Below are 54988 nucleotides of genomic sequence, written 5' to 3' on the forward strand. Positions count from 1 at the left end.
GTACTCGGGCTGCCCGAGACCGCGCGCTGCTTCCTGCTCGACGCATCGGGGCGCCAGATCGGCGACAACGTGCTCGCACGCGGCAGCGTATCGCAGCGTGCCAAGCGTTTCCGGCCGCTGCTGCATTCCGAAGGCGCGAGCTGGGAACGGCGCCCGTACTTCATCGACGCGATGCGCGCGCCGGGCCGCGTGCATCTGACGCCGCCCTACCTGTCGATCAACGAGGCGCACCTGTGCGTGACCGCGTCGATCGCCGCGCCGGTCGCGACCGGCATGCAGGTGCTCTGCGTCGACATCAACTGGGAAGCGGCACTCAACCGCGAATGAGCGAGGCGCCACCGCACCGCGTTCACGCGGTGGCGGCCCTGCGTACGATCAACCGGTGCACACGCTTGCCGGACGATGCGCTGACGACCTCGTGCTCGTCGATCACCTGCGTGCCCGCGCCGAGCGCCGCCCGCATCCGCGCCGAATCGAGCGGCGTGTAGAGGCGGCCGCGCTCGTCGCGCAACACGCCGTTTCCGGCCACCCGCCAGCTCATGTACAACGTACCGCCCGGCATCAGGAGCTCGGCCAGCCGCGTGGCGGCGGCCGCCGCGTCCGCCTGTTCGAGATGCATGACGACCGTTTCGCACAGCACGTTGCGAAACGCACCGGACGGCACGCCGGCCAGCGCCGGCAGTGTGGCCAGCTCGAAGGTGAGATCCGGATGGCGGCGCCGCGCCTCGTCGAGCAGCGCGGCGCTCGCGTCGTAGCCGCGCACGTCGAAGCCGCGCGACGCGAGCCAGGCCGTATCGCGCCCGGCTCCGCAGCCGACGTCCGCGGTCGGCCCCGGCGAGAAATGCTGCTCCAGCAGCGCGTACATGTCGTCGGGCGCAGCCTGGTCGAGCCAGTCCTGCGCGTATTGCGCGGCATGAGCGTCGTAGGCATCGAGAGTCGGGCGATCCACCATGGTGACGGCTCCGCATAGGCGTCGTATGACGCACCCCGCATCTTAGCCGTTGCACACCCGGTGCGGCAGCACGCGCACGCTCCGTGTGACGGGTTGCGCGGCCCCCTAAGCGGCCCGCACGTCGCCCGCGCGCGGCGCCTGCGCGATCAACTCGGCCCACAGCGCATCGCCGCGCCAGGCCGGGCGCGCCGTCGCGCGCTCCGCGTCATGCACGAGCGCGCAGAGTCGAGCATTGACGGGCGCCTGCGCGCCAAAGCGCGCGGCCAGCCGCACGACCTCGCCGTTGATCCACTCGACTTCCGTCGCCCGCCCCGCCGCGAGATCGTCGGACATCGACGAACGCGCGAGCGGGTCGATCGCAAGCATCCGGCCGCCGAGCACGCGGAACGCGGCATCGGGCAAGTCGAGCACGGCCGGGATCCACGCGGCCGGCAACGGTGTCAGCCGCGCGGGCCGGATCGCGGCCCGCGTCAGCCAGTGCAGCGCTTCGCGCTGCGCAAGCGCGACGCAGCGCCGGTACGCACGTTGCGCGAGTTCGTCGCGCAGCGGCAGGTTCGCGAGCGCATTGACCGCGTTGTTCAGGTTGAGCAGCAGCTTGGCCCACTGCACGGCCCGCATGTCGCGATGCAGCGCAAGCGGCAGCCCGGCGCGCGCGAATGCACCGGTGAACGGCTGCAGCGCGGCAGATGCGTCGGCCGCCAGCGCACCGGCCGAGCCCTGGTGAAACACACCGGGCTCGCGCTCGATCACGTTGAACGGCACCATGCCGGCCAGCACGGTGGCTTGCGGCAGCGCTTCGCGCAGCACGTCGTCGTTGTGCAGGCCGTTCTGGAAGCTGATCACGACCGTGCCGGGCCGCAGCACGCCGGCAAGCTGCGCCGCGGCCTCACGCGTCGCGGCCGATTTCACCGCGACGAGCACGAGCCGTGCGGCTGCCGCAGCCGCCGGATCGGTCGCGAACACGACATCGGCCGGGGCAAGCGCCGCACGATAGCCGCGCTGGTCGGTCAGCGTCAGCCCGTGCCGATGAATTGCGTCGCCGATCCGCGCTCGGCCGACGAGCGTCACATTCGCGCCGGCCACCGCGAGCCGTCCGCCGAGATAGCAGCCGACGGCGCCCGCGCCGAACACGCAGACCGGTGCGTCAGACATGCGAATGCGCGCCGCCGTGCACGGGACCGGCCCGCCGCTCGACTTCGCGGCGCACGTCGCCGCGCAGCCCCGCGAAGAATGCGACTTCGGCGACGACGAACAGCGGACCGACCATCAAGCCGACCAGATCATCGACGAATGCGGGCTTGCGCCCTTCGAACCAGTGCCCGACGAACTGCACGATCCAGCCGACGACGAACGCGCCGATGCCGATCGCGAGCCATTGCGCGGTCGGCAGCAACGCAAGCGCCTGCGCGGCCCACAGGCCGAGCGCGAACAGTGCGGTCATCACGATCCCGAACCGCAGGTCGAGACGCAGGTAGAACACCGCGAACGCGACGGCGAGCAGCAGCGCCGGCGACAGCGCGACGCCGGCCAGCATCCCGAGCGCCGGCCGCGACAGCAGCACCTCGGCCGCGAATACGATCATCGGGATCCCGACCAGGTGCGTCGCGATGTTGCGCGCGTCGCGATGGTAGGCCGCATACTGGGAAAGATGGTCTTCGAGCGTCTTCATCGCGTCTCCTGGTCGGTCGTTGAGCGCTATGATGCGCGTCACGCCCAAGAACCTCTGTCAGCTACCCGACATCGCGTGCCCATGCCCTCTTCGCTCGCCCCGTACCTGCCGCAGATCGAAGCGAACCCGTGGTTCGCCACGCTGCCGCCCGCGTTGCGCGCGGACCTGCTCGCCCGCGCGGCGCTGCGCCGGCTGCCGGCCGGCCACGCGCTGTTCCGGCGCGGCGACCCGCCGTGCGGGCTGTACGCCGTACTGGCCGGTTCACTCACGATAGGTGCGGTCGACCCGCAGGGCAAGGAAGCGCTGCTGACGGTGGCCGAGCCCGTCACCTGGTTCGGCGAAATCGCGCTGTTTGACAGCCAGCCGCGCACGCACGACGCAATCGCACTCGACGACGCGCTGCTGCTGCACGTCCCGCAGGCCGCGTTGCTCGCGATCCTCGACGCGACGCCGCAATACTGGCGGCAATTCGCGCTGCTGATGGCGCAGAAGCTGCGCCTGAGCTTCCTGACCGTCGAATCGATGAGCGTGATGCCGGCCGCGCAGCGGCTCGCCGCCCGCCTGCTGATGATCGCCGACGGCTATGGCGGGATCAGTGCCGGCCGCACCCGCATCCGGCTGTCGCAGGAAAAACTCGCGGCGATGCTGTCGCTGACGCGGCAGACCACCAACCAGTTGCTGAAGGCGCTGCAGGCCGACGGCGTCGTGCGGCTGCACGTCGGCGAAATCGAGCTCGTCGACGTGGACGCGCTGAGGCGCACGAGCGGGTTGCCCGACAGCCCGCGCTGAATCCCTGCGCCACCGTTGCGCGGCCTCCCCGCCTTTACCGCGTTGCGCTATCGTGGCGGCTCGTCCGTTCATCCACCCGCGCCGCCTTGAGCACGTCGACCGCCTCCGCTCCCTCCCGCCATCCCTGGCCGGTGTTCGTCGCATTTCTGCGGCTCGGCCTCACATCGTTTGGCGGCCCGGTCGCACATCTTGGCTACTTCCGCACCGAGTTCGTCACGCAGCGCGGCTGGCTCACCGAGCGCACGTACGCGGATCTCGTCGGGCTGTGCCAGTTCTTGCCGGGGCCCGCGAGCAGCCAGGTCGGGATGGCCATCGGCCTCGCGCGCGCCGGCTACGCGGGCATGTTCGCCGCGTGGCTCGGCTTCACGCTGCCGTCGGCGCTGCTGATGATGCTGTTCGCGCTCGGCGTGCATGCAACCGGCGCGCCGATCGAGGCCGGCGCGCTGCACGGGCTGCGCATCGTGTCGGTCGCCGTGATCGCGCAAGCCGTGTGGGGCATGGCGCGTACGCTGTGCCCGGATGCGCGCTGCGTCACGCTGATGGCCGCGGCCGCCTGCGTCGCGCTGCTCGCGCCGGCCGCGTGGACGCAGGTTGCGGTGATTGTCGCGGCCGGGCTGGCCGGCCTCGTGCTGCTGCCGCAACCGGCACGCGGCGCCCACGATCCGTTGCCGCTGCACGTGTCGCCCCGTGCGGGCGTGCTGTGGCTAGCGCTGTTCGCGGCACTGCTCGTCGTGCTGCCGTTCGCAGCCCGCGGGCTGCGCTCCGATGCGCTCGCCGTGGTCGACGCGTTCTTCCGTACAGGTGCGCTCGTGTTCGGCGGCGGGCACGTGGTGCTGCCGCTGCTGCAGGCGGCCGTCGTCGCGCCCGGCTGGGTCGGCGATGCGGCGTTCCTGGCCGGATATGGCGTCGCGCAGGCCGTGCCGGGGCCGCTGTTCACGTTCTCGGCGTTCCTCGGCGCGTCGCTGCGCAACGCGCCGAACGGCTGGCTCGGCGGCACGATCGCGCTGGTGTCGATTTTCGCGCCGTCGTTCCTGCTGGTGGCCGGCACCGCGCCGTTCTGGGAACGGCTGCGCCGCAGCACGCGGATGCAGGCCGCGCTCGCGGGCGTGAACGCGGCCGTCGTCGGCCTGCTGCTCGCCGCGCTCTATCACCCCGTCTGGACCGACACGATCGTGGCGCCGCGCGATCTGGCCGCCGCGCTCGTCGCATTCGTCGCGCTGGTGTTCTGGCGCGTGCCGCCATGGGCCGTCGTGATCGCGAGCGCGGCGCTCGGCTGGGGGCTCGGCATCCTGGCCTGACCCGGCAAACGCGGCAGGTTCCAACGCGACAGAAAACAAAAAAGCCCTCGAAACGAGGGCTTTTTTTGATGGGTGCCGCGCGCCGTAGCAGCGCGCAGGCGCCGGACTTTACGCGAAGTTCTTTGCTGCGAAGTCCCAGTTCACGATGTTCCAGAACGCTTCGACGAACTTCGGACGTGCGTTGCGGTAGTCGATGTAGTACGCGTGTTCCCACACGTCGATCGTCAGCAGTGCCTTGTCGGCGGTCGTCAGCGGCGTTGCTGCGTTGCTCGTCGACACGATGTCGAGCGAACCGTCAGCCTTCTTCACGAGCCATGCCCAGCCCGAACCGAACGTGCCGACTGCGGCCTTCGTGAACGCTTCCTTGAAGGCGTCGTACGAACCCCACTTCGCGTTGATCGCGTCGCCCAGCGCGCCCGTCGGTGCGCCGCCGCCGTTCGGCGACAGGCTGTTCCAGAAGAACGTGTGGTTCCAGATTTGCGCGGCGTTGTTGAAGATGCCGCCCGATGACTTCTTCACGATCTCTTCCAGCGACAGGTTTTCGAATTCCGTGCCCGGGATCAGATTGTTCAGGTTCGTCACATAAGCCTGATGATGCTTGCCGTAGTGGTACTGGATCGTCTCGAGCGAGATGGTCGGCGCGAGTGCGTCTTCAGCGTACGGGAGCGGCGGGAGCGTATGAGCCATGGCGATTCCTTCGTTGAGTATGTAGGGAGGCTGTGTTGGATGCTGCCGAGCGTCCGATTGTAGGCGAGGACGAATAACCCCGCAAACTCACGGGCCATTTATCCGCGGTATGCGGAAAAGCGATGTTGGCGCATCGTCCGGCGGGACGAGCCGGCGATGCGCAGCATCCGTTCCAGCGCGGTTTACCCGTCGCGCGACCTTCGCTGCGCGCGCACCGGTTACGTCAGATCGTATCGGTCAGCCGCGGCTGCACATCGGCCAGCGACACGTCGGCCGAGCCTTCCGCGAGGTGCACGGTCAGGCGGCGCTGCGGCTTCAGCGCGTTCGGCGTGCGCACCGCGCGGCCCGTCTGTGCATCGATCAGCGCCGCATAGCCGCGCTCGAGCGTGCGCTGCGGGCTCAGCACCTCGAGCCTTGCCGCACAGGCTGACACGCGAGCCGTGTCGCGTTCGTGACGGCGCTGCAAGGCCAGCGCAAGACGCTGCGACAGCCCCGCGAGCACCTGGCGCGCCTGCGACGGATCGGGCCGTGCGCGCTGCCAGCGCAGTTGCGCGAGCGCGAAACGCGCGCGCGCGTCGCGCACCGGCCGCGACGCCGCCGACGCAAGCCGCACCGCGAGCTGCTCGACGTGCGTGCGCTGCCGCTGCAGCCGCTCGGCCGGGCTCACCAGCCGGCGCGCGAGCCAGTCGAGCTGCTGCGCGCGCTGTTCGAGCCGGCGTTCCATGCCGCGCGCGAGCGCTCGCTGGCGCTCGCCGACCTCGCGCAGCAGCAGCGCGCGCTGCGGGCTCGCGAGCTCGGCCGCGCCGGTCGGCGTCGGCGCACGCACGTCGGCCGCGAAGTCCGCGATCGTGAAATCGGTTTCGTGCCCGACGCCGCTGACGACCGGCAGCTCGCTCGCCGCGATCGCGCGCGCCAGCGCCTCGTCGTTGAACGACCACAGATCCTCGATCGAACCGCCGCCGCGACAGACCAGCAGCACGTCGACCTCGCGGCGCGCATTCGCGGCCTCGACGGCCGCGACAAGCTTTTCGGCGGAACCGGCACCCTGCACGGGCGCCGGATAGACGATCACCGGAATGTGCGGCGCGCGGCGGGCGAGCGTGGTCAGCACGTCGCGCAGCGCGGCCGCCTGCAGCGACGTGACGATGCCGATCGCGCGCGGGTGGGCCGGCAGCGGCCGCTTGCGCTCGGGCGCGAACAGTCCCTCGCTCTCGAGCTGCGCCTTCAGCCGCAGGAACGCCTCGTACAGGCGCCCCTGGCCCGTGCGCCGCACGGCCTCGACGTTGAGCTGCACTTCGCCGCGCGGCTCATACATCGTGACGACCGCGCGCACTTCGATCCGGTCGCCTTCGCGCGGCGTGAACTCCGCATATTGCGCGCGGCCGCGGAACATCACGCAGCGCATCTGCGCCTGCTGGTCCTTGATCGAGAAATACCAGTGGCCGCTCGCGGCGCGCGTGAAATTCGACACTTCGCCCGAAATCCACAGCAGCGGAAACGAGCGCTCGAGCATCGTCGAAATCGCGCGATTGAGCGCTGAAACGGGAATCACTTCGTCGCCGCCGCGGGTCGCGCCCGGTGCGGCAAATGGGGTGTCGGAAGGCATGGACGCTCGGATGAATGCTGGCGGCGACACGATAGTCCGACACGCGCGCGACGTCCAGCGGCGGACGCATGCGCGGTGACATTCGGAAGGTGTCCACACTTTGGCAATCATCGGTCTAAAACGCAGGAAAACCGCTGAAAAATACAGACAATTCCCCGTAACACATTGATTTTTATATATTTTTAAACCTTTCTGAATGATTCTCATCCGATTCGAGGCCCACCCGGCGGGCGTTTGACACCATCGAGCGGGGAGTTTTTCACAGAGTTATCCACAAGCCGCCGCGATCCGGCCCCGTAGGCTGCGGCGGCCGGTCGCGCTTGCCGCGCCCGCCTGCGGCGCGCTAGAGTGCCGCCTTCCGCAGACCCCGCGGCATGCGCCGCCCAACGGAGAATCCGCCTTGACGAATCCGTCCCACGCCGCGGCGCACGACCTGCCGCGCCCGGCCCGATGAGCGCGCCCGACGGCCCGCTCGCCCGGCTCGAAGCGCGCCTGACGCGCGAATGGCAGCGCCGCGGCGCGCTCGCGTGGGCGCTCACGCCGTTCGCGTGCGTGTTCGGCCTGTGCGCGGCGCTGCGGCGCACCGCCTACGCACAGGGCTGGAAGAAACCAGTCGACGTCGGCGTGCCCGTCGTCGTGGTCGGCAACGTGACCGTCGGCGGCACCGGCAAGACGCCGACCGTGATCGCCCTCGTCGACGCGCTGCGGGCGGCCGGCTTCACGCCCGGCATCGTGTCGCGCGGCTACGGCGCGAACGTGAAGGCGCCGACCGCCGTCACGGCCGCGTCGCGCGCCAGCGCGGGCGGCGACGAACCGCTCCTGATCGCACGCCGCACCGGCGCGCCCGTCTGGGTCTGTCCCGATCGCGTCGCGGCCGCGCAGGCGCTGCGCGCCGCGCATCCGGACGTCGACGTGATCGTCAGCGACGACGGCCTGCAGCACTACCGCCTCGCGCGCACGGTCGAGCTCGTCGTGTTCGACCACCGGCTCGGCGGCAACGGCTTCCTGCTGCCGGCCGGGCCGTTGCGCGAGCCGCTGTCGCGGCACCGCGACGCCACGCTCGTCAACGATCCGTACAGCGGCGCGCTGCCGCCGTGGCCCGACACCTATTCACTGGCGCTCACGCCGGGCGCCGCGTGGCACCTCGACCAGCCCGGGCTGCGCCGCCCGCTGTCGCAATTCGCGAACGAGCGCGTGCTCGCCGCGGCCGGTATCGGCGCGCCGGAACGCTTCTTCGCGACGCTGCGCGCGGCCGGTCTCGCACCCGCGACGCGCGCGCTGCCCGACCACTACGCGTTCGCCGACAATCCGTTCGTCGACGACGCCGTCGATGCGATCCTGATCACCGAGAAGGATGCAGTAAAATTGGGCGCTTCCTGGCGCGACGCTCGACTGTGGGTTGTCCCCGTCGAAGCCGCGCTCGACCCTCGCCTCATTGCCCTCGTTGTGGAGAAACTCCGTGGACGCTCGCCTGCTTGAAATCCTTGTGTGCCCTATCTGCAAAGGCCCGCTCCACTATGACCGTGCCGCGCAGGAGCTGATCTGCAACGCGGACAAGCTCGCCTACCCGATCCGCGACGGCATCCCCGTGATGCTGGTCGACGAAGCGCGCCAGACCGTCGAAGGCACGCCGGTCGACCCGGCCGGCCGCTAAGCCGCCCGACCCGGCCCGAGCCGCGGCACGTCCGCGGCCAGGCGCCGAACCCCGCCGGGCGACCCGCGCCAGACGCGCCGCCCGCTCCGCTCTTCTCACCGCCCTCCCCGATGACTCACCCGCAACCCTTCATCGCCGTCATTCCCGCCCGGCTCGCGTCGACGCGGCTCCCGAACAAGCCGCTCGCCGATCTCGGCGGCAAGCCGATGGTCGTGCGCGTCGCCGAGCGTGCGCGTGAAGCGGGCGCGCAGCAGGTGCTCGTCGCGTCCGACGCGCAGAGCGTGCTCGATGCGGCGCGCGATCACGGCTTCGAAGCGGTGCTGACGCGCGCCGACCATCCGTCCGGCACCGACCGGCTCGCGGAAGTCGCGGCGACGTTCGGGTGGAGCGACGACACCGTCGTCGTCAACGTGCAGGGCGACGAGCCGCTGATCGACCCCGTGCTGGTGCGCGACGTAGCGTCGCACCTCGCCGCTCATCCGGCCTGCGCGATTGCAACGGCCGCCCACCCGATCCACGACGCGGCCGACGTGTTCAACCCGAACGTCGTGAAGGTCGCGCTCGACGCGCAGAGCGTCGCGCTGTACTTCTCGCGCGCGCCGATTCCGTGGAGCCGGGACGCGTACCAGCCGCACTGGCCCGACGTCGCGGCCATGCCTGCGCCCGCTTTCCCGGTCTACCGGCACATCGGCCTCTATGCGTATCGCGCACGTTTCCTGCGCACGTATCCGACGCTCGCGCAGGCGCCGATCGAGCAGGCCGAGCAGCTCGAACAGCTGCGCGCGCTGTGGCACGGCGAGCGTATCGCAGTGCTGATCACCGAGTCCGCGCCCGAAGCCGGGATCGACACGCCGGCCGATCTCGCACGCGTGCAGGCCCTTTTTCAGCCGGGTTCAAAATAACCCGTGGCATAATCAGGCGATTGTGCGAGCCGTCCGCGACCAGCGCGTCCTCGCTTGACCCCGCCCGCGGCCCTGCCGGCAGCCGCGCGTCGCTCAACCCGACGCGCCGCATCAGACCGGTCCGCCGCGCGCCAGGCAAGCCCCGCGCACGCCGTCGCCGGCGCTTTTTGCGTCTCGCCACACGAATCTACATACTGGAGATATCACCATGCGTTTGATCCTGTTGGGCGCGCCCGGCGCGGGAAAGGGCACCCAGGCAAACTTCATCAAGGAAAAATTCGGCATCCCGCAAATCTCGACGGGCGACATGCTGCGCGCGGCCGTGAAGGCCGGCACGCCGCTCGGCGTCGAGGCAAAGGGCTACATGGACTCCGGCAAGCTGGTGCCGGACGCACTGATCATCGGCCTCGTCAAGGAGCGCCTGAAGGAATCCGACTGCGCGAACGGTTATCTGTTCGACGGTTTCCCGCGCACGATCGCGCAGGCTGACGCAATGAAGGAAGCCGGCGTCGCGATCGACTACGTGCTCGAGATCGATGTTCCGTTCTCGGAAATCATCGAGCGCATGAGCGGGCGCCGCACGCACCCGGCATCGGGCCGCACGTACCACGTCAAGTTCAACCCGCCGAAGGTCGAAGGCCACGACGACGTGACGGGCGAGCCGCTGGTCCAGCGCGACGACGACAAGGAAGAAACCGTCAAGAAGCGTCTCGAAGTGTACGAAGCGCAAACCAAGCCGCTGATCACGTACTACGGCGACTGGGCGCAGCGCGGCGAGGAAAACGGCCTGAAGGCCCCGCAGTATCGGAAGATCTCGGGCCTCGGCAGCGTCGATGAAATCCGCGAGCGCGCGTTTGGCGCACTGAAGTAAGCAGCGCGTCGCGCACCCGCAAGCCGCCCTTTCCGGGCGGCTTTTTTTTGCCCGGGCGGAATTCGCACGACCGTTCCGGTCTCGCCGCCGCGCGAGGACGCCCCGTACAATCGGTCGGGTGCGGGCGCCCCTGTTACCGGGGCGCGGGCATTTCAACCGATCGCCCGGCATCGAACCAGGCGCCGGCACGCCAAGGGCAGTCGACCGCCTTGGCATGGGACCGCCCTAAGCGCTGAAGCGCCAAGGGCAGTCGACCGCCTTGGCATGGGACCGCCCTAAGCGCTGAAGCGCCAAGGGCGGTCGACAAAGGAGACAGTCATGGACATTCGCGGCAACGTGTTTCTGATCACGGGCGGCGCATCGGGCCTCGGCGCCGGCACGGCGCGGATGCTCGCGCAGGCAGGCGGCACCGTCGTGCTCGCCGACCTGAACGACGCGGCGGGCACGGCGCTCGCGACCGAGCTGGGCGGCATCTTCGTGCACTGCGACGTGTCGAGCGAGGCCGACGCGCAGGCAGCCGTCAGCGCGGCGACGCGCGCCGGCACGCTGCGCGGCCTCGTGAACTGCGCGGGCATCGCGCCCGCCGCCAAGACCGTCGGCAAGGACGGCGCGCATCCGCTCGACGTGTTCGCGAAGACGATCAACGTGAACCTCGTCGGCACGTTCAACATGATCCGGCTCGCGGCCGCCGCGATGGCCGCCACCGAGCCGACCGCGGACGGCGAGCGCGGCGTGATCGTCAGCACCGCGTCGGTTGCCGCATTCGACGGACAGATCGGCCAGGCCGCGTACGCGGCGTCGAAAGCCGGCGTCGCGGGCATGACGCTGCCGATCGCACGCGACCTGTCGCGCAACGGCATCCGCGTGATGACGATCGCACCCGGCCTGTTCGAGACGCCGATGCTGCTCGGCATGCCACAGGACGTGCAGGACGCGCTCGGCGCGATGGTGCCGTTCCCGCCGCGGCTCGGCAAACCGGCCGAGTACGCGCTGCTGGTGCGCCAGATCGTCGAGAATCCGATGCTCAACGGCGAGGTGATCCGCCTCGACGGCGCGATCCGGATGCAGCCGAAATAAGCACGAAAAAAACGCCCGCAATGCGGGCGTTTTTTCATTCAGGGTTCCGTCAGCGCGCGGCGGCTCAGTCCTCGCCGTCGCGCTGCATCCGCTGCCGCAATTCGGTCACCTGCGACTCGACGACGGTGGCGTCGTCCGCGTCCGGCCGCTCGCCGAGATACTGCTCGAGATCCTCGAGCGCGGGGCGCAGGTAATCGAGCCGCGCGTACGCGAAACCGCGGTCGCGGACTTCGTCGAGGTGCTCGGGCAGCAGGATCACGAGCCGCTGCTGTACCGCGAGCAGCCGCTGCCAGCGTTCCGTCTGAAGATAGATCGTCTTCAGGTTGCGCAGCATCCGCGCGATGATCTCGCGGCTCGTCGCCGGCTGCAGCAGCGCGCGCAACGCGCTGTCGACCGCGCCGGCCGCACGCGCGACGTACGGCTCGAGCATCTCGACCATCTCGGCTTCGGACAGCGAATGGCCGTTGGCCGGATCGATGATCAGGTCGCCGTCCGGCAGCGTGACGCGCAGCAGGAAATGGCCGGGGAACGACACGCCGCGCGCCGGCACGCCGACCTGCTCGGCGAGTTCCAGGTACAGCACCGACAGCGAGATCGGGATCCCGCGCCGCCGCTTCAGCACGGCGTTCAGGTGGCTGTTATCGGGGTCGTAGTAATCGTTGTGATTGCACGCGAAGCCGAGCTCGCGAAAGAAGAAGTCGTTCAGTGCGGCGACGCGGCCCTTCAGGTCCGCATCGTCCGTGAGCCGCCGGCGCAGCCGCGCGGCCAGCATGTCGAGTTCGGCCAGCGTGCCCTGCAGGTCGAGGTCGGGATACGCGTCCTGCGCCAGCGACAGCGCCGCTTCCGTGACGGGCAGGCTGTCGTCGTCTGCCACGAGCGTGCTGAAGTAGTCGAGGACGCGGGTCATTGCGGTCGTCACTTGGCGCGCCTTCTGAAATAAGCGTATTTGAAGCCCATCACCCACAACATACCGAAATATAGTGCAGCGAACACCACGAGGCACGCAGCCATCAGCGCAATGCGATCGAGCGGCTGCGCACGCATCCCGGTCCAGTCGAAGCTGATCGACAGCCAGTGCATCAGGCCCGCGAGCACGAGCGTCGCGCCGATCAGCTGCACGAAGAAGCGCAGCCAGCCCGGCGACGGCTGGTAGATGCCGCGCTTGCGCAACCCGATGAACAGCAGCAGCGAGTTCAGGCACGCGCCGACGCCGATGCTCAGCGTCAGGCCCGCATGGCCGATCAGCGGCACGAACACGTAGTTCGAGATCTGCGTGACGATCAGCACGCCGATCGCGATCTTCACGGGCGTCTTGATGTCCTGCTTCGCATAGAAGCCCGGCGCGAGAATCTTGATCAGGATGATGCCGACCAGGCCGATCCCGTAGGTCGCGAGCGCGCGCGCGACCATCGTGACGGTATGCGCGTCGAACTTGCCGTAATTGAAGAGAGTCGCGGTGAGCGGCGTCGCGAAGAAGAACAGCGCGAGCGCGCTCGGTGCCGCAAGCAGGAACGTGACGCGCAGCCCCCAGTCGAGCAGCGCCGAATACTCATGTGAATCGGCATCGACGTGCGCCTTCGACAGGCTCGGCAGCAGGATCGTGCCGAGCGCGACGCCGAGCAGCGCCGTCGGAAATTCCATCAGGCGGTCGGCGTAGTTGATCCACGACACGGCACCCTGCCCGAGCCGCGACGCGATGTTGGTGTTGATGATCAGCGACAGTTGCGCGACCGACACCGCGAACGTCGCGGGCACCATCTTCGCGAGCACGCGCTTCACGCCGGGGTGGCGCAGCGCGCGCAGCGGGTTGAGGCCGATCAGCGGCACCATGTCGATCTTCTTCAGGCCCGGCAGCTGCACGAGGAACTGCAGCACGCCGCCGACGATGACCGCCCACGCGAGCGCGAACACCGGCACCTTCAGGTGCGGCGCGACGAACACGGCAGCGGCGATGAACGCGACGTTGAGCAGCACCGGCGCGAACGCGGGCAGCGAGAAGCTCTTGTACGTGTTCAGCACGCCGGACGCGAGCGTCGTCAGCGAGATGAACACGATGTACGGGAACATGATCCGCGTCATCGTGACCGCGAGCGGGAACGCCTGCCCGTCGGTGTGCAGGCCGGACGCGACCGCGAACACGACCCACGACGCGCCGACGATCCCGAAGACCGACAGCACGGCAAGCGCCCACGCGAGCACGGTGGACATCGCGTCGACGAGCGCCTTCGTCGCGTCGTGCCCCTGCTGGTTCTTGAACTCGGCGAGGATCGGCACGAACGCCTGCGAGAACGCGCCTTCGGCAGACAGGCGGCGCAGCAGGTTCGGGATGCGGAAGGCGACGTAGAACGCGTCAGTGTATTGACTGGCGCCGAACGCACGGGCGATCAGCGTCTCGCGGGCCAGTCCGGTCACGCGCGACAGCAGCGTGAAGCCGCTGACCGTCAGCAGGGCTCGGAATAGATTCATGGGGCGCTTATTATACGGACGTTGCGTGGCCGAGCCAGCGGCCAATGCCGAAAAGCGCACACGCCTTCGGCGCCCAGTTCGGCGGATGTCACGTTGAACTTGCCACTCGCTTGATTTTGTTGCTATAATCGCCGGTTTCTGGGCTCGTACATGCACGGCAACTGCCGTTTTCATGTCCCGGCCTCGGTTAAAATCACCGTTTTTTTATGCGCCCCTGGGCAATCGTTCTCAGGGGACGGATCGAAAAGCAGCGCTTGGCCGTCAGGCTCCAAGCTCTGGAAACAGGACAGGATAAGGAACCGTCATGGCTAACTCCGCACAAGCACGCAAGCGCGCCCGCCAGGCCGCGAAGGCAAACTCGCACAACTCGGCGCTGCGCTCGAAATTCCGTACCGCGATCAAGGCTGTTCGCAAGGCTGTCGACGCCGGCGACCAGGCAAAGGCTGCAGAGCTGTTCAAGTCTGCCGTCAAGACGATCGACACGATCGCCGACAAGAAGATCGTTCACAAGAACAAGGCCGCTCGCAGCAAGAGCCGCCTGGCCGCAGCCGTCAAGGGTCTGCAGGCAGCAGCGTAAATCCGGTGCGCCCGCTCGCGCGGGCGTTCCTGTTTCCTGCGATCGCAAAAAAGCCCGCCTAGGCGGGCTTTTTTGTTGCCTGTCGCCGGCGCATCAAGCGGGCCGACGACATTTGCCAGGGCGGGCGCGGTAAGCGCCCTCGCCCGTGCCGGCATCACTTCTTCGCGTCGTAGTCCGGCAGTTCGCACGCCTCGGTGACGACGAGGTTGTTGTCCTTCGCGAAATTCAGCACGAAATCGAACGCCATCGGCTCGACGTCGCGCAGCCGGGAATCGAGGATCACGCATTTCAGGTCGCCGAGCATCGTCGGACGCACGTAGAGCGAATACTGGAGACGCGCGTTCCGCCCGCTCGCCCCCGGCCCGAAGCAGGCCATCACACCGGCCAGACGTTCCGACCAGTCGCTCGGGCGAAACTTTTTCCCGTCTTTCGTGATGCCCTGGATGAAGAATTCGGTCGGAGGGGTTTCAGCCATGTGGTTACCCAAGTGACGGCCCGGCGATGTCCAGGCAACGGCGCCTGGATACGCGAACACAAAGCTGAAACGGACGGCGGCACAAGCATTCCGGTATCCCGAAAACGGGACGTCGACGCGCGCCGCCGGTAGACTGCACCGGATTTGTGCAGCGCACGGCTTGTGTCCGGCAGAGCGCGAGGAGGCTTGCCTGCCGGGCTGGAGAAAACTTTCGAATTATACCGCAGCGCGCCATCGCGCGCCGTCCCGACAGCCCTCCTCCTGCACCGCCTGCCGCATTCGGCGATCGTGCCCCGCTTCTCTCCGCGGCTCGTCAAAGCACAGAAAATCCTTTATGCTGCTTTGAGTTATCCACACCCGACGGTGGCGCCGTCCGGCCTTGCTGCCGGGTGAAACCCGCCGTATCTCGCTTCATGACCGCCAAAACCATTCGTCACTACCTGCAGTTCAAGGATTTCTCGCTGGAAGACTACGAGTACGTGCTCGAACGCACGGGTATCCTGAAGCGCAAGTTCAAGAACTACGAGACCTATCACCCGCTGCACGACCGCACGCTCGCGATGATCTTCGAGAAGAGCTCGACGCGCACGCGCCTGTCGTTCGAGGCCGGGATCTTCCAGCTCGGCGGCCACGCCGTCTTCATGAGCACGCGCGACACGCAGCTCGGCCGCGGCGAACCGGTAGAGGATTCCGCGCAAGTCATCTCGCGGATGGTCGACATCATCATGATCCGCACGTTCGAGCAGGAGGTCATCAAGCGCTTCGCGGACAATTCCCGCGTGCCGGTGATCAACGGCCTGACGAACGAGTACCACCCGTGCCAGGTGCTCGCCGACATCTTCACGTACTACGAGCACCGCGGCCCGATCGCCGGCAAGACCGTCGCGTGGGTCGGCGATGCGAACAACATGCTCTACACGTGGATCGAAGCCGCGCAAATCCTCGGCTTCAAGCTGCGCCTGTCCACGCCGCCCGGCTACGCACTCGACATGAAGCTCGTGTCGCCCGACAGCGCGCCGTTCTACGAGGTGTTCGACGATCCGAACGAAGCTTGCAAGGGCGCCGATCTCGTCACTACCGACGTGTGGACGAGCATGGGCTTCGAGGCCGAGAACGAAGCCCGCATGCAGGCGTTCGCCGACTGGTGCGTCGACGAGGAAATGATGGGCCACGCGAACCCGGACGCCCTCTTCATGCACTGCCTGCCCGCGCACCGCGGTGAGGAAGTGACGGCCGGCGTGATCGACGGCCCGCAGAGCGTCGTGTGGGACGAAGCGGAAAACCGCCTGCACGTGCAGAAGGCACTGATGGAGTTCCTGCTGCTCGGCCGCCTCAAGCACTGACGCGCCGGCATCCGGCAACCCGTGAAAAAAAGCGCCGATCGATGATCGGCGCTTTTTGTTTGGTCGCGAGAAACGCGGCGCGGCGCCCGCGTTACAGGCAGACCGGTTCGGGCTCGAGCTCGACGCCGAATTGCGTGTGCACGTCGGCCTGGATCGCCCGCGCCAGCGCGAGCACGTCGGCGCCCGTCGCGCCGCCGCGATTGACGAGCACGAGCGCTTGGCGGTCGTGCACGGCCGCCGCGCCCAGCGCGCGCCCCTTCCAGCCGCAGCGGTCGATCAGCCAGCCGGCCGCGAGCTTGACCTGCCCGTCCGGCTGCGGATACGACACGACCTCGGGCGCGCGGGCGCGCACCACCTCGAACTGCGCGGCATCGATCACCGGATTCTTGAAGAAACTGCCCGCGTTGCCGAGAACCAGCGGATCGGGCAGCTTCGCGCGGCGGATCGCGACGACCGCGTCGAACACGTCGCGCGCGGTCGCCGCATCGGGTGCGATACCACGGGCGTCGAGTTCGCGCGTGACGTCCGCGTAGCCGAGCCGCGGCGCCCATTGCTTCGGCAGCCGGAACGTCACCGACACGATCGCGAACCGGCCGCGCCCTTCCCGCTTGAAGAAGCTGTCGCGGTAGCCGAACCCGCAGCGCGCGGCGTCGAAGCGCTCGCTGCGCCCCGTCGCCAGCTCGACCGCAACCAGCGAGTCGAAATACGCCTTCATCTCGAGGCCGTATGCGCCGATGTTCTGGATCGGCGCGGCGCCGACCGTGCCCGGGATCAGCGCGAGGTTCTCGAGGCCCGGCATCCCGTGCTCGAGCGTCCATGCGACGAATGCGTGCCAGTTCTCGCCGCCGCCGGCCTCGACGTACCACGCATCGTCGTCCTCGCGCACGACGCGGCGGCCCGCGATCTCGTCGAGCAGCACGACGCCGTCGAAATCGCGCGTGAACACCACGTTGCTGCCGCCGCCGAGCACGAGCTGCGGCAGGTTCGCAACGCGCGGGTCGCGATGGAGCGCCTCGAACTGCGACGCATGCGTGATGCGCGCGGCAAAGCGCGCGGTCGCGGCGATGCCGAACGTGTTGTGCGCAGCGAGCGGATGGTCGGGAAGCAGCGACAGGGCGGAATCGTCAGGAGGCATCGGCATTCGCGGTCACGTCCGCCCGGGCGGCGCATGGCCGGCCTTGGGCAAACGGAGGGGCATCGGTAAAATGGCAAACAGTCCGCAATTATAGCGAGTACCCGCGCGCGAGCCGGGTGCCCGCATCTCAAGGGAGGAATGCCATGCCATCGTTCGACGTCGTTTCCGAAGCGAACATGATCGAAGTGAAGAACGCCATCGAGCAGTCGAACAAGGAAATTTCGACGCGCTTCGACTTCAAGGGCTCCGACGCGCGCGTCGAGCAGAAAGAACGCGAGCTGACGCTGTTCGCCGACGACGATTTCAAGCTCGGCCAGGTCAAGGACGTACTGATCAGCAAGCTGGCCAAGCGCAACGTCGACGTGCGCTTCCTCGACTACGGCAAGGTCGAGAAGATCGGCGGCGACAAGGTCAAGCAGATCGTCACCGTGAAGAAAGGCGTGACCGGCGATCTCGCGAAGAAGATCGTGCGCCTCGTGAAGGACAGCAAGATCAAGGTGCAGGCGAGCATCCAGGGCGACGCGGTGCGCGTGAACGGCACGAAGCGCGACGACCTGCAGAGCGTGATCGCGATGCTGCGCAAGGACGTGACCGACACGCCGCTCGACTTCAACAACTTCCGCGACTGATCGCCAGGCGATCCGTCACGTCATCCTGCCGGGCCCCGCATCAGCGGCGCGCCCGGCATGCGGCAAGCGCCGCACTTCCTCAGGCTTTCCCGCCGTCCTGCGCGCCGCCGTCCGCGGCCGCCTTCTTCTTGTCGCCGATCCGGCTCTCCTGCCCCGCCAGCAGCTTCGAAATGTTGCCGCGGTGACGCCACACGAGCAGCACGCTCATCGCGAGCACCGCCCACGCGACCGGATTGTGGCTCGTGCCGAACAGAAACACGTCGAACACCGGCGCGAACACGGCCGCCGCCAGCGCCGCGAGCGACGAATAGCGGAAGAAAAATGCGACGATCAGCCAGGTCAGCGCGGTCGCGAGCCCGAGCACCGGGTGCACGGCGAGCAGCACGCCGGCCGCGGTCGCGACGCCCTTGCCGCCCTGGAAGCGGAAGAACACCGGATACAGGTGGCCAAGGAACACGGCGATCGCGACCCATGCGACCGCGACGTCGGGCAGCCCGAAGTGCCGGGCGAGCCAGACGGCGAGCCAGCCCTTGAACGCATCGCCGACGAGCGTCAGGATCGCGGCCTTCTTGTTGCCGCTGCGCAGCACGTTGGTCGCGCCGGGATTCTTCGACCCGTACGAACGCGGGTCGGCCAGGCCCATCGCGCCACTGACGACGACGGCGAACGACACCGAACCGATCAGGTAGGCAACGAGGGCGGCGAGCAGGATCTGCATGCGGAGGACTCTTCTTTCAACGTATCGGTAAAGGGACGGCTGCGCGGGGCAAGCCGAAACGGCGCCCATTCTACCGAACGCGCGCGGCCTGCCACGAAGGTGAAACCCTCAGTCAACACTGGCGCACTGTACAGGCTGCGCGCCGAGCAGCGACGTGAGCACGGCCGGCGCGAGGCTGACGAGGTAGCCGCGACGGCCGCCGTTCAGGTAGATCGTCGGCAATTCGAGGATCGTCGCCTCGACGTAGACGGGCATCGTCTTGCGCGTGCCGAACGGCGACGTGCCGCCGACGAGATAGCCGGAATGGCGGTTCGCGACCTCGGGCTTGCACGGCTCGACGCGCTTCGCGCCGATCTGCCGCGCGAGGTTCTTCGTCGATACGGTGCGGTCGCCGTGCATCAGCACGATCAGCGGCTTCGCGTGTTCATCTTCCATCACGAGCGTCTTCACGACGCTGTGCTCGTCGACGCCGAGCTGGCGCGCCGATTCGCCGGTGCCGCCGTGCTCGACGTAGTCGTACGGGTGCTCGCCGAACGCAACGCCGTGGCGGCGCAGCAATTGGGTTGCAGGGGTTTCGGACACATGCCTGGATTTGCTCATGACGGCATTTTAATGGTGAACGACCGTCGGGCGCGCAATGGCGCCGTCGCGTTCGCACCGGCGGTATACTCGCGGCCCGTTTTTCGCCGGGCGGCCTGCTGCGTCGCCGCAACGATTCCGTCCATCATCATTGCGGACATCGCGAAGCGCTATTGCCCGAATGGCCGATTGTGGCGCGCACGCCGCCATGGCACGATCGTTCGCAAACCTCGTCGGCCGACGCCCGGCCCCATTTCTGGAGACGCCATGACCTCGCCCTCCCGCTCGTCCGAGCCGCTCGACGTCGATGCACTGCTCACGGCGCTGCCTCGCCGCATCGCCGACGTGCCCGCACGCTGGGCCGCGCAGGCGCCGGCCCATCCGGCGCTGATCGAGGACGCGCGCCGCCTGTCGTACGGCGACCTGTCGCAGGCCGTCGATGCGGCCGCCGCGCTGCTCGCCAACCTCGGCGTGCAAGGCGGCGACCGCGTGATGATCGTCGCCGAAAACTGCGTCGCGCAGATCGTGCTGCTGTTCGCGGTCGCCCGCCTCGACGCGTGGGCGCTCGTGTCGAACGCGCGGTTGTCCGCCAGCGAGCTCGACGCGATCGCCGCGCACGCGCGGCCGAAGCTGATCGCGTTCACCACCGACGCATCGCCCGACGCACGCACGCATGCCGAGCGGCACGGCGCGACGCCTGCCGGCGCGCTGCCGGTCGACATCGGCGCGTGGTCGTATCGCGTCGACGCGAGCGCGCCGGGTGAACCGGTCGCCGCCGACGGTGCCGCGCAATGCGCGGCGCTGATCTACACGACCGGCACGACCGGCACGCCGAAGGGCGTGATGCTGTCGCATCGCAACCTGCTGTTCATCGCGGCGACGTCGAGCACGTTGCGCCGCGTGTCGCCCGACGACGTCGTCTACACCGTGCTGCCCGTGTCGCACGTGTACGGGCTCGCGTCGGTCTGCCTCGGCAGCCTGTACGCGGGCGCGACGCTGCGGCTCGCGCCGCGCTTCTCGCCGGAAGCCGTGCGCGTCGCGCTTGCCGACGAAGGCGTCACGATCTTCCAGGGCGTGCCCGCGATGCACGCGAAGCTGCTCGAACACCTGCACACGCACGGCCACGCGTGGCGCGCGCCGCGCCTGCGCTTCGCGTATTCGGGCGGCTCGCCGCTCGACGCGAACCTGAAGGCGCGTGTCGAGCGCCTGTACGGCGTGCCGCTGCACAACGGCTACGGGATGACCGAAAGCAGCCCGACGATCACGCAGACGCCGCTCGACGCGCCGCGCACCGACAGCTCGGTCGGCGTGCCGATTCCCGGCGTGGAGATGCGGATCGTCGCGCCGGACGGCACCGACGTTGCACCAGGCGAAGTCGGCGAGATCCGCGTGCGTGGGCCGAACGTGATGCTCGGCTACTACCGCAATGCGGACGCCACGCGTGCGGCCGTGTCGCCGGACGGCTGGCTGAGCACCGGCGATCTCGCGCGGCAGGAGGTGGACGGCGCGGTGACGATCGCGGGCCGCAGCAAGGAGCTGATCATCCGGTCGGGCTTCAACGTCTATCCGGTCGACGTCGAGCAGGTGCTGAACGCGCATCCGGACGTCGTGCAGGCGGCCGTCATCGGCCGCGCGGTCGAAGGCAACGAGGAAGTGCTCGCGTTCGTCGAGCTGGTGCCCGGCGCGACGGCGGACGAAGCGGCGCTGCACGCATGGTGCGGGGAGCGGCTCGCGCCTTACAAACGCCCCGCGCACATCCGTGTACTCGACGCGCTACCCGCCGCGTCCACGGGCAAGGTGCTGAAGCACAAGCTGCGCGAGCTGGTCTGACTCGGGCCGGCCGTTGCACGTGACACGGCCCGTGCCGCGCCGGATGCGCTAACCGCGCGGATGGTGTTGCGCGTGCAGCGTCTTCAACCGCTCGCGCGCAACGTGCGTATAGATCTGCGTGGTCGAGATGTCGCTGTGACCGAGCAACAGCTGCACGACGCGCAGGTCGGCGCCATGGTTCAGCAGGTGCGTCGCGAACGCGTGCCGCAGCGTATGCGGCGACAGGTGCGCACGCACGTCCGCGTGCTGCGCGTGACGCTTGATGATGTTCCAGAACTGCTGGCGCGTCATCCCGTCACCGCGTGCGGTCACGAACAGCGCGTCGGCCGCGCGCGCGCCGAGCAGCGCCGGCCGCGCCTCGCGCAGGTAGCGCTCGATCCACCCGTGCGCGACTTCGCCGAACGGCACGAGCCGCTCCTTCGAGCCCTTGCCCATCACGCGCACGACGCCCTCGTTGAGCCCGACCTCGACGGTCTTCAGCATCACGAGTTCGCTCACGCGCAACCCGCTCGCATACATCAGCTCGAGCATCGTGCGATCGCGCAGGCCAAGCGGCGTGCCGATGTCGGGCGCGCCGAGCAGCGCCTCGACCTGCGCCTCCGACAACGTCGACGGAAACCGGGCGGCCTGTTTCGCGGACAGGATCCGCAGCGTCGGGTCGGCGCTCGCGCGATGCTCGCGCACGGCCCAGCCGTAATAGCGCCGGAACACGGACAGCCGCCGGTTCGACGACGTCGCCTTGCCGTCGCTGCGCGCGGCGATGTAGCCCGTCACCATCGCTTCGTCGACCGCATCGAGCGGCGCGTCGTGCGTCTCTGCCAGCCATTGGGAAAACAGCACCAGATCGCGCCGGTACGCGTCGAGCGTGTTGCGTGCGAGCCCGTGCTCGAGCCACAGCGCATCGCAAAACACGTCGATCGATGCGCGACTCGCCAGCAGTGCGGGGGACGCCGCGGCAGCATCGCCGTCGGCTTCGGGGAAAATCAGCGATTCACTCATCAGTACGGCACGCCTTCGTGCGCCAGCAGCCAGCGCTTCACTTTCTGGTAATAACCGTTGTCGTCATGGTTCGCGAAGCCGCCGAGGCCACCCGCCGCGACGACGCGATGGCACGGGATCACGAGCGGGAAGTAGTTCGCGCCGCACGCCTGGCCGACCGCGCGCGGCGCGCTGCCGATCCGCTTCGCGACCTGGCCGTAGGTCAGCACCGTACCGGGCGGGATATCGCTGATCACGTCCCACACGCGGTGCTGGAACGCGCTGCCGACCTCGGCGAGCGGCAGGTCGAAGCGCGCCGACGCGCGCTCGAAATAACGTTCGATCTGCTCGACCGCGCGCTTCGCGAGCGGCGAATTCGGATCGACCGACTTCACCGATTCGGGCAGATAGACGATCTCGCGCACCACCGCGGCATCCGTGCGGATGCCGACCTTGCCGAACGGCGCGTCGATGACTGCATTGAACATGGCCCTCTCCTGACCGATGGATGCACGCGGCACGGCCGCGCGCCGACGACACTTTACGCCGCCTTCACGCGGCACGCAGCGCCCATTCGACATGCTCGCGCACCACCGGCGACGGATCGTCGGCCCGCGCGCGCAACGCGGCGACGATCGCATCGCGCGCCTGCGGCGCGAGCCGGCCCGGGTCCGCGCGCAGCGCATTGCCGAGCCCGACCGCGAGATTGCGCAACCAGCTTTCGTAGCCGATGCGCCGGATCGCGCTGCCCTGCATCCGCGTATCGAACGCGTCCGCATCCCATGCAAACAGCTCGACGAGCGTCGCGCGGTCGAGGCCGTGCCGCACATCGAAATCGGCGACGGGCGCGGCCTGCGCGAACTTGTTCCACGGGCACACGAGCTGGCAATCGTCGCAGCCGTACACGCGATTGCCGATCATCGGCCGCAGCGGCTCGGGGATGCTGCCTTTCAGTTCGATCGTCAGGTACGAGATGCAGCGGCGCGCGTCGACGCGGTACGGCTCGACGATCGCGCCGGTCGGGCAGGCGCCGATGCAGCGCGTGCAGCTGCCGCAATGCGCGCCGGGCGTCTCGGGCGCGGTGTCGGGGGACGTCTGCGCGTCGGTCGGCAGCGGAACGTCGACGTAGATCTCGCCGAGGAAGAACAGCGAGCCCGCATCGCGCTGCAGCAGCAGCGTGTGCTTGCCGCGCCAGCCGACACCGGCCTTCTGCGCGAGCTCGACCTCGAGCACGGGCGCCGAATCGGTGAACACGCGGTAGCCGAACGCGCCGATCTCCTGCTCGATGCGCTCGGCGAGCGTCTGCAGCCGGTTGCGCAGCACCTTGTGATAGTCGCGGCCGCGTGCGTAGATCGACACGACGGCCGCCTGCGGATCGTCGAGCCGGGCGCGTTCGCGTGCGCGCCAGTCGTGCGGCGCGAGCGCGCCCGGCTCCCCGCCGGGTGCGTCGGGGGCAAGCGTTTCGGCCGGCAGATAGGCGAGCCGCACGGAGATCACGCGTCGCGTACCGGCCACAAGTTCGGCCGGACGCGCGCGTTTCATCCCATGTTTCGCCATATAATCCATTTCGCCGTGGTATCCGGCTTCCAGCCAGGCGGCGAGGCCTGCTTCGGCATCCGAGAGATCGGTATCGCTGATGCCGATCGCCCCGAAACCCAATTCGCGCCCCCACGCCCTGATGCGCGCGGCGAGCGCAGTCAACGCCGCATCGTCGAGCGCGCACGGTGCCGCGCCTTCGGCACGAGTCGAAGGCCTGTCGGATGCGGCGAGTTCCGGTAATCGGTTCATCGCACTATTTTACGAGAATGCCAGCCACGCCCAGCCAATCGCCTCACGACGCCATGCTGCCCGCCCTGCTCGCGGAGCGCGTGATCGCGCTCGCCGACGAAGCGGCGACCGAGGCCTTCGGCACCCGCTTCGCGCACGCGCTCGACGCGGCGCGCACCGAGCTCGCCCGCGCGCATGCGTTCGACGGGCTGCAGATCCAGCTGGTCGGCGATCTCGGCGCGGGCAAGACGTCCCTCGTGCGCGCGATCCTGCGCGGCCTCGGCCACACGGGGCGCGTGCGCAGTCCGACCTATACGCTCGTCGAGCCGTATGCGCTCGAACGCGACGATGGGGAACTCGAGGTCTATCACTTCGATCTGTATCGTTTCAACGATCCGGCCGAATGGTCCGACGCAGGCTTTCGCGAATATTTCAATTCCAGCGCGATCTGCCTCGTCGAATGGCCGCAACAGGCGGGCACGCTGCTCGGCGTACCCGATCTGGTTTTCTCGCTCGACGTGGATGGCGACGGCCGCGCCCTCACCGTCCGGGCGTACAGCGCTTCAGGAAAGGCATGTCTCGAAAGATGTTGATCAAACCGTTCCGCTCGATCGAATCGGCGGCCACCGCGACGCACAACTGGCGCCGCCGCCAGATCCTGTGCGCGGGCGCGTCGACGCTGGTGCTCGGTCTCGTCGCGCCGCGGCTCGCGCACGCGTCGTCGGTGCTCGGCGTGCGCGTGTGGCCCGCACGCGATTACACGCGCGTCACGATCGAATCCGACCAGCCGCTGCAGAATAGCCAACAGCTGCTGCAGGGTCCCGACCGTCTCGTGGTCGACCTGACCGGCCTCGATCTCGACCAGGCGCTGCGCGACCTCGTGTCGAAGATCGCACCGAACGATCCGCAGATCCAGTCGGTGCGCGTCGGCCAGTATCAGCCGCACGTCGTGCGGATGGTGTTCGACCTGAAAGGCTCGGTGAAGCCGCAGGTGTTCACGCTGCCGCCGGTCGGCACCTACAAGTACCGGCTCGTGTTCGACCTGTATCCGGCCGTCGCACCCGATCCGCTGTCCGACCTGATCGCACAGACGGAGCGCAAGGAGCAGGCGCTCAACGACACCGCGCGCGCGCAGCAGATGCAGCCGCCGACCGCGCTGGCCGGCCCGGGCACGCCCCTGCCGCCGCCCGCCGGGGGCGACAGCAGCGACGCGTTCTTCCAGCGCTTCGCACAGAACACGCCTGCCACGCCGCATACGCCGCCCGCCGCCGGCACGCCTTCGACGCCCGCGAAGCCGGCCGTCAAGCCGCCGCCCGTCATCGCACGCCGCGACGACAGCGACGACGACGGCGACACCTACAAGTTCACCGCGCCGAAATCCGGCAAGGGCAGCACCGTGCGCCTGCTGACGGTCGCAATCGATCCGGGCCATGGCGGCGAGGATCCGGGCGCGATCGGCGGCGGCGGCACGTACGAGAAGCACATCGCGCTCGACATCGCGAAGAAGCTGCGCGCGAAGATCGACGGCGCGCCGAACATGCGCGCGATGATGACGCGCGACGCCGACTTCTTCGTGCCGCTGAACGTGCGCGTGCAGAAGGCGCGCCGCGTCGGCGCCGACCTGTTCGTGTCGATCCACGCGGACGCGTTCACGACGCCGTCCGCGCGCGGCTCGTCGGTGTTCGCGCTGTCCGACCACGGCGCGACGAGCGCCGCGGCGCGCTGGATGGCGAACAAGGAAAATTCGTCCGACCTGATCGGCGGCATCAACATCAAGACCGCGGACGCGGCCGTGAACCGCGCGCTGTTCGACATGTCGACGACCGCGCAGATCCGCGATTCGCTGCGCTACGGCAACTACGTGCTGAAGGAAGTCGGCGGTATCAACAAGCTGCACAAGGGCTCGGTCGAACAGGCCGGGTTCGCGGTGCTGAAGGCACCCGACATTCCGTCGATCCTCGTCGAGACCGCGTTCATCAGCAACCCGGAAGAAGAGAGCCGCCTGAACGACGACAGCTATCGCGACCAGATGGCCGACGCGATCTTCCGCGGCATCAAGCGCTATTTCGCCGCGAATCCGCCGCTCGCGAAGAGCCGGATGGCCTGACGGCCGTACCCGGCCACCCCGCCCCGCCGCCGGCACGCAGTGCGTGCCGGCGCGTCACGATGCCGCGAAGCGGCGCATCAGTTTCCCGCCGAACACGTTCACCGCGAGCCCGCCCATCACGAGCGCCGCGCCGATCACCTGCGGGCGCGTCAGATGCTCGTCGAGCAGCAGCGCCGACGACGCGAGGCCGACGATCGGCACCAGCAGCGAGAACTGCGCGACCTGCGCGGCCGGATAGCGCGACAGCAGGCGGCTCCACAGCCCGTAGCCGAGCAGCGTCGCGACGAACGCGAGATAGACGACCGCGAAGATCGACGCGCCGTTCAGCCCGGCGAGCGCGGTCGCGATCCGCTGCGGCCCTTCGAACCAAAGCGACAGCAGGAAGAACGGCACGGGGGGCACGAGGCTGGCCCACACGACGAGCGATACGAGATTCGCCTTGCCGACTTTCTTCGTGACGATGTTGCCGAACGCCCACATCGCAGCCGAGCAGATCGTCAGCAGGAAACCCGCGAGCGTCATCGCGCGGCCGCCCTGCGCCGCGATCACGACGAGCCCGCCCGCGGCGATCGCGAGGCCGAGCAGGTTCTGCGTGCGCAGCCGCTCACCGAGGAACAGCATCGCAAACACGAGCGTGAAGAACGCCTGCGACTGCAGCACGAGCGACGCGAGGCCGGCCGGCATGCCCACGTACATGCCGGTGAACAGGAACACGAACTGGCCGAGCTGGATCGTCGCGCCGTACAGCACCAGCAGGCGCCATGGAATCTGCGGCCGGCGCACGAAGAACACCGCGGGCACGGCCGCGAGCGTGAAGCGCAGCGCGCCGAGCAGCATCGGCGGCATGCCGTGCAGGCCGACCTTGATCACGACGAAGTTCACGCCCCACGCCAGAATCACGACCAGCGCGAGCAGCAAGTCCTTCGGGGCCATCATCGGCGTCTCCTCGATTGTCGAATCATTATGCAAGGTGCTCTCGAGCGCTGTCGCCTCGCGCCGGACCCCGAGGTGGCCATCCCCGAACGGGACTGCCTTTGGGGCGGAACAACCGGGGCGGCCCGGCGTTTTCTCGAGAAGCCGGTCAGTCTACCGGGTTTCGGCATCCGGCCCGATACCCGCGCGGCGTGAATGGAATCGGCGGCGGACGGCCAGTACAATGACCGGCATCCCCCGCAGCCCCACAGGATCCGCCATGACCGCTCCGATCAAAGCCCTGCTGAAGCCGCACGTGCGCGACATCGGCAACCTGCAGGTGCGCCGCACGCTGCCCGCGCTCGCCGCCCGCCTCGTCGGCCCGTTCATCTTCTTCGATCACATGGGGCCCGCCACGCTGCCGCCCGGCACGGGGCTCGACGTGCGCCCGCATCCGCATATCGGCCTCGCCACCGTCACCTACCTGTTCGACGGCGCGATCCTGCACCGCGACAGCCTCGGCTCGCTGCAGGAGATCGTGCCGGGCGACGTGAACTGGATGACGGCCGGCCGCGGAATCGTCCACTCCGAACGCACGCCCGACGCGCAGCGCGAACACGGCCACACCGTGCACGGGATCCAGACCTGGGTCGCGCTGCCGCGCGCGCACGAGACGACCGAGCCGTCGTTCGAACACCATGCGGCCGACACGCTGCCGAAGCGCAATGAGGACGGCGTGTCGCTGACGGTGATCGCCGGCGATGCATTCGGGCTGAGTTCGCCGGTCACGACGTTCTCGCGCACGCTGTACGTCGCGGCCGAATTCGCGGCCGGCGGCCGTCTCGAACTCGACGCGTCGCACGAAGAGCGCGCGGTCTACGTGGTCGACGGCGAGCTCGCGATCGACGGCACGCCGGTGCCGGCCGAGCAGATGGCCGTGCTCGCGCCCGGTGCAACAGTCACACTGACGAGCGCCAGCGGCGCACGCGCGATGCTGCTCGGCGGCGACAAGATCGACGGCGAGCGCTTCATCGAATGGAATTTCGTCGCCAGCAGCCGCGAAGCGATCGAGCGCGCGAAAGAAGCATGGACGCGCCAGGAAATGGGCAAGGTGCCGGGCGAGACCGAGTGGATTCCGCTGCCCGAGTCGAAGCCGCGTTGAAAAAGGGGCGCACTGCCCCCATCCTGACGACATTCGAACGAAAGAGAACGACATGGACACCACGCTTGCCACATTCGAGAAAGACGTCATCGAGGCGTCGCTGGACGCACCCGTGCTGGTCGACTTCTGGGCGCCGTGGTGCGGCCCCTGCAAGACGCTCGGCCCGCTGCTGGAGAAGCTCGAAAGCGATTACGAAGGCCGCTGGAAGCTCGTGAAGGTCAACGTCGACGAGAACCAGGAACTCGCCGCGCACTTCCAGACGCGCAGCATCCCGCACGTGATCGCGTTCGCCGACGGGCGCCCGGTCGACCAGTTCGTCGGTGTGCTACCCGAGGGCCAGCTGCGCGCCTTCCTCGACCGGCTGCTGCCGGCGCCCGAGGAAGCCGAACGGCGTGCCGCGCAGTACGCGATCGCCGAGGAGCGTTACGACGACGCGCTCACGCACCTCGAGTCGGCGCTCGCACTGAACCCCGGCTTCGACGACGCACGCCTCGATTTGATCGAACTGCTGCTCGCGAGCAACCAGGTCGACGCCGCGCGCGCCGAGACCGAACGCCTGTCGCCGCAAACCGTGCAGAACGGCGATCCGCGCTACCAGGCGATCAAGACCCGTTTCGACGCACTCGAAGCCACGGCCGACCTGCCGCCGACCGATGCGCTCGAAGCGCGCATCGCGGCGAACCCGGCCGATCTCGACGCGCGTTTCGATCTCGCGCAGAGCCTGATCGCGCGGCGGGCGTATGAAGGGGCGCTGGAGCAGTTGCTGGAAATCGTCACGCGCGATCGCGCGTACGGCGACGATCTCGGCCGCCGCACGATGATCTCGGTATTCGAGCTGGCCGGCGATCACCCGGACCTCGTCGCCGGATGGCGGCGCAAGCTGAGCATGGCGCTCAACTGAACTGACGTGTGACCCGCCGGGCCGCAACGGCCCGGCCGCGGGATCGCCCCGCATGACCTACGACGGCGCGCGTCACGCGCCGCAGCATTCCCTCAACGACCGCGATTCACGACGGCTCAGCCGGCGGCCTGCGCCGCGATCGCGCGCAGCGCATGCGCGGCGGCCGCGAAGCCGAAGCTCGCGGTCACGCACACGCTCGAACCGAATCCCGCACAGTTGAGCCCCGCGACGTGCGCGGCCGCGGACGGCTCGGCGCCGTCCTCGAGGTCGCAGGCGGCCGCTTCCGGATAGATCAGCGGCTCGTCGGAATACACGGCGCTGACCTTGAAGCGCGCCTTCGGCCCGCGCGGAAAGCCGTGCTGCTTGCGCAACTGCGCGCGCACCTTCGACAGCAGCGGATCCTGGATCGTCAGCGCGAGATCGTCGATCCGGATGCGCGTCGGGTCGAGCTGGCCGCCCGCGCCGCCGACCACGACGAGCGGCTGGCGCTTCGCGACGCACCACGCGATCAGCGCGACCTTCGTGCGCACGCTGTCGATCGCGTCGATCACATAGTCGAAGCCGCCGCCGAGCAGCGCATCGAAGTTGTCGGGCTCGACGAAATCCTCGATCCGGTTCACGCGGCACGCGGGATCGATCAGCGCGATCCGCTCGGCCATCGCGTCGACCTTCGGCTTGCCGTAATTGCCGTCGAGCGCGTGGATCTGCCGGTTCGTATTGCTTTCCGCGACGTTGTCGAGATCGATCAGCGTCAGCGTGCCGACCGCGTTGCGCGCGAGCGCCTCGGCCACCCACGACCCGACGCCACCGATCCCGATCACCGCGACGTGTGCGCGCTCGAACGCGGCGGCCGCCGGCGCGCCGTACAGCCGCGCGACGCCGCCGAAACGCCGCGCTCGATCCACGTCAAGCTGGATTTCCGGGGTCGGGGTAAGATCAGAGGAACTGGGCGGGGCAGCGTCGGCGACGGACATGGCGGCAAGGAAAACGTAAGTCGAGCAGCCCTCTATTTTGCCTGAACTCCCCGCTCGCACGCGCCACTGTACACGCACGTTTCTCGCGCGTTGGCTACAATGGTTCCAGATTGAAGCGTTTGCATAACATGACGACTCTCGCCGATCTCCGCATCAATTACTCACGTGCTTCGCTCGACGAAGCCGACGTCGCCCACGACCCCTTCGCCCAGTTCGAACGCTGGTTCAAGGAGGCGCTCGCCGCCAAGCTGCCCGAGCCGAACACGATGACGCTCGCGACCGTCGGCGACGACGGCCGGCCGTCGGCACGCATCGTGCTCATCAAGGGCGTCGACGAACGCGGGTTCGTCTTCTTTACCAATTACGAGAGCCGCAAGGGGCGCGATCTCGCCGCGCACCCGCAGGCCGCGCTGCTGTTCTACTGGATCGAACTCGAGCGCCAGGTGCGCATCGAAGGCCGGATCGAGAAAACCACCGCCGAGGAAAGCGACCGCTATTTCGCGTCGCGCCCGCTCGGCTCGCGCATCGGCGCCTGGGCGTCCGAGCAGAGCGCGGTGATCGACAGCCGCGCGACGCTCGAAGCGCAGGAAAAGGCCGTCAGCGAACGCTACGGCGACAACCCGCCGCGCCCGCCACACTGGGGCGGCTACCGCCTCGTGCCCGACTCGATCGAGTTCTGGCAGGGCCGCCCGTCGCGGCTGCACGACCGCCTGCTCTATACGCGCGACGCCGCGACGTCGCCGGGCTGGTCGATCTCGCGCCTGTCGCCGTAAGCGCGGCGCCGGCGCATGCCGGTCGTGTCTCGTGTTGCATCCGGGCGCCCGCCTCGCAAGCGACGGGCGCCGGTCAAGATACTTGGCTGTATTCGATTCAACGAACAAACGGAGAATCCATATGTTCTGGGAAAAGAAGCTGGCACAGTGGGCGGACGAAGTACGGGCGAAAGCGAACATACCGGCGCGCCTCGTGCTGTGGAACGGCGATCAACTCGATTTCGGCACCTTCAGCGCGCCGCAGGTCACGCTGAAGGTGAACAGCGCGTCGGCGTTGCCGCTGTTGCTCGAACCGAGCCTCGACAATCTCGGCGAGGCGTACGTGAAGGGCAAGATCGACATCGAAGGCAAGCTGTCGGACATCATCAACATCGGCTACTCGCTCGCGCGCAGCACGGTGACGAGCGCGAGCAAGCTCGCGCGCGTGAAGCGCTACTTCAGTCACTCGAAGACGACCGACAAGAAGGCGATCCAGTATCACTACGATGTCTCGAACGAGTTCTACCAGCTGTGGCTCGACGAGAACATGGTGTACTCATGCGCGTACTTCGAGAACGGCGACGAGGATCTCGCCACCGCGCAGGTCAAGAAGATCGACCACATCCTCACCAAGATCCAGCTTCAGCCCGGCCAGCGCCTGCTCGACATCGGCTGCGGCTGGGGGGCGCTCGTGCTGCGCGCCGCGCAGAAGTTCGGCGCGCAGTGCCTCGGCGTCACGCTGTCGCAGAACCAGTTCGACCTCGCGACCGCGCGCGTGAAGGCCGCCGGGCTGGAAGATAAAATCGAGATCCGGCTGCAGGACTACCGCGAGATCGACGGCCAGTTCGACCGCATTACGAGCGTCGGGATGTTCGAGCACGTCGGGCGCAAGAACCTGCCGCTCTATTTCTCGCGGGTCCGTGAACTGCTCGCCGACGACGGCATCGCGATGAACCACGGGATCACGTCGACCGACGCGGAAAGCGGCGAGACGGCGCTCGGCGGCGGCGAGTTCATCGACCGCTACGTGTTCCCGGACGGCGAGCTGCCGCACATCAGCCTCGCGCTGGAAGCCGCGCAGCGCGGCGGGCTGGAAGCGATTGACGTCGAAAGCCTGCGGCGGCACTATGCGCGCACGCTCGACATCTGGACGGAAAACTTCGAGGCGAAGGCAGAAGCCGCGCGACAACTCGTCGACGACGAAATATTCCGCATCTGGCGCGTGTATCTCGCCGGTTGCGCATATGCGTTCGAGCACGACGACGTGTCGATCTTCCAGATCGTGTGCCGCAAGGCCGGGCAGAGCGCGAAGACGCTGCCGTGGTCGCGGCGCTATATGTACGAACACGCGCTGCCGCGCTAGGCAGCGCTTCACGCTGGGCATGCATGGGTGACGGCAGGACGCGGCGCAAGGCGCCGCCGGAACGACAGCAGCACGACGACGCCAACGCGCCGCACGCCGACGGGCAATTCGACCTGTTCGGCGTGCCGGCCGATGCTGCACGCGCGTCGCCCGAGAACGCCGGCCCGCCTGCCGACATCGACGAACATGTGAAACCGGACGCGTCTGACGACGCGCAGCCGGCACCGCGCACCCGCACCAGCGCCCGTTCTTCAGACGAAGCACCGCCCGCCGCTTCCGGCCTGCTGTGGGACGAACCATCCCCGCCCGCCGCGCCGCCGAAGAAGGGCCGGCGCCGGCGCGGCGTGCTGCCCGCGCCGATCGCGCCTGATGTGGCCGATGCAGCGGCCGGCCTGCCGCCGAATGTCCGGCTCGGCACGTCGTCGTGGTACTTCCCCGGCTGGAACGGCATCGTCTATGACGGCGATTTCGCGCAAACCAAGCTGTCGCGCGAAGGGCTCGAAGCGTATGGCGCGCATCCGCTGCTGAAGAGCGTGAGCCTCGACCGGTCGTTCTACGGCCCGCTGTCGGTGGCCGACTACCTGCGCTACGCGCAGCAGGTGCCCGACGATTTCCGCTTCGTCGTGAAGGCGCCGGCCTCCGTGACCGACGCGGTCATCCGCGGCCGGCGCGGCGAACCGTCGGGGCCGAACCCGACCTTCCTCGACGCGCAGCTCGCCACCCGCGAATTCGTGCAGCCTTGCCTCGAAGGGCTCGGCCGGAAAGCCGGCGTGCTCGTGTTCCAGTTCTCGCCGCTGCCCGACCAGTTGCTCGCCCAGCCGGCCGACCTGATCGACCGGCTGGCTGCGTTCTTCGCGGCGCTGCCGCCGCTGCCGCCGGAAGCCGACGGCACCCGCTATGCAATCGAGATTCGCGACGCGAGCCTGCTCACGCCGCGTTTCATCCGCGCGCTCGCCGCACTCGGCGTGCGCTACTGCGTCGGCCTGCACGCGCGGATGCCCGACCCGCTGCGCCAGGCGGCCGCGCTCGCGCTGCTCGACGGTGACACGCCGGGCCCGCTGATCGTGCGCTGGAGCCTGCACGGCGGTTTCAAGTACGAACAGGCGAAGGCGAAATACGAGCCGTTCGACAAGCTCGTCGACGAGGATCCGGCCACGCGCTCGGCGCTCGCCGAGCTGGCCGCGCGCTATGCACTGGCCGGGCAGCCGGTGATCATCACGATCAACAACAAGGCGGAAGGCTCGGCGCCGCTGTCGTGCATCGCGCTCGCGCGCGCGATCGCCGCCGCGTGCGCACAGTGGCGCAACGAGGCGGCTTGATAGCCACTTGATATCGGCCTGCGCCGGCCGCGCTTACGCGCCGCGCAGCGACTTCAGCCGGTGCGAGAACTTCTGCCGGAATTTCGCGAGCTTCGGCCCGATCACGACCGAGCAGTAGCCCTGCCCCGGGTTACGCGCGTAGTAGTTCTGGTGATAATCCTCGGCCGGCCAGTAGTTGCCGTCGAGCGGCACGACCTGCGTGACGATCGGCTGCCCGAACACCTGCTCGCGCTCCAGCTCGCGGATCACGTCGAGTGCCGTGTCGCGTTGCGCGTCCGAATGCGTGAACACGACCGACCGGTACTGCGTGCCGGTGTCGTTACCCTGCCGGTTCAACTGGGTCGGATCGTGCGTCGCGAAGAAGATCTCGAGAATCTCGCGATAGCCGATGCGCGCCGGATCGAACGTCACGTTGACGACTTCCGCATGGCCCGTGTCGCCTTCGCAGATGTCGCGATAGCCGGGATTGCGCGCATGGCCGCCCGCGTAGCCCGACTGGACGGCGGTCACGCCGTCGACGTCGAGAAACACGGCCTCCGTGCACCAGAAACACCCGCCTCCCAATGTCGCGGTTTCAAGCATCTCGTTCCCCATGAAATCAGTCCCTCGTTGATGTCGGCAGCCGGCACGCATGCGCCGGCGCCACCGTTCCGTCACGCCGCTGTGCACTCGATTACGGGTCGCAACGGCACTTCGGCAAGTATCTCACTCGCGCGCAAACCTGGCAGATTCCACAGGTGCCGCGCACGACCGGCCGTCCGTTTTCTCGTCTACACTTAGGCACGCGCGAGCGCGGCGGCAAACCCGCTGCCTCGTGCAAAGCACCCGATGCATGCCCGACCCTGATGCAAACATCATCTGCCGGAACATCGCAATGCATGCCTTAACAGACATCGCCCGCCTTACCCGCCCGGCCGCCGCTGCTTCGCGGGCCGCTGCTTCGACCGCACCACCCCCTTGCCGTGCATCCGTCCCGCCCCGCGTGCGGCGATCCGGCACATCGCCTTTATCCGCTTTCACGATCTGATGCACGGCGCCGCACGCGCGCCGACGCGTGCGCCCGCCTGACGATCGCTCCCGCCGGCGTGATGCGCGCCGCGCGGCAACCCCGACCCGCCCGCAACGAACGGCCGGGCGTCCACGATTCGACACCATCGAGAGGGCATCACCATGAGCATGCGGCCTGACCCGACGTTTCACGCTTCGCCGGAGCTTGCAATGCAGGCGCCGCCGGAAGAGTTTGCCTATACGTTGTTGCTGAGCCCCGATTTTTCCAGACCCGACGCGCTCGCCGTGATCGACGTGAAGCCCGGCTCGTCGACCTACGGAAAGATCGTGCATACGGTCACGATGCCGAACACCGGCGACGAGTTTCACCACTTCGGCTGGAATGCCTGTTCGTCGTCGCTGTCGCCGCTCACCGGCCATGCGTTCCTCGAGCGCCGCTTCCTGATCATCCCGGGCCTGCGCTCGTCGCGCATCTACGTGATCGACACGAAGCCGCATCCGACGCAGGCGCGCATCCACAAGATCATCGAGCCCGACGAAATCTTCTCGAAGACCGGCTATTCGCGGCCGCACACCGTTCACTGCGGGCCCGAGGGCATCTACGTGAGCACGCTCGGCGGCGCGGGCAAGGACGGCACCGACGGCGCGCCCGGCATCTTCATCATGGATTGCGAAACCTTCGACGTGCTCGGCCGCTGGGAGATCGATCGCGGCCCGCAGGACAAACACTACGACTTCTGGTGGAACCTGCCGCGCGACTACATGGTGTCGAGCGAGTGGGCGCTGCCGCCGCAATTCGAGAACGGGATCGTGCCCGAGGACCTGCTCGCGAACAAATACGGTCACAGCCTGCATTTCTGGGACCTGCGCGCACGGCGCAACGTGCAGACGATCGATCTCGGCGCGCAACACCAGATGGCGCTCGAGGTGCGGCCCGCGCATGACCCGGCGCGCGAATACGGATTCGTCGGCGTCGTGGTCGACACGACGAATCTCGAAGGCTCGATCTGGACCTGGTGGCGCGAAGGCGGCAAGTTCCATGTGAAGAAGACCGCGACGATTCCGGCCGAGCCGGCCTCGGCCGACGAACTGCCGCCGCTGCTGAAATCGTTCGGCGCGGTGCCGCCGCTCGTGACCGACATCGACCTGTCGCTCGACGACCGCTTCCTCTACGTGTCGTGCTGGGGCACCGGCGAGATGCGCCAGTACGACGTGTCGGATCCGCACAACCCGGTGCTCGCGGGGTCGGTCCGGATCGGCGGCATCGCGCGGCGTGCGCCGCACTCGAACGGCCGCACGTTCGCAGGCGGCCCGCAGATGGTCGAGATCAGCCGCGACGGGAAGCGCGTGTACTGGACCAACTCGCTGTATTCGACGTGGGACGACCAGTTCTATCCGGGCGGCGTGCCGGGCGCGCAGGTGCTCGCGCATGTGGGGCCGGAAGGCGGGCTGACGCTCGCCGACGATTACTGGGTCGAGTTCCCCGACGGCTATCGCGCGCACCAGATCCGGCTCGAAGGCGGCGACTGCTCGACCGACTCGTTCTGCTATCCGTCGGTCAAGCGTTGAACGCCAGCCTTCACGCCCAGTTCGCGCTGTGGGCGGCCGTGCTCGCGAGCGGGGTGTATCACGGGCTCAATCCCGCGATGGGCTGGCCGCTCGCGGTATCGAACGCGCTGATGACGCGCCGCGGCGGCGCGCTCGTCGCGGCGCTCGGCTATCTCGCGCTCGGCCATGCGCTCGCAGTCTTCGCGGTGATGCTGCCGTTCGGGCTGCTCGCCGCGTTGCTCGCATGGCAAACGGCGATCCGGATCGGCGCGAGCGCGCTCGTGATCGGCTTCGGCGCCGTGCTGCTGATCCGGCGCCGGCATCCGCGAGCGCTCGCGCGGATCCCGCCTGCGCGGCTCGGCCTTTGGTCGTTCGCGGTCGCGATCGCGCATGGCGCGGGGCTGATGCTGGTGCCGATCTACCTCGGGCTGTGCGGGCTCGACCAGGATGTCGGCCATCGTGCGGCGGCCACGCTCGTCGATACCCATCTCGGGATGGCGCTCGTCGTCGCGGCCGTGCATGCCATCGCGATGATCGGCGCCGGCGGGGGGCTCGCGTGGCTCGTGTACCGCTATCTCGGGCTGAAGTTCGTATCGCGGAGCTGGTTCAATCTCGACGCGGTGTGGGCGTCGAGCCTGATCGTGACGGGCGCGTTGTCGCTCGGACTGGCGGCGGCGCGATAGCGCCGGAATCGAAGGCAGGTGTGATGCGGCGCCGCCGGGCAACGCGGCCGTACCGCAAAAAGCGCAACAGAACGACTGTGCCGGCATGCGTGCAACAGCGCACCCGGCAGCGCACCGGAGTGTTCGCTGCGTCACCCTGCCCCCGCAATACGCCGCATGGCCGGGCCCGGCAGCCCCGATTCCGCTAAAATCGGGCCATGCGCACCCCTTCTCCATCGACCGCCTTGTCGCCTTTCGTCCGCCGTGCCCGCCCCGCCCGCGTCGCGCCGCGCCCGCCCGTCTCGTTCCGGATGGCTGCCCGATGAACCAGGCCAATCCTCCGGATTTCGACTCGGCCGCCTTCCGGCAAGCACTCGGCCAGTTCGCCACGGGCGTGACGGTGATCACGACGCGCGCGCCGTCCGGCCAGCTGATCGGCATCACCGCCAGCTCGTTCAACTCGGTCTCGCTCAATCCGCCGCTCGTGCTGTGGAGCCTTGCGCACAAATCGGCGTCGACGCCCGTGTTCCGCGGCAACAGTCATTACGTGGTGAACGTGCTCGCGGCATCGCAGCTCGACCTGTGCAAGCGCTTCTCGACCTACAAGGGCGACCGCTTCGAAGGCATCGCGCATGAAGCCGGCAATTCCGGCATGCCGGTGCTCGACGGCGCGCTCGCGTGGTTCGAGTGCCACAACCGCAGCCGCTACGACGAAGGCGATCACGTGATCTTCGTCGGCGAAGTGGAACGCTGCGGCGTACGCGCCGAGCCGGACGCGCCACCGCTCGTGTTCCACGGCGGCGGCTTCCACGGCCTTACACCGCTTTGATTGCCCCCGTGCGCGCCAGCCCGACCGGCGCGCCGGCTTCATCCTTCAGCGTCTGCAGCACGATGTTCGAACGGATGTCCATCACGCCCGGTGCCTTGTAGAGCCGGTTCAGCACGAAATCCGAATAGTGCTTGAGGTTGTGCGCAAGCACGCGCAGCAGATAGTGGCTCTCGCCCGTCACGACGAACGCGCCGACCACCTCCGGCCATTCGCGCAGCGCTTCCGCGAAGCGCTCGTGCCATTGATTCTCTTCGTTGCGCATCGATACCTGAACGAACGCCTCGAGCTCGAAGCCGAGCTTCTCGCGGCTCAGGCACGCGCGATAGTGCTCGATTACGCCCTGCTCCTCGAGCAGGCGCATGCGGCGCAGGCAGGCGGATGGCGAAAGCGAAATCCGTTCCGCCAGGTCGAGATTGCTGATTCTGCCCTCTTCCTGCAGGACCGCCAGAATCCGGCAGTCGGTGGCATCGAGCGTGATCGCGTGCATTTTTGGTCCCCGTTTTCCCTCTGAGTCGAATTATCTGCCAATCCGGCGGATTGTCCATGTTTATTTCGCAAGCACTTTCTGCGAGCGTCCACCTATCATTCGAAGGACCGACTCACCGAATCGTCATGCCATGGACATCCTCTGGGACATCTCGCCGCCTGTCAGCCCCGCCACCCCCGTGTGGCCGGGCGATACGCCGGTTTCCGTCGAACGCGTGTGGCGGATGGAGGCCGGCTCGCCGGTCAACGTCGCGCGCCTGACGCTGTCGCCGCACACGGGCGCGCACTGCGACGCGCCGCTGCACTACGACGCCGACGGCGCGCCGATCGGCGCCGTGCCGCTCGAGACCTACCTCGGCCCGTGCCGCGTGATTCATTGCATCGGCGCGTCGCCGGTCGTGCAGCCGGCCGATGTCGCGGCCGCGCTCGACGGCGTCCCGCCGCGCGTGCTGCTGCGCACCTATGCGCACGCCAGCGTCGAGCAGTGGGACAGCAACTTCTGCGCGGTCGCGCCCGAGACCGTCGACCTGCTCGCCGCACGCGGCGTGAAGCTGATCGGCATCGACACGCCATCGCTCGACCCGCAGGAATCGAAGACGATGGACGCGCATCACCGCGTGCGCGCGCACCGGATGGCGATCCTCGAAGGCATCGTGCTCGACGACGTGCCGCCCGGCGACTACGAACTGATCGCACTGCCGCTGAAGTTCGCAACGCTCGACGCGAGCCCCGTGCGCGCGGTGCTGCGCGCGCTGCCCGCGCGTGCTTCCTGATTACCCCGACTAACGATCCCGCATCATGATCAAGACCCGTGAAGACGCGCTCGCGCTCGACCGCGACGATCCGCTCGCCCCGCTGCGCGACCAGTTCTCCCTGCCCGACGGCGTGATCTACCTCGACGGCAACTCGCTCGGCGCGCAGCCAAGCGCATCGGCCGCCCGCGCGCAGCAGGTGATCGGCGCCGAATGGGGCGAAGGCCTGATCCGCAGCTGGAACACGGCCGGCTGGTTCGCGCTGCCGCGCCGCCTCGGCGACAAGCTCGCGACGCTGATCGGCGGCGCACCGGGCGAGACGGTCGTGACCGATACGATCTCGATCAACCTGTTCAAACTGCTGTCGGCGATGGTGCGCCACCAGGCCGAGCGCGCGCCCGAGCGCCGCGTGATCGTGTCGGAACGCTCGAACTTCCCGACCGACCTGTATATCGCACAGGGGCTGATCGAGCAGCTCGGCGGCGACTACGAGCTGCGCCTGATCGACGACCCGGCCGACCTGCCCGGCGCGCTCGGCGCGGACACGGCCGTCGCGATGATCACGCACGTGAACTACCGCACCGGCTACATGCACGACATGCCGGCCGTCACGCAGCTCGTGCACGACGCGGGCGGGCTGATGCTGTGGGATCTCGCGCACTCGGCCGGCGCGGTGCCGGTCGACCTGAACGGCGCACGCGCGGACGGCGCGGTCGGCTGCACGTACAAGTACCTGAACGGCGGCCCCGGTTCGCCCGCATTCGTGTGGGTGCCGCAGCGCCATCACGCGCACTTCTCGCAGCCGCTGTCCGGCTGGTGGGGCCACCGCGCACCGTTCGCGATGCAGCCGGGCTTCGCGCCCGATCCGGGCATCGCGCGCTTCCTGTGCGGCACGCAGCCGATCGTGTCGATGTCGATGGTCGAATGCGGGCTTGACGTGTTCCTGCAGACCGACATGCATGCGATCCGCCGCAAGTCGCTCGCGCTGACCGATGCGTTCATCGCGCTCGTCGAAGCGCGCTGCGCGGGCCTGTCGCTGAAGCTCGTCACGCCGCGCGCGCATCACCAGCGCGGCTCGCAGGCGAGCTTCGAGCATCCGCACGGCTACGAGGTGATGCAGGCGCTGATCGCGCGCGGCGTGATCGGCGACTACCGCGAGCCGTACGTGCTGCGCTTCGGCTTCACGCCGCTCTATACGCGCTTCGCCGACGTGTGGGATGCCGTCGAGACGCTGCGCGACATCCTCGCCACCGACGCGTGGAAGGCACCCGAGTTCGCCGAGCGCGGCGCGGTGACCTGACCGGTTTCGCCCGGCGCGCGAGCCGCGCGCCGGGCCCCGTCATTCAAATCTGGAGAGAGTCGTGAATTCTGGTCATATGCAGCCACCCGGCAACGACGCGCCGGCGGGCTGCCCGTTCTCGGGCGCACGCGCCGCGCATTCGGCACAACCGGCCCAGGCCGCGCACGAAGCGTCGCACGTGCCCGGCGATGCCGGCTGGCACAACGCGCAGCTCGATTTCTCGAAGTCGATGAGCTACGGCGACTACCTGTCGCTGAATTCGATCCTCGACGCGCAACATCCGCTGTCGCCCGATCACAACGAGATGCTGTTCATCATCCAGCATCAGACGAGCGAGCTGTGGATGAAGCTCGCGCTGTTCGAGCTGCGCGGCGCCCTCGATGCGGTACGCACCGACGCGCTGCCGCCGGCGTTCAAGATGCTCGCGCGCGTGTCGCGGATTCTCGAACAACTGGTGCAGGCGTGGAACGTGCTGTCGACCATGACGCCGTCCGAGTATTCGGCGATGCGCCCGTATCTCGGGCAGTCGTCGGGCTTCCAGTCGTACCAGTACCGGCAGCTCGAATTCCTGCTCGGCAACAAGAACGTGCAGATGCTGCAGCCGCATGCGCACCGGCCCGACATCCTCGAACAGGTGCGTGCGACGCTCGAGGCGCCGTCGTTCTACGACGAAGTCGTGCGCCTGCTCGCGCGACGCGGCTTCCCGATCGCGGCGGAGCGTCTCGAGCACGACTGGACGCAGCCGACCCGGCACGACGAGACGGTCGAAGCCGCGTGGCTCGAGGTGTACCGTCACCCGCAGCAGCACTGGGAGCTCTACGAGATGGCCGAGGAACTCGTCGATCTCGAGGACGCGTTCCGCCAGTGGCGCTTCCGTCACGTGACGACCGTCGAGCGCATCATCGGCTTCAAGCAGGGCACGGGCGGCACCAGCGGTGCGCCGTACCTGCGCAAGATGCTCGACGTCGTGCTGTTCCCCGAGCTCTGGCACGTGCGCACCACGCTGTAACGCACGACTCGCCCCTGGCCCGCCCGCCGTCAAGACGACGTGCGGGCCAGCGCCTCCCCTTCGCTCGGCTGCACGGCCGCGCGTGACAGTCGCGGAATATGCCGTCGCACGACGAGCAGCGCGACGCAGACAACCCCCATCGCGATCGCCAGCATCGTCAGATAGGCCGTGGCGCCCCCCGTGGTGATCACGATCGCGCCCGCGAACGCGCTGAGGATCGCGCCGAGCCGGCCGAACGCGAGTGCGCTTGCAGTGCCCGTCGCGCGCACGGCTGTCGGGTAGATGTACGCACAAAGCGCATACATCGTCGACTGCACCGCGTTGACGAACAGCCCGTGCAGGCCGAGCCCGACGATCAGCCAGCCCGTGTGGCGGCTGGCATCGACACCCATCAGCCACACCGCGCTCGCCGCGCCGCCGATACTGCACAGCACGAGCGGCCAGCGCGACCCGGCATGCGCGATCGTCCACGCACACAACAGCGCGCCGATCACGCCGCCGAGGTTGTACGCGGTGAGCCCGGAACCCGCGACCGACACGCTCAGCCCGCTCGCCGCCAGCATCGTCGGCAGCCAGCTGAACGCCGCATACACGGCAAGCAGGCACATGAAGAATGCGCACCACAGCGCGATCGTGTCGCGCACCTGACCGCTTTCGAACAGTGCACCGAAGCCGCCGCGTCCGCCTGCCGCACGTGCGTCCCTCGTGTCGGTGAACACGGTGCCCGGTGCGACGGGCCGCTCCATCCGCGCGAGCAGCGCGCCGAGCTCCGGCCAGCGTGCGGGGCGCCGCGCGAGATAGCGCGGCGATTCGGGCAGCGCACGCACGAGCACGAAGCCGAGCACGAGCGGCAACGCGCCGCCCGCGAAGAATAGCCCGCGCCAGCCGTAGCGCGGCAGCACCTCGTGCGCGAACAGGCCGGCCAGCATCCCGCCGAGCGGCACGCAGACGATCGTCGCGGTCACCATCATCGTGCGGCGCCGCGCGGGCGTGTACTCGGCCGTCATCGTCGTGGCGGTCGGCAATGCGCCGCCGATCCCGAGCCCCGCGACGAAGCGCAGCACCGCGATCGCCGTGACGTCCGGTGCGAAGCCGATCGCGCAGGTCGCGATGCCGAACAGGAACACGCTGCCGATCACGGCCTGGCGGCGGCCGAAGCGGTCCGCGACGATTCCCGCGCATGCACTGCCGATGCCCATCCCGATCAGCCCGGCGGCGACCGCCGGCGCGAACGCGCCACGCGTGATGCCCCATTCGCGGATCAGCACGGGAATCGCGAAACCGATCAGCTGGCCGTCGAAGCCGTCGAGCACAATCGCGAGCGCGGCAAGCAGCACCACGCAGCGCTGCATCGTCGTGAACGGCCCGTCGTCGAGCGTCGCGCCGATGTCGACGGACGGTGGCTGCAATCCGTCGCGCGTGCTCATGCGGCCTCCCGTGCGTCGCATTCAAGCGGCAACGTGCGCGACCGGCGCGCGGCAAGACAACGGCATTCGATGGCTTTCATGGCGTCTCCAGTGGCCCGGGCTGGCGCGCTCAGGCGTGCCCGGATCTCGTGCTGCGCAGTCGGCCGGTGTCGACGCATCGGCGCCGGCTCCGGTGTCTCGTCCAACCTGTTCCGATCCGGCGCTCGCACTGCATGCGGCGCGCGCGTATCGTCGTGCGGCGCAAGCCGGCCGCCGGCCTGATACTCAGTCGATCCGCGCGTCGATCAGCCGGACCAGCGCGAGCAACGTTTCCGCATGCGGCACCGGCACGCCCGCTTCGCGCGCGGCCGCGACGACCTTGCCGCTGATCGCGTCGATTTCCGTGCGGCGGCCCGCCAGCACGTCCTGCAGCATCGACGGGCGATGGCCGCGATGCTCGTGGATCGCATGCTCGACGTTGCGCGCGATGCGTTCGCCGTCGACCGCGATGCCCTTCGCGCGGGCAACGGCGGCCACCTCGGCCGCGATCGCGAGCGCGAGTTTGGGCCCGTCGTGATAGTTGCCGAGCTGGTCGACCGTGCAGCCCGTCGCCGCGCACAGCGTGTTGAGCGCCGCGTTGAACGCGACCTTCTCCCAGATTGCGGCCCACACGTCGGCATCGAGCGTGCATGCGAGCCCCGCGCGCGACAGTGCATCGGCCACGGCTGTCGCGAACGGGCGTGCCGCGCCGTCGGCCGTCATCATGCGGATCGTGCCCGCGCCGTGCGAGCGAACGTGTGCGGGCCCCGCGGCGTCGGCCGGCCACGTCGTCACGCCAACCAGGATGCGTTCGAGCGGCACGAACGCATTCAGCGTCTCGACGTTGCCGAGCCCGTTCTGCAGCGTGAGCACATGCGTGTGCGGCGTCAGCAGCGCGCGCACGCCGTCGAGCGCGGTGCGCGTATGCAGCGACTTCGTGAAAACGATCAGCAAATCGAACGGTGTGCTTGCCGATGCAGCCGCATCCGCTTGCGCGGCTTCCGGCCGCACGGCCTGCAACGTACGGATGCGGCGCTCGCCGCGATCGTCGTCGATGCGAAGCCCGTCGCGGCTAATCGCATCGAGATGCGCGTCGTTCACGTCGATCAGCGTGACGGCCTCGCCGCTTTCGGCCAGCAGCCCGCCGAACAGCGAGCCCATCGCACCCGCACCCAGAATCGCAATCCTCATCGTCGGCAGCCTCGTCAGAACGGATAGTGGCGCGGTGCGGTCTGCACCGTGATCCAGCGCAGGTCCGTGAACGCCGCGATGCCGGCCTTGCCGCCGAAGTGGCCGAAGCCGCTGTCCTTCACGCCGCCGAACGGCATCTGCGCCTCGTCGTGCACGGTCGGACCGTTCACGTGGCAGATGCCCGACTCGATGCGTGCCGCGACGCGCATCGCACGCGCGACATCGCGGCTGAACACGGCCGACGACAGCCCGAACGCATTGTCGTTCGCGCAGCGGATCGCGGCATCCTCGTCGTCGACGCGCACGATGCCCTTCACCGGGCCGAACGATTCTTCCGCATAGATGCGCATCGCGGGCGTCACATGGTCGAGCAGCGTGGCCGGGAACAGCGTGCTGTCGGCCTTGCCGCCGCACACGAGCGTCGCACCGTGCGCGAGCGCATCGTCGATCAGCGCGTTGCAGCGCTCGACGGCCTTCATGTCGATCAGCGAACCGAGCACGACGGGCCCGTGGCGTGGATCACCGAGCGGCAGCGACGCGGCCTTGTCGGCGAGCTTCGCGACGAACGCATCGGCGATCGATGCGTCGACGACGATGCGTTCGGTCGACATGCAGATCTGCCCGGAATTCGCGAACGCGCCGAACGCGGCCGCCGCAACCGCCGCGTCGAGATCGGCATCGTCGAGCACGACGAACGGCGCCTTGCCGCCGAGTTCCAGCACCGACGGTTTCAGGTGACGCGCGCAGGCTTCGGCGACGATCCTGCCAACGCGCGTCGAGCCCGTGAAATTCACGCGGCGCACGGCCGGATGCGCGATCAACGCATCGACGATGGCGCCCGCATCCTCGGGCGCGTTCGTCACGAAATTGACGACGCCCGGCGGCAGGCCGGCCTCCTGCAACGCCTCGACGATCAGGCCGTGCGTGACGGGACACAGCTCCGAGCCCTTCAGCACGACCGTGTTGCCGCACGCGAGCGGCAGCGCAAGTGCGCGCGTCGCGAGGATCACCGGCGCGTTCCACGGCGCGATGCCGAGCACGACGCCGGCCGGCTGCCGCACGCCCATCGCGAGCGAGCCCGGCACGTCGGACGGAATCAGTTCGCCGCCCACCTGCGTAGTCAACGACGCGGCCTCGACGAGCCCGCTCGCGGCAAGGTGCACGTTGAAGCCGGCCCACAGCGCGGACGCCCCCGTCTCTGCCGCCATCGCGGCGACGAACTGCTCGTGCTTCGCTTCAAGCGCGGCGGCTGCCTTCAGCAGCAGCGCGCGGCGTGCGCCGGGGCCGAGCGCGGCCCAGCCGGGAAACGCGCTGGCGGCCGCGTCGGCTGCTGCACGCGCATCGTCGACGGTACATGCTGGCGCTTCGGACGCGACTTCGCCGTCAAGCGGGTTGCGGCGCACGAAGGTCGCGCCGCTGGATGAATGACGGCGTTCGCCGCCGATCAGCATCGATACGGTTTGCATGAATTCTCCGGAAAGACGCGCACCGCGCGTCAGGCAATCTCGACTTCGACGACGACCGGCGTCGCCGCACGCAGCGCGTCGGTCAGCGTGTCGCGCAGGTGCGCGGCAGCGGTCACGCGCACGCCGCGGCAGCCCATCCCTTGCGCGAGCGCGACGAAATCCAGGTTCGGCAGATCGGTGCCCTGCACGGGGTCGTCAGGGCCGAAGCCGAACACGGGCGCGAAATCCTGCAGCGCCGCGTACCGGCGATTGTTCAGGATCACGAACGTGATCGGCAACTTCAGCTGCGCGGCACTCCACAAGGCCTGAATCGAATACAGGCTCGACCCGTCGCCGATCAGCCCGATCACGCGCCGGCCCGGCTGGGCGAGCGCGACCCCGACGGCGGCCGGCATCCCGTAGCCGAGCCCGCCGCTGTCCATCGTGTAGAACGTGCCGCTGCGCGTGAACGGCAGGTGTTCCTGCATCACGGGCCGTGCGCTCGGCGCTTCCTCGACGACGATGTCGTGCGCGTCGCGCATGTCGGCGAGCGTCTGCAGCGCGAACGCGACCGACATACGCTCGCCTGCGGCCGGCGGTTCGACACGCGCACGCGGCGGCCGCGGCGCGGGCATCGGCCGCTCGGGCGGCGCCGGGCGCGCGAGCAGGTCGCGCGCGGCGAGCCGCAGGTTGCCGACGACCGCATCGCCCGACGGCGTCCACGCGGCGATGCCCGGATCGTCGACGAGCTGCACGAGCGTCGCACCCGGCGGCACGTGCGGACCGAAGCCCTCGATGTGATAGGTGAACGCGGGCGCGCCGAACGCGAACACGAGGTCGTGCCCGTCGAGCCGCGCAACGATCTTCTCGCGGATCGCGGGCAGGAAGCCGGCGAACAGCGGATGGTCCTCGGGGAAGCTGCAGCGCCCCGACATCGGCGCGACGTACACGCGCGCTCGATGCCGCTCGGCGAGCCGCACGATCTCGTCCCACGCACCGGCGCGATCGACGGCCGCACCGACCACGAACGCGGGGTGCCGCGCGGCGTCGAGCGTGTCGCCGAGCCGTGCGAGCGCGTCCGGATCGGGCCGCACGACGCTGCTGACGTCGCGGCGCGGCAGCAGGTCGGCCGGCTGGTCCCAGTCGTCGACCGGGATCGACACGAACACGGGGCCGCGCGGTTCCTGCATCGCGATGCGGTACGCACGCGCGATCGCGGCCGGCACGTCCTGCGCGCGCGCGGGCTCGATGCTCCACTTCACGTACGGCTTCGGCAGCTCGGCGGCCTGCGTCGCGCCGAGGAACGGGTCGAACGGCAGGATCGCGCGCGCCTGCTGGCCCGCGGTGACGATCAGTGGCGTGCGGTTCTTGAATGCAGTGAAGAGGTTGCCCATCGCGTTGCCGACGCCCGCGGCCGAATGCAGGTTGACGACCGCCGCGTTGCCTGTCGCCTGCGCGTGGCCGTCGGCCATCCCGACCACGACGGCTTCATGCAAGCCGAGCACGTAGCGGAAATCGTCCGGGAAGTCGCGAAACATCGGCAGCTCGGTCGAGCCGGGATTGCCGAATACGCGGTCGATGCCGAACTGGCGAAGCAGGTCGATCACCGCATCGCGAACGGTGCTCGACGCGGCGGAAGGGGGCGGATGGCCGGACATGCTCGGGGGTCTCCTGGATGGCTTGGCGGTTTCCACAGTATCGAAGCGCAAGCCATTCTCTGATACTGTATTTTTTGCGAAAGGCCATTACATTCCGGCATGACTTTCGATCTCCGACAATTGCGCGCCTTCACGACGATCGTCGCGTGCGGCAGCCTCGGCCGCGCCGCCGACGCGCTGCATGTGACGCAGCCGGCGCTGAGCCGGATCCTGAAGCGGCTCGAGGACCAGGTCGGCGCGCCCTTGTTCGAGCGCCACTCGAAGGGCGTCCAGCTCACCGCGTTCGGCGAGGCGCTGCTGCCGCACGCGACGCTGCTGCAGCACGAGGCCGAGCACGCGCGCGAGGAGCTCGACGCGATGCGCGGGTTCGCGAAGGGCACGATCAAGGTCGGCACCGTGGGCAGCATCGCGAGCCTCGTGCTGCCGGTCGCGGTGGGTCGCGTGCTCGACCACTGGCCGAACCTGCGGGTCGAGATCATCGAAGGCGTGTGGGACCGGCTCGCGGAAGGGCTGAACAAGCACGAGATCGATCTCGCGCTGTCCGCGCACGGGCCCGATACCGACGAGATCGTTGCGATTCCCGAGTGCCGCTGGGAAGATCGCAGCCACATCGTTGCGGCGCCGCACCATCCGCTGCGCGCGCTCGGCCGCGCGCCGACGCTCGCCGATACGCTGCACGCACGCTGGGCGATTCCGCCGCGCGGCACCGCACCGTTCGACCATATGCGCGCGACCTTCGACGCGCACGGGCTCGCGCTGCCCGACATCGCGGTCGAGACGCGCTCGGTCACGACATTGAAAAGCCTCGTCGCGCATGCCGGCTTCCTGAGCTGGATGGCCGAGCCGATGTACGGCGCCGAGCAGCGCGCCGGCACGATCGACACGCTGCCCGTGCGCGAAGTCGTCGCGGTGCGCACGCTCACCGCGTTCCGGCGCCGCCACGGGATCCTGCCGGGGCCGGCCGGCAAGCTGCTCGAGGAACTCGTTGCGTTGACGCGCGAAGGACGCTGACGGCGTTTCCAGCACCACCGCTGGTTCGCGTCCCTCCCCGCCCTGCCCACGCGCCGCCGCAGCGCACCATCGAAATGCCGTTTCCCCGCCTTGACTTTCGCTCGCCCGAATACGATCATTCGCTCACACAAAGAGCAAATGATCGTATTCGACGATCACGTCGGTCGCATTCGACAGGAAAAAGTCAGGCACGAACAGGAGACACCGGATGAGCGCATCGCCCTCCGCCCGCACGCCCGTGCTGCTGCACATCGGCGCGGGCTCGTTTCACCGCGCGCACCAGGCGTGGTATCTGCATCGCGTGAACGCGGCCGTTCCGGCCGACGAGCGCTGGTCGCTGACCGTCGGCAACATCCGCGACGACATGCGCGCGACGATGGACGCACTCGCCGCGCAGCACGGCGCCTACACGCTCGAAACCGTCACGCCGCAAGGCGAGCGCGCGTACGAGACGATCCGCGCGATCACCCGCGTGCTGCCGTGGTCGATCGACCTCGCCGCGCTGATCGACGCCGGCGCCGATCCCGCGTGCCGGATCGTGTCGTTCACCGTCACCGAAGGCGGCTACTACCTCGACGAACACAACCGGCTCGACCTCGCGAACGCCGATCTCGCAGCCGACCTGCAGGGCGCTCGCACGACGCTGTACGGCGCGCTCGCGGCGCTGCTCGCCGAACGCGCGAAGCGCGGCGCGGGCCCGCTCACGCTGCAGAGCTGCGACAACCTGCGCAACAACGGCGCACGCTTTCGCGCGGGGATGCGCGAATTCCTCGAACGGCGCGGGCAGGCCGACCTGCTCGCGTGGTTCGATGCGAACGTCGCCACGCCGAGCGCGATGGTCGACCGCATCACGCCGCGCCCGACTGCCGACGTGCGCGAGCGCGTGCTGGCAGCCACCGGCATCGACGACGCGTGCCCGGTGATGGGTGAATCGTTCATCCAGTGGGTGATCGAGGACCGCTTCGCGGCCGGCCGGCCGCGCTGGGAGCTGGCCGGCGCCGAACTCGTCGACGACGTGCACCCGTACGAGGAAGCGAAGATCCGCATCCTCAACGCGACGCACAGCTGCATCGCGTGGGCCGGCACGCTCGCGGGCCACACGTACATCCACGAAGGCACGCACGACGCGGCGATCCGCCGCTTCGCGCACGACTACGTGACGCAGGACGTGATCCCGTGCCTCACGCCGAGTCCGCTCGATCTCGCGCGCTACCGCGACGTCGTGCTCGAACGCTTCGGCAACCCGTACGTGCTCGACACGAACCAGCGCGTCGCGGCCGACGGCTTCTCGAAGATCCCCGGCTTCATCGCGCCGACGCTCGTCGAATCGTTCGCTCGCGGCGCGGCGCCGGTCGCCACCGCCGTGCTGCCCGCGCTGTTCCTGCGCTTTCTCGAACGCTGGGCGCGCGGCACGTTGCCGTACGCGTACCAGGACGGCGTGATGGACGAAAGCGCCGCGCGCGCGATCGTCGAGGCCGACGACCCGGTCGTCGCGCTGGGCGCCAGCCGAACGCTGTGGGGCTCGCTCGCCGGCAACGCGGCACTGGTCGAGGCGCTGCGCGCCGGGCTCGCACGGGTCGACGCATGGCTCGCGGCACGCTGACCCGCATCCGGGCGAACCTGCCTTGGCACGGGCGCGGCCGCGCGGCTAAAGTAGCGACTCCCCACTGACGGAACGGATCGCTCATGTATCTCGGCATCGACCTCGGCACCTCGGAAGTGAAGGTGCTGCTGCTCGCCCCGGACGGCACGGTCGTCGGCACCGCCGGCTCGCCGTTCACCGTGTCGCGGCCGCATCCGCGCTGGGCCGAACAGCATCCGGACGACTGGTGGCAAGGCACGCTCGCCGCACTCGCGGCCCTGCGCGAACGGCATCCCCAAGCGTTCGCGGCCGTGCGCGGCATCGGCCTGTCGGGCCAGATGCACGGCGCCGTGCTGCTCGGCCGCGACGACCGCGTGCTGCGCCCCGCGATCCTGTGGAACGACATGCGCAGCGCCGACGAATGCGCGCTGCTCACCGAACGCGCGCCCGATCTCCACGCCCTGGCCGGCAATCTCGCGATGCCGGGCTTCACCGCGCCGAAACTGCTGTGGGTCGCGAAACACGAACCCGACGTGTTCGCGGCCACCACCTGCGTGCTGATGCCGAAGGACTACCTGCGATTCCGGCTGACCGGCGCGAAGGTGTCCGATCCGTCCGACGCGGCCGGCACGCTGTGGCTCGACGTCGCGCGCCGCGACTGGTCCGACGCGCTGCTCGCCGCGTGCGGGATGACGCGTGGCCAGATGCCGCGCATCGTCGAAGGCAATGCGCCGTCCGGCACGCTGCGCGCGGACATCGCCCGCGAACTCGGGCTGTCGGAGGCCGTCGTGGTCGCCGGTGGCGGCGGCGACAACGCGACGAGCGCGCTCGGCATCGGCGCGACCCATGCAGGCGACGGCTTCGTGTCGCTCGGCACGTCGGGCGTGCTGAGTGTGGTCGGAGATCGCTTCATGCCGAACCCCGCATCGGCCGTGCATGCGTTCTGCCATGCGATTCCCGATCGCTGGCAATTGATGAGCGTCGTGCTGTCGGCCGCGAGCTGCCTGCGCTGGGTTTGCAAGCTGACCGGCACCGACGAGCCCGCGCTGCTCGCCGAAGTCGAGGCGCTCGACGCCGGCGCGCTCGCGACGGCCCCGCTGTTCCTGCCCTACCTGTCCGGCGAGCGCACGCCGCACAACGATCCGTACGCGCAGGGCGTGTTCTTCGGGATGACGCATGCGACCGAACGCGCGCATCTCGGTTACGCGGTACTCGAAGGCGTGACGCTCGGCCTCGCCGACGGCCTCGACGCGCTGCACGCGGCCGGCGTCGAAACCGACCAGCTGTCGCTGATCGGCGGCGGCGCGCGCAGCGCGTTCTGGGCGCAACTGATCGCCGATGCGCTGAACGTGCGCACGCGCCAGCACGGCGGCGGCGAAACAGGCGCGGCGCTCGGCGCGGCGCGGCTCGGCTGGCTGGCCGTCGGCGGCGATCCGCATGCGGTGCTGGCCAAGCCGCCGGTGCGCGCCGAATACACGCCGGATGCCGCCCGCCATGCGCTGCTGCGCGAACGCCTCGATGCGTTCCGCGCGCTGTACCGCCACGTGCGGCCGCTGTACGAACCGTCGCGCACGCGGCTCGCGTAAGCGCCGCACGTCACGCGTGGCGGCCATCGGCCGCATGCGCGACATGCGGTACAGTGGATGCCGTCATGCGGCCCGCCGGCCGGCCCGCGGGGCGGCCCCCAGATCCGAACCGAATCGCTATCGTGTCCAAGTCCTCAGAAAAACTCGATCTCGCCACGCGTGCCGCGTGGCTCTACTACGTCGCGGGCGACACGCAGAACGAAATCGCGGAAAAGCTGCAGGTGTCGCGCCCGGTCGCGCAGCGCCTCGTCGCGTTCGCGGTCGAGAAAAACCTGATCCGTGTGCGCGTCGATCACCAGCTCGCCGACTGCCTCGATCTCGGCGCGCAGCTGTCCAAGCGCTACGGCCTCGCAATGTGCGAAGTCGTGCCCGTCGATGCCGATGCGCCCGACGCGATCGACCGCAAGCTCGCGGTCGCCGGCGCGCAGGTGATGGAGCGCTACCTGAACGAAACGCGGCCGATGGTGATCGCGGTCAGCAGCGGCCGGACGCTGAAGGCCGCGGTCGCGCAGATCGCGCAGATCGACCGCCCGCAGCACCGGCTCGTATCGATGGTCGGCGCGATCGCGGCCGACGGTTCGTCGAACCGCTACGACGTCGCGCAGTACATCTCCGAGAAAACCGGCAGCAAGCACTTCCTGCTGCCCGCCCCGCTGTTCGCCGACAGCGATGCCGAGCGCGCGCAGTGGTGCAATCACCGGCTGTACCGGATCGTCGAGGCGCTGTCGGGCAAGGCCGACGTCGCGTTCGTCGGGATCGGCAACATCGGCCCGCACTGCCCGCTCTACGAAGACGGCTTCATCACCGAACAGGAGCGCGACGAGATGACCGCGCTCGGCGCGGTGGCCGAACTGCTCGGCGTGCCGATCGACGCGCAGGGCACGCAGATCGCCGTGTCGACGAGTGCGCGCGTAACCAGCGTCGCGCTCGCCACGCCGCCGAAGCGCCCGACGATCGCATTCGCCGGCGGCCCGAAGAAACGCGATGCGGTAATCGCCGCATTGCGCGGCGGCTGGCTGTCGGGGCTCGTCACCGACGAAACCTGCGCGCGCGCCGCGCTCGACGCGAAAGCGGCCTGACGCCGAAGCCGCGCACCGCGCGCGGCAGTCGAACTGCTCAAGCCGCGTGCGACGCCGGAAACGCGTGCCGGCGCGCACGCCACGCGCCGACCCACGCGGCCGCCAGCAGCACGACGAGCACCCACGGAATCGCACCGGCACCCGTTGCACCGAGCAGCATCCCGCCCGCGATGCCGCCGCCGGCGATCGCGAGGTTCCACACCGTCACGAGCATCGACTGCGCGACGTCGGCCGCGTCCCCCGCCGCATTCGCGGTGGCTGTCTGGAACAACGTCGGCGCACCGCCGAACGCAAGCCCCCACAACGCGACGCCCGCATAGACGATCACCATTCCGGAACCGGCGCCGAGCATCGCCGCCGCGATCGCGAACATCGCAATGCTGGCGAGTGTCAGGCGTCGCTGCGCGGCGCCGATCCACGCGCCCGTCAGCGCGATGCCGACCAGCGACGCGATACCGAACACGAGCAGCACCGCATCGACCTGCGCGCCCATCCGCACGCCTGCGAGAAACGGCGCGACGTACGTGTACAGCATGTTGTGCGCAAGCACGTACGCGAACATCACGGTCAGCACCGGCCGCACGCCGGGCAGCGTCATCACGCCGAGCACCGGCTCGCGCGCGCCGGCCTGCTGGCCCGGGTAGTCGGGCACGCGCCAGCGGATCCAGCCGATCAGCGCAAGCGCCGCGAGCGTGATGCCCGCGAACGCGACGCGCCACCCGAGCGCCGCGCCGAGCGCGGTGCCGGCCGGAATGCCGATCGACATCGCGACCGGCGCACCGAGCATCGCGACCGCGATCGCGCGGCCGCGCAGTGACGCATCGACCATCCGGCTCGCATAGCCGGCCAGCAGCGCCCACAGCAGCCCGGCCGCCATCCCCGCGACGAAGCGCGCGGCGAGCGTGAGCGCGTAGTACGGCGACACGGCTGTCAGCGCATTCGACACGACGAAGCCGGCCAGCGCCGCAAGCAGCAGGCTGCGCCGGCGCATCGCGCGCGTCGCGGCGACGAGCGGAATCGCCGCGACGATCGAGCCGAGCGCATACACGGTCACGAGCTGGCCGATCAGCGCCTCGGGCACCCGCAGGTCGACGCTCATCAGCGGCAGCAGGCCGGCCGGCAACGCCTCGGTGAGAATCGTGATGAAGGCGGCCGTCGCGAGCGCCAGCAGGTTCGCGACCGGCAGGCGTTCGGCCGCCTGCAGCGGCTGCTCCACCTGCTCCGGTCGAACGGCAACCTCGTCATCGATCGACGTGCAGTCGCTCATGCCGCGCTCCCGGTTTCGACGCCATAGACCGCATCGCGCACGGCAGTCACGATCCGCCCGTAGAGGCCCTCGTACAGCGTATTGGACAGCGCGACGACCGTCAGCCCGGCCTCACGGTCGACGAACCACGTATGCCCGTACGCGCCGCCGCCGCGCCAGGTGCCGACCGACTCCGGCGACTGCGCGGCCACCGGATCGCGCAGCACCGAAAAGCCGAGCCCGAAGCCGAAACCGGGCGCATCGCGCAGTTCGCGCGCACCCGGCTGGGCGCGCGCCATCTCGTCGGCCCATGCGTGTCCGAGCCAGCCGTCGCGGCCCGTGCGCAGCGCGTCGAGCAGCGTCACGCAGTCGCGCGCGGTGCCGACCATCCCCGCGCCGCCCGACGGCCATGCATCGGCATCGAATACGCGCGCCGGCTCGAAGCGGATGCCGATCGTGCCGTCGAACACCGGCACGAGATCGACGTCCGCCATCCGGCGCGGAGCGCCCGGCGTGCTCACGTAAGGCGTCGCGAAGCGCGCCGCGTCGTGCGCGACGAACGCGGTGTCGGTCATCCCGAGCGGTGTCGTGACGAGCGCGGCCACTGCGTCGGCGAGCGGCCGCCCGTCGACCGCCTCGATCAGCGCGCCGACCACGTCCATCGCGAGCGAATAGCCCCAGGACGTACCCGGCGCGAACTGCAGCGGCACGCCGGCGATGCGCCGCAGGTTCTCGGCGAGCGAGAGACCCGGGCGATCCATCCCGTCGGACACGCCGGCACGTGCATACGGGCCATCGCCGTCCGCTTCGAGGAAGCGGTAGCCGAGGCCGGCGGTATGCGACAGCAGATGACGCAACGTGATGACCGCGGGCGTCCCGTCGGGCAACGTCGGGCGGAACTCGGGCAACCAGCGCGTGACCGGTTCGTCGAGCGCGATGCTTCCTGCCGCGACCAGCCGCATCGCGGCGGCCGCCACGACCGGCTTCGTGACCGACGACAGACGGAACAGCGCGTCTTCCCGCATCGGCGTGCCGGCTTCGCGATCGGCAAGCCCGACGGCGCGCGCATAGCGCAGCTCGCCGTCCCGCGCGACCAGCACGACCGCGCCGACCATGCGCTCGTCGGCGAGCGCGCGATCGAGCGCATCGTCGAGCCGATGGCGCAGCGCGACGTCCGGTTCCACGCGCAAAGCGGAGACAGGCAGGGATGACATGACGTGACCTCATACAGTGAACGAGCGCTCATCGTAGGGAGCCGACGCAAGAAGAAAAACCGGGGTAGAGTTCCGGACAATCCGGACGCTGGCGTCCGCAATCGGAAACTCGCATGGAAAACCTCGGCGGCTTCGTCGTGTTCGTTCAGGTCGCGGAAACGCGCAGCTTCGTCGCGGCCGGCCGCGCGCTCGGGCTGTCGGCGTCGGCGATCGGCAAGCGCATCGCGCGGCTCGAAGCACGCCTGAACGTGCGGCTCTTTCACCGCAGCACGCGCAGCATCACGCTGACGGCCGAAGGCACGCGCTTTCTCGAACGGTGCCGGCGCGTGCTCGCCGAGCTCGACGCAGCCGAGCAGGAACTGACGCACAGTGCCGAAGCGCCGCGCGGGCGCTTGCGGGTGAGCCTGCCGACGATCGGCACGCTGCTGCTGCCGGTGCTCGCCGA

54 protein-coding genes (2 of these 54 cut by a window edge) are annotated in these 54988 nt (G+C 69.0%); 30 read left to right on the forward strand and 24 right to left on the reverse strand.

Annotated elements, in window-relative coordinates:
- On the forward strand, window positions 1-327 hold the 3' end of the coding sequence (locus BCO18175_RS30670) for an EAL domain-containing protein (protein WP_174986449.1). Its footprint begins 948 nt before the window's first position; only the last 327 of its 1275 coding nucleotides appear in the window; its start codon lies beyond the left edge, outside the window; the stop codon is at window positions 325-327.
- Window positions 328-349: 22 nt separating this feature from the next.
- On the opposite strand, the gene BCO18175_RS30675 is transcribed toward BCO18175_RS30670, so the two are convergent.
- The 3 genes from BCO18175_RS30675 to BCO18175_RS30685 form a co-directional block, all read right to left on the reverse strand.
- Complete coding sequence (locus BCO18175_RS30675; protein ID WP_174986451.1) at window positions 350-952, reverse strand: class I SAM-dependent methyltransferase; 603 nt, start codon at window positions 950-952, stop codon at window positions 350-352.
- Window positions 953-1057: 105 nt separating this feature from the next.
- The gene (locus BCO18175_RS30680) at window positions 1058-2104 is read right to left on the reverse strand and encodes a 2-dehydropantoate 2-reductase (RefSeq protein WP_174986453.1); all 1047 of its coding nucleotides are present in this window, start codon (window positions 2102-2104) and stop codon (window positions 1058-1060) included.
- On the reverse strand, window positions 2097-2621 hold the full coding sequence (locus BCO18175_RS30685) for a DUF962 domain-containing protein (RefSeq protein ID WP_174986455.1): 525 nt from the start codon (window positions 2619-2621) through the stop codon (window positions 2097-2099). Before BCO18175_RS30685 ends, BCO18175_RS30680 begins: the two co-directional genes overlap by 8 nt.
- 81 nt (window positions 2622-2702) lie before the next feature.
- Here BCO18175_RS30685 and BCO18175_RS30690 point away from each other — a divergent pair, with 81 nt between their 5' ends.
- Both BCO18175_RS30690 and chrA read left to right on the forward strand, forming a co-directional pair.
- Window positions 2703-3410: a Crp/Fnr family transcriptional regulator gene (locus BCO18175_RS30690; RefSeq protein ID WP_174986457.1), complete on the forward strand. Its 708-nt coding sequence runs from the start codon at window positions 2703-2705 to the stop codon at window positions 3408-3410.
- A gap of 86 nt (window positions 3411-3496) precedes the next feature.
- A complete protein-coding gene (gene chrA / locus BCO18175_RS30695) occupies window positions 3497-4708 on the forward strand; it encodes a chromate efflux transporter (RefSeq protein ID WP_174986459.1) in 1212 nt (403 codons plus the stop codon).
- A gap of 108 nt (window positions 4709-4816) precedes the next feature.
- Here chrA and sodB read toward each other — a convergent pair whose 3' ends face one another.
- Together sodB and xseA are read right to left on the reverse strand one after the other, a co-directional pair.
- Entirely contained in the window at window positions 4817-5395 is a 579-nt protein-coding gene (sodB, locus tag BCO18175_RS30700; protein WP_011352986.1) for a superoxide dismutase [Fe], read from the reverse strand.
- Between the two features lie 223 nt (window positions 5396-5618).
- Window positions 5619-7001 (reverse strand): exodeoxyribonuclease VII large subunit, encoded by a 1383-nt coding sequence (xseA, locus tag BCO18175_RS30705; RefSeq protein ID WP_174986460.1) that lies wholly within the window; start codon window positions 6999-7001, stop codon window positions 5619-5621.
- A 450-nt stretch (window positions 7002-7451) separates the two neighbouring features.
- On the opposite strand from xseA, the gene lpxK reads away from it, so the two are divergent.
- The 5 genes from lpxK to BCO18175_RS30730 all read left to right on the forward strand — a co-directional run bounded on the left by lpxK (window position 7452) and on the right by BCO18175_RS30730 (window position 11505).
- Window positions 7452-8480, forward strand: a complete 1029-nt coding sequence (gene lpxK / locus BCO18175_RS30710) for a tetraacyldisaccharide 4'-kinase (RefSeq protein WP_174986462.1) — start codon at window positions 7452-7454, stop codon at window positions 8478-8480.
- Window positions 8461-8655 (forward strand): Trm112 family protein, encoded by a 195-nt coding sequence (locus BCO18175_RS30715; protein ID WP_010090898.1) that lies wholly within the window; start codon window positions 8461-8463, stop codon window positions 8653-8655. Before lpxK ends, BCO18175_RS30715 begins: the two co-directional genes overlap by 20 nt.
- Before the next feature lie 110 nt (window positions 8656-8765).
- Window positions 8766-9557, forward strand: coding sequence for a 3-deoxy-manno-octulosonate cytidylyltransferase (gene kdsB, locus BCO18175_RS30720; RefSeq protein ID WP_059665170.1), 792 nt, complete (start codon window positions 8766-8768; stop codon window positions 9555-9557).
- A gap of 208 nt (window positions 9558-9765) precedes the next feature.
- Complete coding sequence (adk, locus tag BCO18175_RS30725; protein ID WP_174917552.1) at window positions 9766-10428, forward strand: adenylate kinase; 663 nt, start codon at window positions 9766-9768, stop codon at window positions 10426-10428.
- Between the two features lie 318 nt (window positions 10429-10746).
- Window positions 10747-11505 carry an SDR family NAD(P)-dependent oxidoreductase gene (locus BCO18175_RS30730; protein WP_174986464.1) on the forward strand — a complete coding sequence of 253 codons (759 nt, stop codon included), beginning with the start codon at window positions 10747-10749 and terminating at the stop codon, window positions 11503-11505.
- Between the two features lie 64 nt (window positions 11506-11569).
- Here BCO18175_RS30730 and BCO18175_RS30735 read toward each other — a convergent pair whose 3' ends face one another.
- Both BCO18175_RS30735 and murJ read right to left on the reverse strand, forming a co-directional pair.
- On the reverse strand, window positions 11570-12412 hold the full coding sequence (locus tag BCO18175_RS30735) for a SirB1 family protein (protein WP_174986466.1): 843 nt from the start codon (window positions 12410-12412) through the stop codon (window positions 11570-11572).
- 8 nt (window positions 12413-12420) lie between these two features.
- Entirely contained in the window at window positions 12421-13971 is a 1551-nt protein-coding gene (gene murJ / locus BCO18175_RS30740) for a murein biosynthesis integral membrane protein MurJ (RefSeq protein ID WP_174917556.1), read from the reverse strand.
- 304 nt (window positions 13972-14275) lie between these two features.
- Here murJ and rpsT point away from each other — a divergent pair, with 304 nt between their 5' ends.
- A complete protein-coding gene (gene rpsT / locus BCO18175_RS30745; RefSeq protein WP_039368270.1) occupies window positions 14276-14548 on the forward strand; it encodes a 30S ribosomal protein S20 in 273 nt (90 codons plus the stop codon).
- Between the two features lie 154 nt (window positions 14549-14702).
- On the opposite strand, the gene BCO18175_RS30750 is transcribed toward rpsT, so the two are convergent.
- On the reverse strand, window positions 14703-15023 hold the full coding sequence (locus BCO18175_RS30750; RefSeq protein ID WP_089426173.1) for a DUF3579 domain-containing protein: 321 nt from the start codon (window positions 15021-15023) through the stop codon (window positions 14703-14705).
- Window positions 15024-15436: 413 nt separating this feature from the next.
- Between BCO18175_RS30750 and argF the strand changes: the two genes are divergently transcribed.
- Window positions 15437-16366 carry an ornithine carbamoyltransferase gene (argF, locus tag BCO18175_RS30755; protein ID WP_043190066.1) on the forward strand — a complete coding sequence of 310 codons (930 nt, stop codon included), beginning with the start codon at window positions 15437-15439 and terminating at the stop codon, window positions 16364-16366.
- A gap of 91 nt (window positions 16367-16457) precedes the next feature.
- Here the strand turns inward: argF and murB are convergent, their stop codons facing one another.
- On the reverse strand, window positions 16458-17507 hold the full coding sequence (gene murB, locus BCO18175_RS30760; protein WP_174986468.1) for a UDP-N-acetylmuramate dehydrogenase: 1050 nt from the start codon (window positions 17505-17507) through the stop codon (window positions 16458-16460).
- A gap of 137 nt (window positions 17508-17644) precedes the next feature.
- Here murB and BCO18175_RS30765 point away from each other — a divergent pair, with 137 nt between their 5' ends.
- Window positions 17645-18130, forward strand: coding sequence for a YajQ family cyclic di-GMP-binding protein (locus BCO18175_RS30765; protein ID WP_043190069.1), 486 nt, complete (start codon window positions 17645-17647; stop codon window positions 18128-18130).
- Window positions 18131-18209: 79 nt separating this feature from the next.
- Here the strand turns inward: BCO18175_RS30765 and plsY are convergent, their stop codons facing one another.
- Together plsY and ybaK are read right to left on the reverse strand one after the other, a co-directional pair.
- On the reverse strand, window positions 18210-18848 hold the full coding sequence (gene plsY / locus BCO18175_RS30770) for a glycerol-3-phosphate 1-O-acyltransferase PlsY (RefSeq protein ID WP_174986469.1): 639 nt from the start codon (window positions 18846-18848) through the stop codon (window positions 18210-18212).
- Window positions 18849-18956: 108 nt separating this feature from the next.
- Window positions 18957-19448, reverse strand: a complete 492-nt coding sequence (gene ybaK, locus BCO18175_RS30775) for a Cys-tRNA(Pro) deacylase (protein WP_027789278.1) — start codon at window positions 19446-19448, stop codon at window positions 18957-18959.
- A 246-nt stretch (window positions 19449-19694) separates the two neighbouring features.
- Between ybaK and BCO18175_RS30780 the strand changes: the two genes are divergently transcribed.
- Window positions 19695-21257 (forward strand): class I adenylate-forming enzyme family protein, encoded by a 1563-nt coding sequence (locus BCO18175_RS30780; RefSeq protein WP_174986471.1) that lies wholly within the window; start codon window positions 19695-19697, stop codon window positions 21255-21257.
- A gap of 48 nt (window positions 21258-21305) precedes the next feature.
- Here BCO18175_RS30780 and xerD read toward each other — a convergent pair whose 3' ends face one another.
- From xerD to queG, 3 genes are all read right to left on the reverse strand, one after another.
- Complete coding sequence (xerD, locus tag BCO18175_RS30785; protein WP_174986473.1) at window positions 21306-22256, reverse strand: site-specific tyrosine recombinase XerD; 951 nt, start codon at window positions 22254-22256, stop codon at window positions 21306-21308.
- A complete protein-coding gene (locus BCO18175_RS30790; RefSeq protein ID WP_174986475.1) occupies window positions 22256-22723 on the reverse strand; it encodes a methylated-DNA--[protein]-cysteine S-methyltransferase in 468 nt (155 codons plus the stop codon). Before BCO18175_RS30790 ends, xerD begins: the two co-directional genes overlap by 1 nt.
- 64 nt (window positions 22724-22787) lie before the next feature.
- The gene (queG, locus tag BCO18175_RS30795; RefSeq protein ID WP_174986477.1) at window positions 22788-24023 is read right to left on the reverse strand and encodes a tRNA epoxyqueuosine(34) reductase QueG; all 1236 of its coding nucleotides are present in this window, start codon (window positions 24021-24023) and stop codon (window positions 22788-22790) included.
- A 17-nt stretch (window positions 24024-24040) separates the two neighbouring features.
- On the opposite strand from queG, the gene tsaE reads away from it, so the two are divergent.
- Together tsaE and BCO18175_RS30805 are read left to right on the forward strand one after the other, a co-directional pair.
- A complete protein-coding gene (tsaE, locus tag BCO18175_RS30800; protein WP_174918511.1) occupies window positions 24041-24595 on the forward strand; it encodes a tRNA (adenosine(37)-N6)-threonylcarbamoyltransferase complex ATPase subunit type 1 TsaE in 555 nt (184 codons plus the stop codon).
- Window positions 24577-26109, forward strand: coding sequence for an N-acetylmuramoyl-L-alanine amidase (locus tag BCO18175_RS30805; protein ID WP_174967637.1), 1533 nt, complete (start codon window positions 24577-24579; stop codon window positions 26107-26109). The genes tsaE and BCO18175_RS30805 overlap by 19 nt, the downstream gene beginning before the upstream one ends.
- A 54-nt stretch (window positions 26110-26163) precedes the next feature.
- On the opposite strand, the gene BCO18175_RS30810 is transcribed toward BCO18175_RS30805, so the two are convergent.
- Entirely contained in the window at window positions 26164-27042 is an 879-nt protein-coding gene (locus BCO18175_RS30810) for an EamA family transporter (protein WP_174986536.1), read from the reverse strand.
- Between the two features lie 259 nt (window positions 27043-27301).
- On the opposite strand from BCO18175_RS30810, the gene BCO18175_RS30815 reads away from it, so the two are divergent.
- Entirely contained in the window at window positions 27302-28183 is an 882-nt protein-coding gene (locus BCO18175_RS30815; RefSeq protein WP_174986479.1) for a pirin family protein, read from the forward strand.
- A 52-nt stretch (window positions 28184-28235) separates the two neighbouring features.
- Window positions 28236-29084: a thioredoxin gene (gene trxA / locus BCO18175_RS30820; RefSeq protein ID WP_174986480.1), complete on the forward strand. Its 849-nt coding sequence runs from the start codon at window positions 28236-28238 to the stop codon at window positions 29082-29084.
- A gap of 116 nt (window positions 29085-29200) precedes the next feature.
- Here the strand turns inward: trxA and BCO18175_RS30825 are convergent, their stop codons facing one another.
- Window positions 29201-30058 (reverse strand): tRNA threonylcarbamoyladenosine dehydratase, encoded by an 858-nt coding sequence (locus BCO18175_RS30825; RefSeq protein WP_039368313.1) that lies wholly within the window; start codon window positions 30056-30058, stop codon window positions 29201-29203.
- Between the two features lie 128 nt (window positions 30059-30186).
- Here BCO18175_RS30825 and pdxH point away from each other — a divergent pair, with 128 nt between their 5' ends.
- The 3 genes from pdxH to BCO18175_RS30840 all read left to right on the forward strand — a co-directional run bounded on the left by pdxH (window position 30187) and on the right by BCO18175_RS30840 (window position 33492).
- Window positions 30187-30831, forward strand: coding sequence for a pyridoxamine 5'-phosphate oxidase (pdxH, locus tag BCO18175_RS30830; RefSeq protein ID WP_174918507.1), 645 nt, complete (start codon window positions 30187-30189; stop codon window positions 30829-30831).
- Between the two features lie 121 nt (window positions 30832-30952).
- Entirely contained in the window at window positions 30953-32173 is a 1221-nt protein-coding gene (locus tag BCO18175_RS30835) for an SAM-dependent methyltransferase (protein ID WP_174986482.1), read from the forward strand.
- Between the two features lie 23 nt (window positions 32174-32196).
- Window positions 32197-33492: a DUF72 domain-containing protein gene (locus tag BCO18175_RS30840; protein WP_174986483.1), complete on the forward strand. Its 1296-nt coding sequence runs from the start codon at window positions 32197-32199 to the stop codon at window positions 33490-33492.
- A gap of 33 nt (window positions 33493-33525) precedes the next feature.
- Here BCO18175_RS30840 and msrA read toward each other — a convergent pair whose 3' ends face one another.
- Window positions 33526-34086, reverse strand: coding sequence for a peptide-methionine (S)-S-oxide reductase MsrA (gene msrA, locus BCO18175_RS30845; protein WP_174986485.1), 561 nt, complete (start codon window positions 34084-34086; stop codon window positions 33526-33528).
- Between the two features lie 576 nt (window positions 34087-34662).
- On the opposite strand from msrA, the gene BCO18175_RS30850 reads away from it, so the two are divergent.
- The 3 genes from BCO18175_RS30850 to BCO18175_RS30860 all read left to right on the forward strand — a co-directional run bounded on the left by BCO18175_RS30850 (window position 34663) and on the right by BCO18175_RS30860 (window position 37539).
- A complete protein-coding gene (locus BCO18175_RS30850) occupies window positions 34663-36069 on the forward strand; it encodes a selenium-binding family protein (protein ID WP_174986487.1) in 1407 nt (468 codons plus the stop codon).
- Window positions 36066-36731 (forward strand): hypothetical protein, encoded by a 666-nt coding sequence (locus BCO18175_RS30855; RefSeq protein WP_174986489.1) that lies wholly within the window; start codon window positions 36066-36068, stop codon window positions 36729-36731. Before BCO18175_RS30850 ends, BCO18175_RS30855 begins: the two co-directional genes overlap by 4 nt.
- A gap of 301 nt (window positions 36732-37032) precedes the next feature.
- Window positions 37033-37539, forward strand: a complete 507-nt coding sequence (locus tag BCO18175_RS30860) for a flavin reductase family protein (RefSeq protein WP_174918501.1) — start codon at window positions 37033-37035, stop codon at window positions 37537-37539.
- On the opposite strand, the gene BCO18175_RS30865 is transcribed toward BCO18175_RS30860, so the two are convergent.
- Window positions 37526-38026: an Lrp/AsnC family transcriptional regulator gene (locus BCO18175_RS30865; protein ID WP_006477992.1), complete on the reverse strand. Its 501-nt coding sequence runs from the start codon at window positions 38024-38026 to the stop codon at window positions 37526-37528. The genes BCO18175_RS30860 and BCO18175_RS30865 overlap by 14 nt on opposite strands.
- Window positions 38027-38156: 130 nt before the next feature.
- On the opposite strand from BCO18175_RS30865, the gene kynB reads away from it, so the two are divergent.
- The 3 genes from kynB to kynA all read left to right on the forward strand — a co-directional run bounded on the left by kynB (window position 38157) and on the right by kynA (window position 41086).
- On the forward strand, window positions 38157-38798 hold the full coding sequence (gene kynB / locus BCO18175_RS30870) for an arylformamidase (protein ID WP_174986491.1): 642 nt from the start codon (window positions 38157-38159) through the stop codon (window positions 38796-38798).
- 25 nt (window positions 38799-38823) lie between these two features.
- Window positions 38824-40077 (forward strand): kynureninase, encoded by a 1254-nt coding sequence (gene kynU, locus BCO18175_RS30875; RefSeq protein WP_438820297.1) that lies wholly within the window; start codon window positions 38824-38826, stop codon window positions 40075-40077.
- A gap of 76 nt (window positions 40078-40153) precedes the next feature.
- Entirely contained in the window at window positions 40154-41086 is a 933-nt protein-coding gene (gene kynA / locus BCO18175_RS30880; RefSeq protein ID WP_174986538.1) for a tryptophan 2,3-dioxygenase, read from the forward strand.
- A gap of 29 nt (window positions 41087-41115) precedes the next feature.
- Here the strand turns inward: kynA and BCO18175_RS30885 are convergent, their stop codons facing one another.
- The 4 genes from BCO18175_RS30885 to mdlC all read right to left on the reverse strand — a co-directional run bounded on the left by BCO18175_RS30885 (window position 41116) and on the right by mdlC (window position 46825).
- A complete protein-coding gene (locus BCO18175_RS30885) occupies window positions 41116-42513 on the reverse strand; it encodes an MFS transporter (protein ID WP_174986493.1) in 1398 nt (465 codons plus the stop codon).
- Between the two features lie 264 nt (window positions 42514-42777).
- A complete protein-coding gene (locus BCO18175_RS30890; RefSeq protein ID WP_174986495.1) occupies window positions 42778-43722 on the reverse strand; it encodes a ketopantoate reductase family protein in 945 nt (314 codons plus the stop codon).
- A gap of 14 nt (window positions 43723-43736) precedes the next feature.
- The gene (locus BCO18175_RS30895; protein ID WP_174986497.1) at window positions 43737-45188 is read right to left on the reverse strand and encodes an aldehyde dehydrogenase; all 1452 of its coding nucleotides are present in this window, start codon (window positions 45186-45188) and stop codon (window positions 43737-43739) included.
- A 29-nt stretch (window positions 45189-45217) separates the two neighbouring features.
- Window positions 45218-46825, reverse strand: a complete 1608-nt coding sequence (mdlC, locus tag BCO18175_RS30900) for a benzoylformate decarboxylase (protein ID WP_174986499.1) — start codon at window positions 46823-46825, stop codon at window positions 45218-45220.
- A 99-nt stretch (window positions 46826-46924) separates the two neighbouring features.
- Here mdlC and BCO18175_RS30905 point away from each other — a divergent pair, with 99 nt between their 5' ends.
- From BCO18175_RS30905 to BCO18175_RS30920, 4 genes are all read left to right on the forward strand, one after another.
- Window positions 46925-47836 (forward strand): LysR family transcriptional regulator, encoded by a 912-nt coding sequence (locus BCO18175_RS30905; protein ID WP_174986501.1) that lies wholly within the window; start codon window positions 46925-46927, stop codon window positions 47834-47836.
- Window positions 47837-48044: 208 nt separating this feature from the next.
- Window positions 48045-49439 carry a D-arabinitol 4-dehydrogenase gene (gene dalD / locus BCO18175_RS30910; RefSeq protein WP_174986503.1) on the forward strand — a complete coding sequence of 465 codons (1395 nt, stop codon included), beginning with the start codon at window positions 48045-48047 and terminating at the stop codon, window positions 49437-49439.
- Between the two features lie 83 nt (window positions 49440-49522).
- Window positions 49523-51004, forward strand: a complete 1482-nt coding sequence (gene xylB / locus BCO18175_RS30915; RefSeq protein WP_174986505.1) for a xylulokinase — start codon at window positions 49523-49525, stop codon at window positions 51002-51004.
- Window positions 51005-51069: 65 nt separating this feature from the next.
- On the forward strand, window positions 51070-52083 hold the full coding sequence (locus BCO18175_RS30920; RefSeq protein WP_085041209.1) for a sugar-binding transcriptional regulator: 1014 nt from the start codon (window positions 51070-51072) through the stop codon (window positions 52081-52083).
- Between the two features lie 37 nt (window positions 52084-52120).
- Here the strand turns inward: BCO18175_RS30920 and BCO18175_RS30925 are convergent, their stop codons facing one another.
- The gene (locus tag BCO18175_RS30925) at window positions 52121-53350 is read right to left on the reverse strand and encodes an MFS transporter (protein ID WP_174986507.1); all 1230 of its coding nucleotides are present in this window, start codon (window positions 53348-53350) and stop codon (window positions 52121-52123) included.
- On the reverse strand, window positions 53347-54543 hold the full coding sequence (locus tag BCO18175_RS30930) for a serine hydrolase domain-containing protein (RefSeq protein ID WP_174986509.1): 1197 nt from the start codon (window positions 54541-54543) through the stop codon (window positions 53347-53349). The genes BCO18175_RS30925 and BCO18175_RS30930 overlap by 4 nt, the downstream gene beginning before the upstream one ends.
- A gap of 113 nt (window positions 54544-54656) precedes the next feature.
- Between BCO18175_RS30930 and BCO18175_RS30935 the strand changes: the two genes are divergently transcribed.
- Window positions 54657-54988: the beginning of a LysR family transcriptional regulator gene (locus BCO18175_RS30935; RefSeq protein WP_174967618.1), read on the forward strand. The gene runs 553 nt beyond the window's last position; the window shows 332 of its 885 coding nt (coding positions 1-332); the start codon lies at window positions 54657-54659; its stop codon lies beyond the right edge, outside the window.

This window comes from Burkholderia lata (assembly GCF_902499335.1).
Classification (GTDB): domain Bacteria; phylum Pseudomonadota; class Gammaproteobacteria; order Burkholderiales; family Burkholderiaceae; genus Burkholderia; species Burkholderia lata_B.

What these genes read in the sequence shown, in the direction of transcription:
- BCO18175_RS30675 (WP_174986451.1), bottom strand. Translation starts at nt 952, where the DNA reads ATGGTGGATCGCCCGACTCTCGATGCCTACGACGCTCATGCCGCGCAA.
- BCO18175_RS30680 (WP_174986453.1), bottom strand. Translation starts at nt 2,104, where the DNA reads ATGTCTGACGCACCGGTCTGCGTGTTCGGCGCGGGCGCCGTCGGCTGC.
- BCO18175_RS30685 (WP_174986455.1), bottom strand. Translation starts at nt 2,621, where the DNA reads ATGAAGACGCTCGAAGACCATCTTTCCCAGTATGCGGCCTACCATCGC.
- BCO18175_RS30690 (WP_174986457.1), top strand. Translation starts at nt 2,703, where the DNA reads ATGCCCTCTTCGCTCGCCCCGTACCTGCCGCAGATCGAAGCGAACCCG.
- sodB (WP_011352986.1), bottom strand. Translation starts at nt 5,395, where the DNA reads ATGGCTCATACGCTCCCGCCGCTCCCGTACGCTGAAGACGCACTCGCG.
- xseA (WP_174986460.1), bottom strand. Translation starts at nt 7,001, where the DNA reads ATGCCTTCCGACACCCCATTTGCCGCACCGGGCGCGACCCGCGGCGGC.
- lpxK (WP_174986462.1), top strand. Translation starts at nt 7,452, where the DNA reads ATGAGCGCGCCCGACGGCCCGCTCGCCCGGCTCGAAGCGCGCCTGACG.
- kdsB (WP_059665170.1), top strand. Translation starts at nt 8,766, where the DNA reads ATGACTCACCCGCAACCCTTCATCGCCGTCATTCCCGCCCGGCTCGCG.
- adk (WP_174917552.1), top strand. Translation starts at nt 9,766, where the DNA reads ATGCGTTTGATCCTGTTGGGCGCGCCCGGCGCGGGAAAGGGCACCCAG.
- BCO18175_RS30730 (WP_174986464.1), top strand. Translation starts at nt 10,747, where the DNA reads ATGGACATTCGCGGCAACGTGTTTCTGATCACGGGCGGCGCATCGGGC.
- BCO18175_RS30735 (WP_174986466.1), bottom strand. Translation starts at nt 12,412, where the DNA reads ATGACCCGCGTCCTCGACTACTTCAGCACGCTCGTGGCAGACGACGAC.
- murJ (WP_174917556.1), bottom strand. Translation starts at nt 13,971, where the DNA reads ATGAATCTATTCCGAGCCCTGCTGACGGTCAGCGGCTTCACGCTGCTG.
- rpsT (WP_039368270.1), top strand. Translation starts at nt 14,276, where the DNA reads ATGGCTAACTCCGCACAAGCACGCAAGCGCGCCCGCCAGGCCGCGAAG.
- BCO18175_RS30750 (WP_089426173.1), bottom strand. Translation starts at nt 15,023, where the DNA reads ATGGCTGAAACCCCTCCGACCGAATTCTTCATCCAGGGCATCACGAAA.
- argF (WP_043190066.1), top strand. Translation starts at nt 15,437, where the DNA reads ATGACCGCCAAAACCATTCGTCACTACCTGCAGTTCAAGGATTTCTCG.
- murB (WP_174986468.1), bottom strand. Translation starts at nt 17,507, where the DNA reads ATGCCGATGCCTCCTGACGATTCCGCCCTGTCGCTGCTTCCCGACCAT.
- BCO18175_RS30765 (WP_043190069.1), top strand. Translation starts at nt 17,645, where the DNA reads ATGCCATCGTTCGACGTCGTTTCCGAAGCGAACATGATCGAAGTGAAG.
- plsY (WP_174986469.1), bottom strand. Translation starts at nt 18,848, where the DNA reads ATGCAGATCCTGCTCGCCGCCCTCGTTGCCTACCTGATCGGTTCGGTG.
- ybaK (WP_027789278.1), bottom strand. Translation starts at nt 19,448, where the DNA reads ATGAGCAAATCCAGGCATGTGTCCGAAACCCCTGCAACCCAATTGCTG.
- BCO18175_RS30780 (WP_174986471.1), top strand. Translation starts at nt 19,695, where the DNA reads ATGACCTCGCCCTCCCGCTCGTCCGAGCCGCTCGACGTCGATGCACTG.
- xerD (WP_174986473.1), bottom strand. Translation starts at nt 22,256, where the DNA reads ATGAGTGAATCGCTGATTTTCCCCGAAGCCGACGGCGATGCTGCCGCG.
- BCO18175_RS30790 (WP_174986475.1), bottom strand. Translation starts at nt 22,723, where the DNA reads ATGTTCAATGCAGTCATCGACGCGCCGTTCGGCAAGGTCGGCATCCGC.
- queG (WP_174986477.1), bottom strand. Translation starts at nt 24,023, where the DNA reads ATGAACCGATTACCGGAACTCGCCGCATCCGACAGGCCTTCGACTCGT.
- tsaE (WP_174918511.1), top strand. Translation starts at nt 24,041, where the DNA reads ATGCCAGCCACGCCCAGCCAATCGCCTCACGACGCCATGCTGCCCGCC.
- BCO18175_RS30805 (WP_174967637.1), top strand. Translation starts at nt 24,577, where the DNA reads ATGTCTCGAAAGATGTTGATCAAACCGTTCCGCTCGATCGAATCGGCG.
- BCO18175_RS30810 (WP_174986536.1), bottom strand. Translation starts at nt 27,042, where the DNA reads ATGGCCCCGAAGGACTTGCTGCTCGCGCTGGTCGTGATTCTGGCGTGG.
- BCO18175_RS30815 (WP_174986479.1), top strand. Translation starts at nt 27,302, where the DNA reads ATGACCGCTCCGATCAAAGCCCTGCTGAAGCCGCACGTGCGCGACATC.
- trxA (WP_174986480.1), top strand. Translation starts at nt 28,236, where the DNA reads ATGGACACCACGCTTGCCACATTCGAGAAAGACGTCATCGAGGCGTCG.
- BCO18175_RS30825 (WP_039368313.1), bottom strand. Translation starts at nt 30,058, where the DNA reads ATGTCCGTCGCCGACGCTGCCCCGCCCAGTTCCTCTGATCTTACCCCG.
- pdxH (WP_174918507.1), top strand. Translation starts at nt 30,187, where the DNA reads ATGACGACTCTCGCCGATCTCCGCATCAATTACTCACGTGCTTCGCTC.
- BCO18175_RS30835 (WP_174986482.1), top strand. Translation starts at nt 30,953, where the DNA reads ATGTTCTGGGAAAAGAAGCTGGCACAGTGGGCGGACGAAGTACGGGCG.
- BCO18175_RS30840 (WP_174986483.1), top strand. Translation starts at nt 32,197, where the DNA reads ATGGGTGACGGCAGGACGCGGCGCAAGGCGCCGCCGGAACGACAGCAG.
- msrA (WP_174986485.1), bottom strand. Translation starts at nt 34,086, where the DNA reads ATGGGGAACGAGATGCTTGAAACCGCGACATTGGGAGGCGGGTGTTTC.
- BCO18175_RS30850 (WP_174986487.1), top strand. Translation starts at nt 34,663, where the DNA reads ATGAGCATGCGGCCTGACCCGACGTTTCACGCTTCGCCGGAGCTTGCA.
- BCO18175_RS30860 (WP_174918501.1), top strand. Translation starts at nt 37,033, where the DNA reads ATGAACCAGGCCAATCCTCCGGATTTCGACTCGGCCGCCTTCCGGCAA.
- BCO18175_RS30865 (WP_006477992.1), bottom strand. Translation starts at nt 38,026, where the DNA reads ATGCACGCGATCACGCTCGATGCCACCGACTGCCGGATTCTGGCGGTC.
- kynB (WP_174986491.1), top strand. Translation starts at nt 38,157, where the DNA reads ATGGACATCCTCTGGGACATCTCGCCGCCTGTCAGCCCCGCCACCCCC.
- kynU (WP_438820297.1), top strand. Translation starts at nt 38,824, where the DNA reads ATGATCAAGACCCGTGAAGACGCGCTCGCGCTCGACCGCGACGATCCG.
- kynA (WP_174986538.1), top strand. Translation starts at nt 40,154, where the DNA reads ATGCAGCCACCCGGCAACGACGCGCCGGCGGGCTGCCCGTTCTCGGGC.
- BCO18175_RS30885 (WP_174986493.1), bottom strand. Translation starts at nt 42,513, where the DNA reads ATGAGCACGCGCGACGGATTGCAGCCACCGTCCGTCGACATCGGCGCG.
- BCO18175_RS30890 (WP_174986495.1), bottom strand. Translation starts at nt 43,722, where the DNA reads ATGAGGATTGCGATTCTGGGTGCGGGTGCGATGGGCTCGCTGTTCGGC.
- BCO18175_RS30895 (WP_174986497.1), bottom strand. Translation starts at nt 45,188, where the DNA reads ATGCAAACCGTATCGATGCTGATCGGCGGCGAACGCCGTCATTCATCC.
- mdlC (WP_174986499.1), bottom strand. Translation starts at nt 46,825, where the DNA reads ATGTCCGGCCATCCGCCCCCTTCCGCCGCGTCGAGCACCGTTCGCGAT.
- BCO18175_RS30905 (WP_174986501.1), top strand. Translation starts at nt 46,925, where the DNA reads ATGACTTTCGATCTCCGACAATTGCGCGCCTTCACGACGATCGTCGCG.
- dalD (WP_174986503.1), top strand. Translation starts at nt 48,045, where the DNA reads ATGAGCGCATCGCCCTCCGCCCGCACGCCCGTGCTGCTGCACATCGGC.
- xylB (WP_174986505.1), top strand. Translation starts at nt 49,523, where the DNA reads ATGTATCTCGGCATCGACCTCGGCACCTCGGAAGTGAAGGTGCTGCTG.
- BCO18175_RS30920 (WP_085041209.1), top strand. Translation starts at nt 51,070, where the DNA reads ATGCGGCCCGCCGGCCGGCCCGCGGGGCGGCCCCCAGATCCGAACCGA.
- BCO18175_RS30925 (WP_174986507.1), bottom strand. Translation starts at nt 53,350, where the DNA reads ATGAGCGACTGCACGTCGATCGATGACGAGGTTGCCGTTCGACCGGAG.
- BCO18175_RS30930 (WP_174986509.1), bottom strand. Translation starts at nt 54,543, where the DNA reads ATGTCATCCCTGCCTGTCTCCGCTTTGCGCGTGGAACCGGACGTCGCG.